The following is a 56144-nucleotide window of genomic DNA, read 5'->3' on the forward strand; positions in this document are numbered from 1 at the left end:
GGCCATGCCGCCCGCCGCTTGGGCCTTGTCGGCGAGGTGACCGTTTTTCAGGAAATTGACCAGGTCATCTTCGCTCCAGTCCCCCAGCCCGCTGACCTTGTCGGAGGTGAGGTTGGGCGCGACCCAGCCACCCAGTTTCGCACCGGCCAGGTACTGGCTGTTGTCCTCGGCCATCAAGGCATTACGTGGGGTGTGGCAGGCGCCGCAGTGGGCGAGGTTGTCCACCAGGTACTGGCCACGGCTGGTCTGTTCGGTGGCGCCAGGCTTGGGCACGAAACCCTGGCTGTCGAGGAACACCAGGTTCCAGCCGAACATCAGTTGGCGGATGTTGAACGGGAACGCCAGGTGCGTTTCCGGCACCGGCTGGTCCACGGCTTTGACGCCCTGTTGCAGGTACACATACAAGGCGTGGATGTCGTCATCGCTCATGCCCTGGTAAGAGGTGTAGGGCATCGCCGGGTACAGGTGCTGGCCCTTGGCGTTGATGCCTTTGCGCAAGGCGTCCGCCAGTTGCTGCTCGGTGTAGTCGCCGATGCCGTAGGCCTTGGACGGGGTGATGTTGCTGGAGATGATCTTGCCCATGGGCGAGTCGATCACATACCCGCCGGCCAGCGGCGCGCCGCCATTCTCGGCGGTACGGTGGCAGGCTTCGCAATCGCCGGCACGGGCGACATAGGCGCCCTTCTCGATCAGCGCGGCGGTGTCTTCAGCGGCAAACACCGGCAACGCGGTGAGCAGCAAGGCCAGCAATGGAAATTTAAGCAATCCCATGACCTAGACCTCCCGCGCAATGATGTCGGCCATACGGATACTCAGCGCCACGCCGGCCAGGGTCGGGTTGATGGTGCCGGAGGCCGGTATCACCCCGGTGGTGGCGAGAAACAGGTTGGCGTGGTCGTGGGTGCGGCACTCGTGGTTGACCACCGAATCCTTGGGGTTGGCGCCCATGATCACGGTGCCCATCAGGTGGTCGCGGTTCTGGTAGCCGGTGTTGTCTTCCACCACCGTGCCGCCCATCAGCTGCACGAAGTGCGCATAGTCTTCAGTGACGCCGGCCTTGGCCGCCTTCACGTAGTCGCCCACCTCGTAGTTGACCACCAGCATCGGAATGCCCAGGGCGTCCTTGCGGGTGCGGCTCGGGCGCACGGTGTTGGTCTGCAATGGCAGGGTTTCATACACGGTAGAGACGTCGACCCAACGCGCCGCATCGTGGCGGATGCGTTCGTCCAGCTCCTTGCCGTACACCCCCTGGGCGATCAGCCGCTTGGCCACGGCAATGTTCGGCACGTTGTTGGAGATCGAGTGTTTGACCGAGGCCCGCTCCTTGCGGAACTCGCCGTCGCGGCGGTTGAAAATCCCGCCCTGCTGCACCGCGCCACGTCCCGGCCACAACGGCTCGTCGGCGATAAATTGCAGGCCCTGGCCGGTGTGGTCCATCAGGTTGCGACCGACCTGGTCGGAGGAGTTGGCCACCTCGGAAATCAGCAGCAGCTTGGGGGTTTCCAGGCCGTGGGCGGCAACGATGAAGTACTTGGCAGTGAGCCGCACATCAGCGCCGGTGGAGCTGCGGTAATGGATCGCGACGATCTTGTCGTCCGCGCCTTTTTCCAGCTTGTAGGCGGTGGCGTCGGTGATCAGCTTGGCGCCGGCCTGTTCCGCATGGCGGGCGTGCACGTCGCCGCTGTACATCGCGCCGATGGGGCAGACCGGCATGCAGTTGTTGTTGCCGCTGCACGCCGGGCGCCCGTCGTAGGGTTCAGTGGCACGGCCATTGGGCTCATGGATAAAGTGATACCCCGCCGGTGCCATGCGTTCGCGCAGGCGCTGGAACAGGTAGGTATCACCTTCCGGCGCCATCGGGTACGGGCTGGAGCGCGGCGGGAACGCGCCGCCGCCCTGCCCGCTCTGGTCCTGGGTGTCACTGCCGCATACGCCCAGGGCAATTTCCGCACGCACGTAATAGGGTTCCAGCTCGCTGTATTCCAGCGGCCAGTCGCGACCTACGCCGTAGAGCGTCTTGAGCTTCATGTCGTTGGGCAAGTAACGCCAGCACGCTGCCGCCCAGTGCCAGGTGGTACCGCCCACCAGTTTCAACATGCCGGGGCGGAACTCGAAAGAACCGGTGTTCTCGATGTATTGCTCATCATAAGAATGATGGGCCCACGGTTCATTCGGATAGGGTGAGTTGTAATTGCCCTTGTTCGACGAATTACGGAAGTTCTCGACTATCTTCCAGCGGGGAATATGTTCACCCGCTTCCAGAATAATCACCGACTTGCCGAGTTTGGCCAATTCAAAGGCTGCGTTACTGCCTAATGCGCCGGAGCCAACCACAATGACATCGGCGTCAAAATCCTGATTCATAAAAGTGCCTTGTCTTAGTCGTTGGCCAGCGTGGCCGGAGGATTGACCCAGTAATTGGTTTTTCCCCGGGAGTACGTCGGGATCACCGTGGCGTCCGCGGTCGGCGCATAGGCCAGGGCGCCGGTGAAGGTGACCAGGCGCGTGCCGTCGGTGGCGCGCAGGGACACCGGCGTGCCGGTGTAGCCCAGGTACCAGGCGGAGACGATTTTCTGCGTCGTGTCCTTGATCACCGGGTCGGCGTAGAACGGGCTGCCGGACAACTGGCCGACGTTGCGCAAGTGATGCTGGCCAACCTTGCTCCACAAGGCTTTGATCTTCTCGGGGAATGCAGGGTCGTTCCGGGTGCACTGGGCCAGGATGCGCAAGGACAAGGCGGCATCCAGGTTCGAGCGTTCGAGGAGGAACATCGACAGTTGGCGGAAGGATTCAATGTCGTCGCTGGCGGCGCTGCTGACTTCCTGCGCCAGCGCGGCACCTGCCAACAGCGGGGCAAACAGGCCAGCACCGGTCAAGGCTGCGCCTGTATACAGGAGTTTTCTTCGGGTTATCACGGGATATCTCCTCATGAGTCGAACAACTATCGGCGCACGGGCCAAGTTCGACTTCACTGCAAAAGGCTGAGTACTTCGTTCACGGAGGTTGAACGGACTTTAAGAGCCCTTTTTATAACTGCCAGGAGAACGCCAAGCTGTCGTGCAGCTTGTTAATGATGAGAATGAGCAACAACGCGACCGTCTATAACAGCCGCTTAAACACCGTACAGCAATTTATCCTGCAATAACATGAAACATCCATTTGGATGTTTGCTCAGTTGTGCAGGTAATCCGCGAGGGGATACTTCGCGCACAAGGCTTGAGCCTGCAAGCGCAGGGATTCCTGTGCATTCGGATCCAGGGTGAACTTGTGCTCGTTGAGGGGCGTGACCGCATCGAGTACCCGGCACACCAGTTCGACGACCTGCCGACATCCATCGGCGTCGAGCTGGCGTTGCGCCAGGGAGCCGGTGCCGATACACAACCCGCCAGCGACGAATGATGGTCGCGTCTCTCCCGGTGCGCGATGCTTGTCCACGATGATGCCGCACTGCTCCAGCGCCGCCTGGGCGATGGCGCCGGTGATGCCGCCACGCAAGCGAATCAGCACCGAGTGGTTTTCACTGCGCCCGCCCACCACCTCGTAGTCACAGGCCTGGAACGCGTTGGCCAGTTCGTCGGCCGTGGTGCGAATACGCGCCATCCAGGCGTCGAAATCCGCGGACATGGCGTAGCCGAACGCCGCCGCCTTTGCCGCGATCATGTTGAAGGCCGGTGCGCCCTGCATTCGTGGGAACACGGCTTGATCGAGGAGCCGGCTGAAGCTGGTCTTAAGGCCCGGCACCTTGGTTTCGGCGTCGCGACCGGAAAGGATCAGGCCGCCACGCGGGCCGCCCAGTTGTTTATGGGTGCACAGCGTAGTGACGTGGGCTGCGTCGATCGGGCTCGGATGGCGCCCGGTGGCGACCAGGCCGGCGATGGTCGAAATGTCCGCCAGCAGGATCGACCCGGCTTCGTCGGCAATCCCACGCAAGCGCGCGAAATCAATGGTGTGCGAGTAGGCCGTCGCCCCGCAGATGATCACGCGCGGGCGATGGGCCAGCGCCAGTGTGCGCACCTGGTCGTAGTCGATAACACCCTTGGAGGTAGTGCCGTACCTGAGCGCCTTGTAGTTCGCGCCGGTGAACGCGACGGGGCTGGCGTGGCTCAGGTGCCCGCCGTGATCGGGGGCCATGCCGAGCACGGTGTCTCCCGGCTCCAGCAAGGCCGCCAGTACCTGATAGTTGGCAGTCGACCCCGAGTGTGATTGCACACCGGCGTATTGCGCACCGAACAGCTCACGCGCTCGGCGCACAGCCAGGGCTTCGACCCGGTCGGCATTCTCGCAGCCGGCGTGATGACGCCAGCCGGGCGTGCCCTCGGCGGTCACGTTGACCAGCAGCGAGGCGGACGCCGCCAGGATATTCGGCCTCACTGCGCAGGACGAAGCGGCCAGCGACAGCGTCTGGTGTTGGCGCGTGACTTCCGCATCCAGCAACCCTGCCAGCTCCGCGTCTTCTGCCCGTAGATCCGCCAGCCCTCGTTGCAGCAGGTCGGCCTGGTGGGTAAGTGGTTGCGTGTCGACTGCCATTGTCCTGTGTTCCTTCCCTGAAAATCCCGTGCGCCTTTCCGTTGGGCGCAGGGCAATTAAGCAGAAAAATGAACATTTTCCAAATTAAATGATTCTTTTTGGCCGCACACAGGGGGACAAGACGCGGTTTTTCCTGGCTGGATGATGGCCAATCGCCAAAAAACTGATCACGGTCTTTATTCTTGTGGCAGGCGCATGCAACACTTCGCGCCGCGGCGAAGCACGCACCCCCAGCGCAACATGGACGCTCTGTGTAGAACATAAGGAAGTGGTGGGCATTTGATTCACAGAAAAGAACGCACCGAGTATTTGAAGAGCAATATCAAATACCTGATCAAGAGCCGCGGAGAGACGCAGCTGTCGTTGTGCAATGCGGCCGGCCTGACCAGAACCACGATCTACAACATTCTGGAAGGCAAGGTCGTTAACGTACAGCAGTCCACCATCCGCAAGATCTCGGATTTCTTCGGCGTTTCCTATGAAGAAATCGAGACCCTCGACTTCGAAGAAAAAGAGATCATCGACAGCAGTATTTCCCCCCAGGGCAACATGAACCCTGCTGCCGTGCCGATCATCAAGCAAAGCCAGGTCATGACGAGCATGGACAAGCGCATTGGCGAACTCGCCACGCTGTACCCGCTGACCTACTACTTCGGCACTTCCTACAACTTGATAGCCGTGCTGCTGGAACATGCGATTGCCGGCGTCAACGAGCCGGGCGATTTGTTGATCGTGCAGAAAGGGACGTCGAGCGACGACAAGGAAAAGTTGGTGTACGACAGGCTCAGCAAAAAACTATTTATCACGGATCAAGCGTGTGTCAGCTCGGATCGTATCTGTGTGGTGGGAGATATCATTGAGGAGCGCTTCAATGACAACGTATGAGCACGAAGTCGAAAACAGCAAATACAAGTTGCTGGGGTTCGAGAATGACAAGAGCCTGGCGGTGATCATGGTGATCGCCACGGGCAAGATCATTCGGATAAAGCTGAGCGAAGTGCTGAACAGCGAAATCATGGACAATTTAAATAAAATGGAAGTCAAGAACATGTACAAGAAGTTCTACTCACAGGGCGGAGCGCTGACCGCGTACGACCTCAACGACCGCAACGAGAACTCATGGATGATTTACATCATCCTGAACCTGCTGCTCTTTACGTTCTATATCTTCACCAGCATCGCCGCGACCAAACCTATTTACCTGGAGTCGCTGGGCATTATCGTCACGCCCGGCACGTTCCTTTACCCGCTGACGTTTCTGATCGTGGACTTGCTCAACGAACAGTTCGGCCTGCGGCTGGCGAGACGGGCCATCCTGTTTGCGTTTGCCAGTAACGCGATGATCATCATCCTGCTCTACGGCTCGACCTTCCTCCCCGGCTTGCCAGGCTGGAAGCTCGACGGGCCTTACAACGACGTGATCATCCAGGTGTCGTCGGTGCTCATCGCCTCTTCGGTTTCGTTCCTGGTGTCGGAGAACATCAACTCGTACCTGCTGTGCAAGATCAAGGAGCTGACCAATTCCAGGTATCTGTTCCTGCGGATTTTCCTGAGTACGTTCTTCGCGGTGATTATCGACAGTTTCCTGTTCTGCTTCATCGCGTTCTACGGCGCCATGCAGACCAGCGACATCCTGAACATGATCTACGTGCAGATCGCGATCAAGGTCTGCTTTGCCTTCATCAACATCCTGCCGGCCTACGGCGCCCGCTCGCTGTTCAAGCGCTACATCAAGGGCGATACCCAGGCCCAACCGCACGCCAGCTGATGATCGTTCCCACGCTCTGCGTGGGAATGCCGCGTTGGACGTTCCGCGTCCGCCTTTGTGACGCGGAGCGTCACGGGATGCGTTCCCACGCGGAGCGTGGGAACGATCGACAGGTCTGCTTTGCCTTCATCAACATCCTGCCGGCCTACGGTGCCCGTTCGCTGTTCAAGCTACATCACGGGCGATACCCAGACCCAACCGCACGCCAGCTGATGATCGTTCCCACGCTCTGCGTGGGAATGCCGCCTTGGACGCTCCGCGTCCGCCTTTGTGACGCGGAGCGTCACGGGATGCATTCCCACGCGGAGCGTGGGAACGATTAACAGGTCTGCTTTGCCTTCTTCAACATCCTGCCGGCCTATGGCGCCCGCTCGCTGTTCAAGCGCTACATCACGGGCGATACCCAGGCCCAACCGCACGTCAGCTGATGATCGTTCCCACGCTCTGCGTGGGAATGCCGCCTTGGACGCTCCGCGTCCGCCTTTGTGACGCGGAGCGTCACGGGATGCGTGCCCACGCGGAGCGTGGGAACGATCGACATCACGCCAGTTTGCTTTTCAGGCTCTGCATGACGGCTGCCTTGTTTTCGAGGTAGTCGTTCAGGCCACGTGCGCGCAGGTTGCACGCGTCGCAGTTGCCACAACCCGTACCGATAATGCCGTTGTAGCAGGTCAGGGTCTGGTTGCGGATCAGGTCCAGCTGCTGGTGATCGTCCGCCAGGGCCCAGGTCTCGGCCTTGTTCAGCCACATCAACGGCGTTTCCAGGCGCACGTCGTATTCCATGCCCAGTTGCAGCGCTTTGTTCAGCGCCTTGACGAACTCGTCCCGGCAATCGGGATAGCCGGAGAAGTCGGTTTCACACACCCCGGTGATCACCGTTTCCGCCTTGACCTGATAGGCGTAGATCGCCGCCAAGGTTAAGAACAGAATGTTCCGCCCCGGCACGAAGGTACTCGGCAAACTCTCGCCTGAGCTGTTCACCGTAGGTACCGGAATGTTGTCGCGGGTCAGGCTGCTGATGGCCAGCTCGTTCAACAGCGACACGTCCATCACTTTGTGAACGGTGGCGCCCAGCTGTTTGGCGAGTTTCTGTGCGACTTCGATTTCCGCCACATGGCGCTGGCCATAATCGAAGGTAATGCAGTGCACCTCGTCATACAGCGCCAGTGCCTGGATCAGGCAGGTGGTCGAATCCTGCCCACCACTGAATACGATAACGGCTTTTTTACTCATCACGCTGCTTCCTGCATTTGTAAGATTTGGCATAGTTTAAAGGCCCCTCAATAAAAAACCCCGCGCTTCTTTCGAAGGCGGGGTTTTTTACTGCTCGATCACTCAGTGAGCGTACGTCAGCAGCAACTCTTTCGGCACCTGGAAATCCAGGGACATCATCACGCTCAAGGCGGTGATGGTGAAGATCGAGAAGACGAACAGCTTGCGTGCCCAGACGGTGTCATCCACCGCCTTGTAGCCGGTCCAGGCCATGTACAACCAGTACATGCCCATGGCGGCGGCAACGGCGAGGTAGCTCATGCCGGCGTAGCCACTGAAGGTCAACATCAAGGTCGCCACGAGGAAGGCCAGGATGTAGAGCAGGATGTGTTTCTTGGCGACCTTGATGCCACGCTTGACCGGAAGAACCGGAATCGAGGCAGCCAGGTAGTCGTTGAAGCGGAAGATCGCGATGGCATAGGAGTGCGGCATCTGCCACAGGCTGAACATCACCAGTAGCACCAACGCGGCCATGTCGAAGCTATTGGTCACAGCCACATAACCAATCACCGGCGGCATCGCCCCCGACAGACTGCCCACCAGCGTGCCGTGAACCGACTTGCGCTTGAGGTACAGGCTGTAGAAGCCGACGTAGATGACAAAGCCGATCACGGCAAACAGCGCCGCCAGCGGGTTGGCCACCTTGTACAGCAACACCACGCCGGCGATACCCAGGATGGTCGCGAAGATCAGTGCCAGTTTCAGGGAGATAAGGCCCTGGACCAGCACACGATTCTTGGTGCGTTCCATCTTGATGTCGATATCGCGGTCGATGCAGTTGTTGAATACACAACCGGAAGCTACCACCAGGGACGTGCCGATCATCGCAGCCAGGAAAATGGCCAGATCGACATGCCCCTTGGAGGCCAGGAAGAAACCGCCTGCCACAGAAAGCACGTTACCGAAAATGATCCCCGGTTTGGTGATTTGGATAAAGTGCTTAAGCGACATCGGGTCTTACCTCACTTCGCCATCATGAACGTATGGATGCTGAACATGATCCATACCGACAGGCCAACCAGCAGGAGGATCACCAAACCTGCGAACACGAACGCAATCACGTTATCGCGCTGAGCCTTCGAGCGGTCCAGGTGCAGGAAGTACACCAGGTGAACCAGGACCTGGATCACCGCGAACGCCAGGACGATCATCAAGGTGATCGACTTCGGCAAGGTTGGGTACATCACCAGGCCAAACGGGATCAGCGTCAGGATGACCGACAGGATGAAGCCAATGGCGTACGACTTGACGCTGCCGTGGCTGTCATCATGGCTGTCATGGGAATGTGCATTAGCCATTACAGAGTCCCCATCAGGTAGACAACGGTGAAGACGCAGATCCAGACCACGTCCAGGAAGTGCCAGAACAGGCTCAGGCAGCTCAGGCGAGTCTTGTTGGTGTTGGTCAGGCCATGTTTGTTGACCTGATACATCATGGTCGCCATCCAGATCAGACCGGCAGTCACGTGCAGACCGTGGGTGCCTACCAGCGTGAAGAACGCCGACAGGAAGCCGCTACGGTGCGGGCCGTAACCTTCGGAGATCAGCAGGTGGAACTCGTTGACCTCCATGCCGATGAAGCCCAGGCCGAACAGGAAGGTCAGTGCCAACCAGCTCAGGACGCCTTTCTTGCTGCCCTTGTAGAAGGCCAGCATGGCGAAGCCGTAGGTGATCGAGCTGAACAACAGCAAGGCGGTTTCGCCGAGCACGTAAGGCAGTTCGAAGATGTCGTGGCCCGACGGGCCACCCGCTACGTTGTTTACCAGTACCGCGTACACCGCGAAGATCGACGCAAACAAGATGCAGTCGGTCATCAGGTAGAGCCAGAAACCGAATACGGTCATTGGCCCCGAGTCGTGGTGATGGTCATCGTGCCCATGGTCATCGACATGGGCGTGTCCAGCATTGGTCACTAAGTTCGACATGGTTTAAGCCTGTTCCAACGAGGTTTCAACACGGTTGGCCGGGATCTTCTTCTCGGCAACCAGGCGAGCGTGTTGCTCGGCTTCGATGCGTTCGATCACGTCGACCGGCACCATGTAGCCTTGGTCATCACGGGCAGCGTGAACGATGAAGTAGCCGATGGTGCCCACCAGGCTCACGATGGCCAGCCACCAGATGTGCCAGATCATCGCGAAACCGAACACGGTCAACAGCGCGCCCATCACAACGCCGGTAGCGGTGTTGTTAGGCATGTGGATCGGTTCGTAACGCGCAGGCTTCTGGTACGCAGTACCGTCTTCCTTGGCTTCGGTGAACGGATCGATGCTGTCAGCCTTCGGCAGTACGGCAAAGTTGTAGAACGGCGGTGGCGACGAAGTCGACCATTCCAGGGTGTGTGCATTCCATGGGTCGCCGGATTCGCACATGTTCTGCTTGCGATCACGCACGCTGACATACAGCTGGATCAGCTGGCAGGCGATACCCACAGCGATCATCAGTGCACCCACCATGGCAACGTACAGGTACGGTACCCACTCAGGGTTGGTCGTGGCGTTCAGACGACGGGTCATGCCCATGAAGCCCAGAGCGTAGAGCGGCATGAACGCGACGAAGAAGCCCGAGATCCAGAACCAGAATGCAGCCTTGCCCCAGCCTTCGTGCAGCTTGAAGCCGAACGCTTTCGGGAAGTAGAAGCTGAAACCTGCGATGTAGCCGAATACTGCGCCGCCGATGATCACGTTATGGAAGTGAGCAATTACGAACAGGCTGTTGTGCAGTACGAAGTCAGCACCCGGGATAGCCAGCAGTACGCCGGTCATGCCGCCGATCGCGAAGGTCACCATGAAGCCCAGGGTCCACAGGACCTGGCTGGTGATACGCAGACGACCGTGATAGATGGTGAATAGCCAGTTAAATAGCTTCACCCCCGTCGGGATGGAAATCAGCATCGTCGCCAGTCCGAAGAACGCGTTGACGCTGGCCCCCGAACCCATGGTGAAGAAGTGGTGCAGCCAAACCATGAAGCCCAGTACCGAGATCGCGCCCGAGGCGTAGATCATCGAGTGGTGACCGAACAGGCGCTTGCCCGAGAAGGTCGAGATCACTTCAGAGAAGATACCGAACGCTGGCAGGATCAGGATGTACACCTCAGGGTGACCCCATGCCCAGAACAGGTTCACGTACATCATTGGATTGCCACCAAGTTCATTGGTGAAAATGTGGAAATCCAGGTAACGGTCAAGCGACAGCAACGCCATGGTTGCAGCCAGGATCGGGAACGATGCAACGATCAGTACGTTGGCCCAGGTGCAGGTCCAGGTGAAGATCGGCATGTCCATCAGCTTCATGCCAGGGGCGCGCATTTTCAAGACGGTGGCCAGGAAGTTGACCCCCGTCAGTGTCGTCCCGAGTCCTGATAACTGTAGCGCCCAGATGTAGTAATCCACACCCACGCCCGGACTGTAGGCCAGGCCCGACAATGGCGGATACGCAACCCAACCGGTCTTGGCGAATTCGCCGACGCCCAGGGACAGGTTGATCAGCACTACGCCGGATACCAGCAGCCAGAAGCTCAGGGAGTTCAGGAACGGGAACGCAACGTCACGCGCACCGATCTGCAGCGGCAAGGCAAGGTTCATCAGGCCGGTGAAGAAAGGCATCGCCATGAAGATGATCATGATCACACCGTGGGCGGTGAAGATCTGGTCATAGTGTTCAGGAGGCAGGTAGCCAGGCGAACCCTCGGTGGCCATGGCCAACTGGGTACGCATCATGATGGCGTCGGCAAAACCACGCAGCAGCATGACCATGGCAACGATGACGTACATGACGCCGATTTTCTTGTGGTCGACCGAAGTCAGCCACTCGGTCCACAGGTAGGTCCACTTCTTGAAGTAAGTGATACCTGCAAACAGTGCCAGACCACCCAGCGCGATCATGGCGATGGTCACCATCACGATCGGCTCGTGGAACGGGACCGCATCCCAACTTAATTTACCAAACATCGTTTACTCCTCTGCCCCAGCAGTTGAATGCGAGCCCGTGTCAGAACCTTCAACCGCGGCCACTTCTTTCTTCTCGTGCTCGATCGGCTTGCCTGGCTTCATACCTTCGTACTTGTCGACGATTTTCTGAAACAGGTCCGGCTCGTACGTGGAGTACAGGGCGACTGGGTTGTTCTGGCTTGGTTTGGCAAGGGCGTCGTATTCAGCTTGATCAAGCTGTTTAGGTGCGGCCTTGACTTCGGCTACCCAGGCGTTGAAATCTTCCTGGCTCGTCGAGATCGCTTTGAATTTCATGCCGGTGAAGCCAGCACCGCTGTAGTTGGCGGAGATGCCTTCCATTTCAGCTTTCTCGTTCGCGATCAGGTGCAGACGGGTCTGCATGCCTGCCATCGCGTAGATCTGGCCACCCAGTGCAGGGATGAAGAACGAGTTCATCACGGCGTCGGAGGTGATCCGGAAATTAAGCGGGGTGTTCTCCGGGAACCGGATCTGGTTCACAGTGGCGATACCCAGGTCCGGGTAGATGAACAGCCACTTCCAGTCCAGCGCGACCACTTCGATGTTGATCGGCTTGACGTCGGAGTCCAGCGGACGGTACGGGTCCAGCTCATGGGTCGACTTATAGGTGATGTAACCCAGGGCGATGATGATGAGGATCGGCACCAGCCACACCGCGATTTCAATCTTGGTGGAGTGCGACCACTTCGGCGCGTAGGTGGCGCTGGTGTTCGACGCGCGGTATTTCCAGGCGAACGCGAACGTCATGATGATCACGGGCACCACGACCAACAGCATCAGCAGGGTGGCGGTGATGATCAGGTTGCGTTGATCCAGACCGACCTGACCTTTAGGGTCGAGCAAGGTCCACTTGCAGCCTCCCAGCATTAACATCATGCCGAGCAGCGGCAAAAAGCCTAGTAATCGGGGGTACCTGTTTTTACTCATCTCACGACCTCTAAAGCAGCTTGCGCAATGCAGTTGGGTTTTGATCGCCAACACTTCACCCTGCCAAGGGTTGGCATTTCTCTTCGATTGAATAAGGGCCTGCCCGTCGCACCTTGCGCGAATCGACACGTCCCGGGCTAGCGGTGAGTTCTTATTCGAATTCGTTGGTCAAAGGCCTTGTTACAGACCAATTCCATTTGGTGCGGATAGTTGAAAGGCTGCCGGCACCTGGGGTCGCATGAAACGTTACATCCGCTTCTCGACCGCCCTAGTTTGCTCAGGGGTGAGCAGCACCGGACATTCAGTGCGGGCGATTGTAGTTAGCTAGCGATGTATAAACCATGTCTTATCCAGAAATAATTTTTATCGTTTCCAGCAATAATCCTTCACCATTATTGCAAAGGTCCGCGATCGTATCGCGTTTGATTCTCGACAAAAACCACAAAAATTGCCGTGTTATTGGGCAATCTGCCACATCCCTTACAGCCTGTAAGGGCATCGAAAACGGATCCAAGTCCCCTAAAAACAAGGCATTCGGACATCGGGCAATGTCGCCGACCGCACGCCACTCGCGGCGTCGGCCAGACGACGAACTGACAGCCATAAAACGCCGCTTCATGCAAATTTATGGCGCGTTTACGAGCGTCAGAAACGTCCTGCGACAGCTTCCGTGTGACAACATGTCGCACGCTGCGCACACCCAAACTTGCCCCGCGTCACGGCCTCTTCACAAATGCCTACAAACAAAAACGCCCCAGCCTTCTTTAGAGGAAGGCCGGGGCGTTGAGTTGTAACGGCTTAGGCTTTGCCCTGGCGATTACGGTAAATGCCCAGTGGCACCAGGATCACCGTCAGCACAAAGGCCACCAGCGCCCACTGGGCCAGGGACAGGCCGAGCACGGGCGGGTACGGCGTCTCACAGAAGCCGTCGACCTGGAACCCCAGGGGAAACACCGAGGCCAGCGGCAAGCCATCGACAATCGGTTGCAGCACGTCGATGCCGCAGCTGACCTTCGGAAAGTACTGGATGTACACGTGATAGCCGGCAGCGGCGACGCCCCCCAGGGCGCTGAGGGTCACCAGTGCTTCAAACACCGTGACACTGCGGGTGGTGCGCATGGCGGCACCGATGAAGGCGAAGATCGCGATCAGCAGCAAGGCATAACGTTGCAGGATGCACAGCGGGCAAGGGGCCTCGCCCAGCACCACCTGCATGTACAGCGCCCCGCCGATCAGCGCCAGGCAGATGATGCCCAGCAGTACCAGAAAGCGTCGCTCCCTGCCCAAACGCAATTCGTCGATCATCCCCGTTTCCCTTTAGCCAATGATGGTTGTGCCAATGGCCGCAAGTTTACACGCGGACGGTGAAAGTTGAGCAGTTGGCGTGTGGAGGTTTAAACAGGAGGCATTAACAGGAGATTAATCAGGGAAAATGGAGATCAAAATGTGGGAGCGGGCTTGCTCGCGAAGGCGGAGTGTCAGTCACTGAATGTGTGTCTGATACACCGCCTTCGCGAGCAAGTCGAATCGTCGCACCGCCGCTCCCACATTTTTGACCGAGTAAGTTATTCCAGGGCCGACGCCGGCCCAAAGAACTCATACCGGCTCTGCGCTTCCGGCACACCCAGGGCCTTCAAGTGACGCTTGATCGCCGCCATGAAGCCTTTAGGCCCCAGGAAGTACGCATCCACATCGCGCTCCTGGGGCAACCACGCCGCCAGTTGCTCCTGGCTCAGCATCCCGACCTTGTCCGCCGCCGGGCTCACGCCATCATCCTCGGCGTAGCAATAGAAGCGCTTGAGTTGCGGATGCTGCGCGGCCAGGCCATCCACCCATTCGCGGAACGCATGCACGCCGCCATTACGCGCGCAGTGGATAAAGTGAATCGGACGCTCGGTGGCCAGCGCCGCTTCGAGCATCGGCAATGTTGGCGTGATGCCCACGCCGCCGCTGATCAGCACCAATGGCTTGTCGCTGGCCGCCAGGGTGAACTCCCCCGAAGGCGGGAACAGATCGATGGTCGCACCCACCTGGAACTGGTCATGCAGGTAGTTCGACACCCGCCCACCGGCTTCGCGCTTGACGCTGATGCGGTACTGGCCCGAATCGCCACGCGCCGACAGGGAATAGTTGCGGCGCACCTCCTCGCCCTCCAGCACCAGCTTCATGCCGATGTACTGCCCAGGCTCGGCGGCCAGGATCGGGCCGTTATCCACAGGCGCGAAGTAAAACGAGATAATTTCCGCGCTCTCCTCCACACGCTTGACCAAGGTGAACGGCCGCGCGCCACGCCAGCCGCCCGGTGCTTGTTCCTTCTCTTTATAGATAGCCGCCTCGGCACCGATCAGGATGTCGGCCAATTGGCCATAGGCGGCGCCCCAGGCACTCATCACTTCAGGGGTGGCGATTTCGCTGCCCAGCACTTCGGAAATTGCCCGCAGCAGGCAGGTACCGACAATCGGGTAATGCTCCGGCAGGATCTGCAGGGCCACGTGCTTGTTGATGATCTTTGCCACCAGATCGCCCAACTGGTCGAGTTGGTCGATATGCCGGGCGTACATCAGCACGCCGTTGGCCAAGGCCCGGGGCTGGTCGCCGCTGGCCTGGTGGGCCTGGTTGAACAGCGGACGTACTTCTGGGTATTCGGACAGCATCATCCGGTAGAAATGGGTGATCAGGGCTTCGCCGCCACTTTCCAGCAGGGGCACGGTGGATTTGACGATGGCACGGTCTTGGGCACTAAGCATGGCAGACTCCTGAGTCTTCTTACTGAATACCCTTTACTACTCAGTATTCATGCCAACTAATAAATCCTTATAAATCAAATGCTTAATATTAATGTAGTCAGTATGACTTCCTACGTTATATAGTCACTATGACTACAAGGAGTCATTATGACTGCGAAGCCGCTGCTCACCACCCTGCTGCCCCTGGTCGCCGACCTGTCCCGCGAGTTGCCCGAAGGCGAGCGTTACCGGCGCCTGCTCCAGGCCATGCGCGCCCTGCTACCCTGCGACGCGGCCGCCCTGCTGCGCCTCGACGGCGAATGGCTGGTGCCGCTGGCGGTGGATGGCTTGAGTACCGACACCCTCGGCCGGCGCTTCAAGGTCAGCGAACATCCGCGTTTCGCCGTGCTGCTCAGCAGCCCCGGCCCTACCCGCTTTGACAGCGACAGCGAACTGCCCGACCCCTATGACGGCTTGGTGGATGGCCTGCACGGGCACCTGGAAGTCCACGACTGCATGGGCTGCCCGCTGTTTGTCGACGACCAGCCCTGGGGCCTGCTGACCCTCGACGCCCTCGACACCGAGCGTTTCGAACGAGTGGAACTGGACGCCCTGCAAGCCTTTGCCAGCCTCGCCGCCGCCACCGTCAATGTGGCTGAACGCATCGAACGCCTGGCCCTGCGGGCCGAAGACGAACACCAGCGTGCCGAAATCTACCGCCAGGCCAGCGGCCAGCAGCACAAGGAAATGATCGGCCAGAGCAAGAGCCACAAACGCCTGGTGGAAGAAATCAACCTGGTGGGTGGCAGTGACCTGACGGTATTGATCACCGGCGAGACCGGCGTGGGCAAGGAGCTGGTGGCCCAGGCGATCCATGCTGCATCAAACCGCGCCGAGAAACCGCTGATCAGCCTCAACTGCGCCGCCCTGCCGGAAACCCTGGTGGAAAGCGAACTGTTCGGCCACGTGCGCGGGGCGTTTACCGGCGCGCTCAACGAACGCCGGGGCAAGTTCGAGCTGGCGAATGGCGGCACGCTGTTTCTTGATGAAGTGGGCGAGTTGTCCCTCACCGTGCAGGCCAAGCTGCTGCGGGTGCTGCAAAGTGGCCAGTTGCAGCGCCTGGGGTCTGACAAGGAGCACCAGGTGGATGTGCGCCTGATCGCCGCTACCAACCGGGACCTGGCCGAAGAAGTACGCAGCGGCCGCTATCGTGCCGACTTCTATCACCGTTTAAGCGTGTATCCCCTGCAAGTGCCAGCCCTGCGTGAGCGCGGTCGCGATGTGCTGTTGCTGGCGGGCTTTTTCCTTGAACAAAACCGCTCACGCATGGGCCTGGGCAGCCTGCGCCTGACCAGCGATGCCCAGGCGGCACTGCTGGCTTATACCTGGCCTGGGAATGTGCGCGAACTGGAACACTTGATCGGCCGCAGCGCCTTGAAAGCCCTGGGTAACTGCCGGGAGCGCCCGAAGATTCTCAGCCTCAGCGCGGCGGATCTGGACTTGCCGAACGCCACCGCGCCACCGCTCGAAGCGCAGCCCGACCCCGTGCCGGACGTCACCGGCGACCTGCGCCTGGCCACCGAGAACTACCAGCGCCAGGTCATCAGCGCCTGCCTGGAACGCCACCAGCACAACTGGGCCAGTGCCGCCCGCGAGCTGGGCCTGGACCGGGCCAACCTGGGACGAATGGCCAAGCGCCTGGGCCTGAAGTAATGAACGGTGATTCTCAGGTAAAGGAGATCAAATGTGGGAGCTGTCGAGCCCCCCACACTAAACCTGCTTCGCCTTGTAGATTGGATTGATCGGCGCGCCAGCCTTGGGCTTGCGAAACACCAACACATTCCCCAGCATCACCAGCACCAACCCCGCCAACGCCGGCGCCGTCCACTGATAGCCCTCGGCAAACGCCGAGACGTTCAACGCCACCACCGGGAACAGCACGGTGCAATACGCCGCCCGCTCCGGCCCCATGCGCCCGACCAGGGTCAGGTAGGCGGTAAAGCCAATCACCGAACCCGGGATCACCAGGTACAGCAGCGAACCGATGTAGCGGCTGTTCCATTCCATGTCGAACGGAATGCCCTGCACCGCGCAGTACATCGCCAGCATCGACGCACCATAGGCCATGCCCCAGGCATTGGTGGTCAGTGGCTTGAGGCCGGCCTTCTGCTGCAGGCTCGACAGCATATTGCCCGCCGAGAAACACATGGTGCCGAGCAATGCCAAACCCAGGCCGAGCAAGGTTTGCGGGCTGGCGGTGTGCCCCACCAGTTCCGGCCAGAACAACAGCCCCAGGCCCAGCAAGCCAAGGCCGCCGCCCATCAACACATTGCGTGCGACCTTCTGCCCGAAGAACACCCGGGCGTTCAGCGCGTTCCACAAGGTGGCCGTCGAGAACACCACCGCCACCAGGCCGCTGGGAATCCACTGGCTGGCGGTCAGGAAGCACATGAAGTTGACGCAAAACAGGCACAGGCCCTGGGCCAGGCAGATCAGATGCCCGCGCCGGTTCATCACCTGCAGCTTGCGGCTGAGCAGCAGCATCACGAACAGCACCAGCGCCGCGAGGCCAAAGCGATAGACGATGGACACCGGAATCGCCACCACGCCCAGTTGCCACTTGAGGGCAATCCAGGTGGTGCCCCAGATCAATACGGTGAGTAAATACAGGAAAAGGTTCATGGCGGGCTCCGAGGGTTGAGCCACAGTTTCGCCCCTGGCGGCACCAGGTCTCTTGCACATTCTTGCGCTTTTGTCGGCTGCCGGGATCACAGCCGCCGCCACTGGGAGTAGGATGCAAGCCGTCAGAGAGTACGAATATGCCGCCACTGGAAACCCTGCAAGTCTTTCAATCCCTCAACCGCTCGCCCAACGCTCGCCTCGAGCTGTGCGCCGAGCTCGGTGACGGCTTGTCTGCAGCCTTGTGGAGCAACCATCACGACGCCCAGGATTACGAAGCCCCCGACCACCACACCTTGTCCTGCTACATCGGCGGCGGCACCGGCACCTTTCGCCGCGACCAGCCCGGCACCAAGGGCGGCCCGGACAAGCTGTGCATCCTGCCGGCCGAGCATCAGTCGGCCTGGGTGATCAACGGCGAAATCCGCCTGGCCCACGTGTATTTCAGCCCCGAGCAATTCGCCCTGGGCTGCGTCACCTTGCTGGACCGCGAACCCCGCGAGTTGCAACTGCGCGAGAGCACCTTCCTCGACGATGCGCGGCAGGCCCGGCGTTTTCACCAGTTGATCGGCCTGAACTGGAAAGAGCCCGGCGAACGCCTGCTGACCAGCAGCCTGGCCCATGAGATGCTCAGCCATACCTTGCTCAGCCAGGTGGGGATGCGCGAGGGTTTGCGTTTGAAAGGCGGGCTGGCCGCCCACCAGCGCCGGCAACTGGTGGAGCACATCGACCAGCAACTGGCGGAGCCGATCAGCCTGGGGCAGTTGGCAGGCTTGTGTGCGTTGTCGGAGTACCACTTTGCGCGGATGTTTCGCGAGAGTTTTGGACTGCCGCCCCATCAATATCTGCTGGCGCGGCGCCTGGCCCGCGCCCGGGGGTTGTTGCGGGGTGGGTCGTTGCCGCTGGGCGAGATTGCCCTGGCGTGCGGGTTTTCCAGTGCCAGCCACTTTACCAACCGGTTCCGCCAGGCGATGGGCGCCACCCCTGGTGAATACCGGCAGGCGTTCCTGCCTTGAAATGCAATCTGCCTGACAGCACAGGGCCAATGTGGGAGCGGGCTTGCTCGCGAAAGCGGTGTGACAGTCAACACATGTACTGACTGAACCAGCGCATTCGCGAGCAAGCCCGCTCCCACCTTTGATCTTCGGTGCTCAATAGTCCGTGCTGTTGGCCAGTGCCGTGGCCAGGCGGTTTTCCAGCGCCTTGACCCGCGCGCCTGCGACCACGTAATTGTTGGTCACCATCGAAAACACCAGCTTGCGCCCATTGGCATCGGTGACATACCCGGTCAACGACGACACGCCGCTCATGGAGCCGGTCTTGCCGTGCAGGTTGTTTTCCGCAGCGCTGCCCCGCAGGCGGTAACGCAGGCTGCCGCCCACCAGGCGCTGCGGATTACCGGCAACCGGCAACGCGTTGTACCAGGCGCTGAACCAGGGCTGTTTGCTGGCGGCCAGCAGCACATCCGTGAGGTTCTGCGACGACACCAGGTTACGCCGGGACAACCCCGAACCGTCCACCTGGTTCAACGTCGCCGTATCAATCCCCTGACGCTTCAGGAACCCGGCCACCGCCGCCACACCGGCAGGCGCCGTACCGGCATTCACGGTCTTGCGCCCCATGCTCTTGAGCAAGGCTTCAGACATGTTGTTATTGGAAAGCTTGAGCAACGGCGTGATCAGTTCCTGCAACGGCGCCGACTCATGCAGCGCGAGCACCGTCGCCGTGGTCGGCGTCACACCCCCGATCATCCGACGCCCCTGCACGACAATCCCCTGCTGCGCCAAGGCCTGTTCAAACAGGTTGGCCACCAGTTGCGTCGGCTCCCACACACTGACCAGTTGCGGGCTCTGCCTGCCCGGCGCCAGCGCGCCACTGAGGCGCAACAGGTTGGTGCCGTGCTGGCGATTGATTCCATAGCTGTTGCCTGTGCCGCTGACCGCACGGTTGCTGAGCTGCACGTAATCGGTAGCCGGGCTGATCTCCACCGTCACCGGGCGCCCTGCCACGACCGGCGCCCTGGCCGTGACCAGCAGGGAGCCCGCATCAAAGTCGTCATTGGGCGACACCGTCAGCGCCGAAATCTGCGCGCCGTAGTAGGTGCTTTCATCGTCCTGGGACCAGTCGGTGCCCAGGCGCTCGGCGTCGAAGAACGTGTCGTCGAACACCACGTCGCCCCGCACCTGCCGGATGCCCTGCTGCGCCAGGTTGGCCGCCAGCGCCTGGTAGTCCGCCCACTGGATCGTCGGGTCGCCCAGGCCGCGCAGGTAGAGGTTGCCGTCAAGCACCGCGCCCTGGCGGATGCCGTCGCTCAACAGTTGCGTGGAAAACCGATACTGCGGCCCCAGCACATCCATCGCCGCCGCAGTGGTCAACAGCTTGAGGCTCGAAGCCGGGCTCAGCCGCGTACGCGGGTTGTGCTGGTAGAGCGTGTTGCCGCTGCGGGCATCGCGCACCATCAGCGACACGCTGGCGCCGTGCAGTGCCGGGTCGGCCAGCAACTGGTCGAGGCTGGCGCTGGTGGAAATTTTCGGCGCCGTGGCGCAACCGCCCAGCAACAAGCTCAAGCCCAGCAGCAGCCCGCCGGTGTGTATCCATCGTCCCAACTGCATCGCTATCGTGTTCCCGCAAAGTCATTAATGGCGGCCACGCTAGCAGCTCGACAACCGTATGGCGAGGCAGCCGGCTACCGCGCCATAGGGTGTAGCCGAATTTAGAACGTCAGGGTGCTGGACACCGACACCTGCCGCGCATCGCCGATGGACACGAACTGGGTGTTCACGGCCGAGGTGTAATAGGTGCGGTCAAACAGGTTCTTCACGTTGAGCTGGAACTTGACCTTCTGCCCCTCGATTTTAGTGTCATAGGTGGCGAACGCATCGGCCACGGTGTAGCCCGGCAGGTCGAAGCTGTTGGCCGCGTCCCCTGCTCGCTCGCCGACATAACGTGCCCCGGCGCCGACCCGAAGTTGGTCGCCACCGAGAATGCTGCCGAAGTCATACACCGCCGACAGCGAGCCAGTGTTCTTCGCCACGTTTTGCAGGCGATTACCTTTGTATTCGGGGTCTTCGGTGACTTCGGCATCGGTGTAGGCATAGCTGCCGATCACGCTCCACTTATCCGTCAGTTGGCCGCTGGCATCCAGTTCCAGGCCTCGGGAGCGCACTTTGCCGGCGACGCTGTAGACCGAGGTCAGGCCATCGCCGACCTGCACCAGCACGTTGCGTTTTTCGATGTTGAACAGGGCGGCGCTGGCGGTGATGCGCCCCGGTATATCGAGCTTGGTCCCCAACTCCCAGGACTTCGACTGCTCCGGCTCAAGGCTGCCATCCAGCACACTTTTGTTCGCCAGCGGTGCGATGGTGGAATTGGGCTTGAACGACTCTGTGTAGCTGCCATAGAACGACAGCTCGTCGGTGTAGCGGTACACCAGGCCCGCGCGTGGCACCCACTTCTGGCCATTGCCGTCGGTGTTGGCAGTGAACGGGACACCCTTGCCGGCGTATTGGTCGTACATCTGATAACGCGCGCCGCCTACCAGGATCCACTGGTCGGTGAGGTGGATCGCATCCTGCAGGAACAGCGAGTCGCTGCGCAACAGGTCCGTCTGGTTGCTGTCCGGCGCGCTGACGGTGGTGCCCGCCACTTCATTGCCATAGACCGGATCGTTGTAGTTGAACGTGCCACGGGGCGCCTGGCGGATCAGGTCGGCCCGGTAGATCTTGCGGTACTCGTCATCCAGGCCGAAGGTCAGGTCGTGCTGCATGCCCGCGACGTTAACCTTGCCTTCAAGGCTGGCGGTGGCGAAGCGGTCGGTGGTCAGTGCGCCCTGGGTGCCGTCCATGCTGCGGGTCAGGGTGCCATTGGCGTTGACCTTGACCACACGCACCTGGCTGGCGTCGTAGGTCTCGCGGTTCCAGCTGTAGCCGAAGTGGGCTTTCCAGTCGTCATTCAAATCGTGGTCGGCCTCGAAGCGGTACAGGTCGGAACGGCCTTCCATGTTGTTGAAGGGCTCGTCCAGGCGGCGAGTCGACGGGATGTTGAGCGGGTGGTTGGCCTTGGGGTCGATGGCGGTGCCCCGGTCGAACGGCGAGAGAAACTCCCGGTGCTCATAGGCAAACAACAGCTTGGTGTTGTCGCCGTACCAGCCCAGCGACGGTGCGATCAGGCTCTCGCGGTGGGTGCCGTAGTTGCGCCAGTAATCTTCGTCTTCGTGATCGACGATCAAGCGGTACGCCAACCCGCTGTCACCGATGGGCCCTGTGGTGTCGAGGTTGCCGCCGCTGCCGTTCTTGCCGTCGCCAAAGGTCGAGCCGCGCACGGTCAGCGAGGTGGATTGGATCAGCTCGGGTTTCTTGCTGACGATATTGACCACGCCGCCCGGATCCTGGATGCCATACAGCAACGACGACGGGCCCTTGAGCACTTCGACGCGCTCGGCGGTGGAATTCAGCGCGCGGCCCTGCACCAGCGGCATGCCGTCCTGCATGATCGAACCGTTTCGGTTGTCACCAAAGCCGCGCAGCATCACCGCGTCCTGGGTGCTGCCCAAGGTGTTGGCCTGGGTGATGCCACTGATGTTGGTTAGGGCATCGTCGAGGTTGCGCGGCTGTTGATCGCGCATCACCTGGGCCGGTACAACGTTGACAGTCTGTGGGGTTTCCAGCAGCAGGCCGTGGGAACGCATCACCGAACTGGTAGGCGGCGGTTGATAGCTGGTGGTATCCGAGGCCAGGGCGGCACCGTTGATGGTGGTGGCGCCGAGGTTCAGCGCGCCGTCGGTGGGCAGCGGTTCCAGGGCCAGGGTGCGGGCGTCGATCTGGCGGAAGGTGAAGCCGGAATTACCCAGCAGGCGTTGCATGGCCTGGGCCGCACTCATCTGCCCGGTGATGGCCGGGGCCTTGATGGCGTACGGCGCTTCGTCGGTGTAGACCACGCTGATGCCGGTCACCCGGGTGAAGTCGCTCAAGGCCTGGGGCAGCGGCTTGGCGGCCAGGGCAAAGTTGAACAGCGTGCTCTGCTGCTGCGCCTCGGCCGCCTGCGCCACGCCCAGGGGCAACAGCGCCAGCCCCGAAACTGCCAATACCGAGGCTCCCAGCCAATGTTTAACCGAACCCGCCGACGTTGCCCTGGACTTCATGCTTGAGAACCCGTGTGTAAAAACGCTGTTAATGCGAATTAATCGCAGTTTCAAGCACTACACGGATGGCCGACAGCTTTACCTCACACCGATTTGAAAATAATTTCAGTCACGCCGGTTGGATCCGAAATCCGAAGCGCGGAACGTGCACATGCACGGTGCCGGCGCGCTCATCGGTGCGCCGCAGAATCAGCTTTTCGCGGCCGGCAAACAGCAACTCCCCGGTCACCGGATCGGTGCCGTAGTCGGTGGCGCTGATGGTCACTTGCTGGCCGGGCTTGAAGCCGTTCGGGTCTTCGAAGATTTCTTCCGGCAGGTTGGCCGGCGTGGCATTGCGCGCGACTTCCAGGGCTTGCTCGGCACTCATCTGGCTCGACGTGCCATGCCCGAAACCCAACACCCGGGCGAGCCAGGCGGCCACCGCAGGATAGGTTTCCACCAGCGGCGAGGTGACCGACGATCCCATGAGGAACCACAACGGGTGCGCCAGGGCGAAGTCGGCAATCGACGGCTCGCCGAACAGGAAGTCGCCCTGCTGGTGCTGCAACTGCTGATTGATACGACCGATGATCACCGGCCATTGATGCTTGGCCTGATCCAGTTGCACACGGGTGGCCGTGCCGCCACTGAACAATTTGCTGCGGTCGGCCACCAGCACCTGGAGCATTTCCGGCGGCACTTTGGCGAACTTGACCGCCAGGGATTCCGGCTGGAACACCAGGCTCACGGCATGGGAGAACACCGTCGAATCAGCCCAGGCGGCGAAGCTTTGGCTGACCAGTTCCAGGCCTTGGGGAAACAGCGCCGGCACGGACTTTTCCTGCTCCAGGCGGCGGGCGATCAGTGCGGTGTCGCAGTAGATATCGGCGCCCACCTGCAACACCGGGGTCTTGCGATAACCACCGGTGAGGGCCGTCAAGTCAGGCTTGGGCATCACCGGCGAGATGTGCACCGAACGCCAGGACAAGCCCTTGAAGCCCAGCAACAGGCGGGCTTTTTCGGCAAACGGGGATTGCGGGTAGTGGTGCAGGATCAACTCAGTCATGCCAGGCTCCGCTCAATGAGTGAGCGTCCAGCTTAGCCTGCAAACCCGGCAAAGGCGCGCATGGGAACCTATCAGTCAAACTGATGGGCCGATCGCCGCCAGGCACTCCTTGGCGCTTTTCTTGAGTTTCTTGATCAGCCGTTCCTGGCGCAGCGCCTCGGCCTTGCTGATGCATGCCTCGGTGTACACCAGCGCCACGGCGGGGCTTGAGAGGAAAAACCGTGCGCCCTTGCCACTCTGGTGCATGGCAAAGCGGCGCACCGGGTCATTGCTGATACCGCAATAGAGCGAGCCATTGGCGGCGCGCACCAGGTAGACAAACCACGGTTTGGCTTCAGAAGGAGTCGTCACGGATCAATTCGGCAAACCAAAGGAACGCCAATCTTATCAACGACTGGCCTGGAACGCCTTCAACCCTTTCAGCGCCTGGGCCCGCACGGCGTTTTTCACCAGCGGCGTCCAGCCCAGCAACAGGCCTTTGGTGCCCAACGCCTGCCGCGACCAGCGCCACAGGTCGAAGTGGTCGTGGTGCTCGCAGATCTTGCCGTCACGAAACACAAAGCGCGCCCGGATATCGTTGACTACGGTGTTGCCCGTCGCACTGAACAGGTAGGTCGCCACCCAGTGGGCGCTGCCGGTGATTTCATCGCTGCGCACACTGTCGAAGGTCAGGGAAAAGTCCTTGGCCCGGGTGGTCAGCATGCGCCACATGTCGCCGGCATCACGGCCACGCAGTTCACCGAATGCCGGGTCGCTGAACACCACGTCGTCGCTGTAGCAGGCGCTCATGGCTTCGGCATCCAGGCGCTGGAATGCACTGTAGAACTCGGTGATCAAGGCGTTATGGGCGTCGCTCATGGGCAGGTTCCGCAAAAGAAGTTGGGATGGCCGGTACGATAATCCCCAAGGCCGGGGAACACTACTGGCATCAACGCCAGGAATACCTCATCCCGTCCCTTCAGGGCACCATTCCGCTGCTGCGAGCATAGTGGAACAAATCCACATCGGTGGAGATACACAGCCGGTTCATCGCGGTACTTTTCTGTTTGCTGATGGTGGAGATGCTGCGGTTGACCCGCGCGGCAATCTGGCTGACGGTCATGCCGCTGGCCAGCATGCGCACCACTTCGCGTTCCTTGCCCGACAGTTGCGGCGGTTGTGATTGATCGCCCGTGCCCGCCTGCACCAACTGGGTTCGCAGGGACTCGCTGACGAAGGTCTTGCCCTCGCAGACTTCCTTGATCGCCGTGGGCAACTCCTTGGCCGATGCACTCTTGGCGACAATGCCTCGGGCGCCCTCGGCAAACGAGGCACGCAGGGTGGCGATATTGGCGAACATCGTCACCAGGATCACCGGCACCCCGGGGTATTGGCGTTGCAACAAGCCCAACAACACATAGCCGTCAGCCTGCTGCCCGCCCGGCATGGCGAAGTCCGTCACCAGCACATCGCAAGGGGTGCTGCCCAGTACCCGCAGCAACTCATCCGGGCCGTTGGCCTCACCGACCACCTTGCACTTGCCGTTGGCCTCGATCACCACCTTCTGCCCGATCCGAACAATGGGATGATCGTCAGCAATAATTACGCGAAGCATAGAAATCCATGAGTGATGGCAAATTGATTTGCGCAAAATAACCCTGTCCGTCCCGGGCAACAACCGCCCACCTGGGAGCGGTTTTCAATGGCGTCCCGTGTTCTTAAGCGGGTGATTTTTTACCTACAACAAAAAAGGAAACCACCTACAAACTAAGCCCACAGACAGAGGTAATACCCCCTACAGAATCGCTGAAAATGTCATAAATCTGTCAAATAGCGCAGATACACCAGCAGGTCCTGGTCGAACCGCTGCAATGCCCGCCTGTTGCACCGGATCCCGTGCTTGCGCACCTGTTCGATCAACTCCCCCGCACAGCGATCCAGCTCCGTCTCGCCAAAAAACGCCAGGCTTCCCGCCAGGCGATGCAGGCAGTCGACCAATGCATGCGGGTCGACGATACGGCAAGCCTGTACCAGGCCTGCGTAATCAGCCTCGGCCTCGCGCACCAGGGTGCGCAACATCTGGTTCACCACCTGTTCATCACCAAATGTCCTGATCAGTTCGGCACGAGTCGGCCAGTGCGCCCCGGCGCAGGCTGTGGCAGGCGGGTTCGTACTGGCGCCCGGCGGCTGTGGCAGCCACTGCTCCAGCACCCCGCGCAATTGTTCCAGGGTCAGCGGCTTGAGCAGCCAGGCATCCATGCCGGCCTCAAGGCAGCGGCGCGCATCGTCCGCAGAGAGTTTGGCGGTCAAGGCAATGATCGGCACACGCGGGCGGCTGTGTACGGCCTCTCGCCGCCTGATCTCACGAGCCATGCTATAGCCATCCAGCACCGGCATGCGGCAATCGCTGATCACCAGGTCGAAATGCCGCAGGGCGATGGCGGTCAACGCGGCCTGCCCGTTGCACACCAGTTCGTGATCGACTTCGAATTTTTGCAGGAACCAGCCCATCAAGGCGCGATAGGCCTGATGGTCCTCGACGATCAGCACGCTCAGGTGCTTCCAGTGAACAGGAGGACTGCGCCATGGCACCGTTTGCTGCCTGGGGGCGTCGTCAGCAAACACGCTTGGCATCATGGCCACCTCGATATCGGCGCCGACCTGCCAGGGCCATCAGACGGCCCTGGCATATCGTCTAGTGAGGGTGCGCTTGACGGTGATCCTTAACCCATCCGCCTGGCACCCATTACCGAATCAAGCTATCCACATGAATACCACTCTTGCGATACAAGAACTACGAAAAGACAGTTTTTCCTACAGCTCCGCCCACCTATTCCGACTTGACGCAGGCGAGCTAGAGGGATAGCGGATTGTCGTAATTCTTGTATTTCCCCACCTCTCCCCCGGCGCTAAATTGCGCCCCACCCCAAGAGGGCAATCCGCCAACTCACCTGGCGGCCAACTATCCGAACTGACCCGACGCCCAACCGCGCCTCTTTCTGCGCTGCGGTGACGCGCACCCGTCAGTTGACCCAACACCGAGACAACAGACCATGAACAAGCACCTGATCGCCGTCGCCAGCGCCCTGCTGATCACTGGCACCGCCCCCGCCTTCGCCGCCAGCACCGTGGACCTGACGGTCAAGGGCATCATCACCCCGAACGCCTGCACTCCAAGCCTGTCCGACGGCGGCGTCATCGACCACGGCAAAATGTCGGCCAAGGACTTGAATGCCACCCAGATCACACCGTTGCCACATTTCAATTTGCAAATGACCGTGACCTGCGATGCGCCGGTCATCTTCGCCCTCAAGACCACCGATAACCGCATGGGCTCTGGAACCGGCACCGCTTTTGGGCTGGGTTTTATCAACGGCACGCAAAAGCTGGGCTCCTATCGCTTGACCCTCGGTACCTTCGCTAACCCACCCCAGGCTGACGGCGAGACCGTGCAAGCCATCGGGTCCTTCGACAATGGCGTCACTTGGGAGCGTTGGAACAGCTTTGAAACCGGCACCTATCTCTCGGTCGCCACTCTGGCGGACCCCAGCACCCCGCGTGCCACCCAACAACTGGTCACTCCCGTGGCCTACAGCGGCTACATCAACCGCGCCGACAGCCTGGACCTGAGCAACGAAGTCAATATCGACGGCTCGGCCACCATCGAAGTGATGTACCTCTAAACCCTTACGTCATCGACTCTGCAACCAAAGGTGCCGCTCGCCCATGAATTCCTCATCCGCTGTCTTTCTCGCCACTTTGCTGCTGGCCCCCTCCGTGCTGGCCGCCAGCAGTACCGACTTCGCCGTCACGGGCACCATCACGCCCAATGCCTGTGAACCCATGCTCTCCAGCGGAGGTGTCGTGGATTACGGAAAGATGGCAGCCAAGGAACTCAGTGCGGATCGCCCCACTTCACTGCCTTGGCAAACCATGCAGCTGGAAATCCTGTGTGACGCGCCGATGTTCATTGCGCTGAGCACCATCGATAACCGTTCAGGTACTGCGGCGATCAACCAGAACTGGCACGGCCTGGGCACGACGGCCAACGAAGAAAAGCTCGGCAGCGCCGGCTTCGGCCTTTACAACGCAGTGGCCGATGGCCTCGCCGCCAAAACCATTACCTCGTCCGATGGCGGGGCCACCTGGAGCCCGTCGGTGTTCCTCGGCCATAGCTTGATTACGGCCATCGCCGCGGCCGGTAACAGCGTGACGCCGATCGCCGTGATGCGCTTCAACGCCGACCTGCGGGTGTACACCATGGTCGACGGCACCGACCGCCTGACCGTGCTCGACGAAGTGCCGCTGGACGGCCATGCCACCGTACAACTGAAGTACCTGTAACCCTTTATTCAACCGGCCCCACTCGAAAGGAAAGGTGTGCCCCATGAAACCTACGCTCAATGCCCTGGCCACCGCGCTGCTGATCAGCACCAGCGCCTCTGCCCTGGCGGCGTCAACCGTCGACCTGACCGTCAAAGGGGTGATTACCCCCAACGCCTGCACGCCCAGCCTGTCCGGTACCGGCGTGATCGACTACGGCAAGATTTCCGCCAAGGACCTGAACCTGACGACCCTGACGCAGTTGCCAACAGCCACACTGCAACTGACCATCACCTGCGAGGGCAGCACCCTGTTTGCGATCAAGGGCACAGACAACCGCGCAGGCTCCAGCAGCACGTTAAACGGGTATGGCCTGGGCCTGATCAACGGCACGCAGAAGCTGGGCGGTTATTACCTGACCCTGCAAAACGCGGTCGCCGATAGCGTTAACACCAACGTCCTGGAGTCATCGGATAACGGCACCACTTGGCATGACCTGGACGATACCGCGCTGCTGCCCACCTCACTGGCCGGCTTCGGTGACCGATCAAGCGGCACCTGGCTGCCCATTGCGATCGAGCAAGTAACCACCGACTTGCTCGTCTACGGTCATATCGCCCGGGCCGACAGCCTGGACCTGAGCGATGAACACCCCATCGACGGCTCCGCCACGTTCGAAGTGAAGTACCTGTAAACCCGCGGCCTCGCCGTTCGCGGCGAGGCGCCTTACTTGCACCGAACACATTGAAGACCGAATGATGAACAGAACCCTACGCCTGTACGCGGCGCTGTTATTGCTCAACACCGGCTCTAGCGTGTTTGCCAGCACCGCCACCGAAATGACCCTCTCGGGCCTGGTCACCCCCAGTTCCTGCACCATCGCGCTCTCCGGCAGCGGCGTCATCGACCACGGCAGCATCCCTGCACATACCCTCAATCAGGAGGCGCCCACCCCGTTGCCCAGCCAATGGCTGGACGTGGAGATCCACTGCAGCGGCCCCTTGTTGTTTGCCCTCATCGGCATGGACAGCCGCGAAGATTCGTCTGCCGCACCGGACACCGCCTACGGCCTGGGGAAAAACCCCAACGCCCCCACGGAACACCTGGGCACCGTCGGCCTGGCGTTCGAAGCCGCGCTGGGGGACGGTCAGGCCATGCAGTCACTGGTGTCAAACCCCGGAGCCGGCCTCTGGTTCCCCCAACCAGCCATCCACCCCAAGACCCTGATGGGCTTTGCCCGTCCCGGCCGACCGTTTCCGGAACCCATCGTCACCCTGACTACCCGGATCCGCGCACAGACCACCATCCACCCGGCGAACCGTCTGACCCTCAGGCAAGACGTTCCCCTCGATGGCTCACTGGTCCTGGATTTGCGTTACCTCTAAGCCCTGTGATCATTTTAGGAACTGCGTCATGAAGACCTATCCAACCTTGCTGGCCCTGGGCTGGCTGCTGAGCACCCAGGCGTTTGCCGACGGCATGGTGCCCGACACCTCGGTGGTGATCGTCAACGAGGCCGACGGCGAAGCTTCGGTGTCGGTGACCAACACCGACGGCAAACTGGCCCTGCTGCACGTCACCCTGGAAGACATTCCGGAAGACACCGAATCGCTGCTGTTCGTCACCCCGCCCCTGTCCCGGGTCGAGGCCGACAAAAGCCAGCTGGTGCGCTTTATCCTGCGCAACCCCACGCCCCTGAAAACCCAACGCCTGAAGCGGGTGATCTTCGAAGGCATGCCCAAGGACCGTGACGCCGCCCAGGCTGGCCATGCGCGGGTGGGCGTGACCGTGCGCCAGAACCTGCCGGTGATCATTCATCCCAAGGGCCTGACGCCGAACCGCACACCCTGGACCGGGCTGACCTGGTCGTTGAACGCCGGTCACCTGAACGTCGCCAACCCCACGCCTTACGTGGTGCGCCTGGCCCAGGAGCTGCAACTGCTGCCCGGCAAGCAGAGCCTGGTGCTGCCGCGCACTTATGTGTTGCCCGGCGAAACCCTGCGGCTCAGCACGCCCCACACCGCCACGGCCGTACGCCTGCAACCGGCCACCGTGTACGGCTTTGCCGTCGCCGCCTATGAAGCACCGATAACCGCCGCAAACGCTGAATAACGAAGTGACAGCCCTGTGACTGTCACCGGGAAGCCCGCCAACCGTTGCAGGCTTCCATAACCTGAGTGCCTTTACGTGAACACAGTAACCACTGACCCGGCTGGCGAAGCCGTGCCCGACTGTCCTTTACGCCCCGCCCGGATGCGGGCCGCGCTGCCACTGACCATGGCGTTGCTGTCGGCCGATGCCTGGGCCGATGCCTTCGACGCGCAAACCCTGCACCAGCGCGGTATCGACCCGGAACTGGCCTACCTGCTGCTCGACGCACCGCGCTACAGCAGCGGCCGCCATGCCGTCAGCCTGACGGTGAACGGCCAGCGCCGTGGCCGCCTCGATGTGCAGTTCGACAGCCAGGGCGCGCTGTGCTTTGACCGCCCGCTGCTGGACGCCGCCGACCTGGTGACACCGGCGCCGCTGGGCGACAGCACCTGCCATGACTTCCTTGGCGAATACCCGCAAACCGTGGTGGAACAGGACCCCGCCAGCCTCAGCGTGAGCCTGATGGTGCCCACCGATGCCCTGCGCCCGCGCCAACGGGAGCTGTCCGGTTATGAAACCGGAGGGTTCGCCGGCTTGCTCAACTACGACCTCACCGGTTTGTACAACCGCTATGGCGACGACGCCAGCCGCTTCGGCTCGGCCAATACCGAGCTGGGCTTCAACGCGGGCGACTGGATCGTGCGCAGCCGCCAAGTACAGACCTGGCAAGACTCCCGGTCCCGCAGTACCCACCTGGAAGCCTATGCCCAGCGCACCTTCGCCGAGCAGCAGGCGGTGTTGCAGGCCGGGCAGATCAACCTCTACAACCCGGTGCTGTCATCCGCGCAGATCACCGGCATGCAGCTGTTTACCGAACAGGCCCTGCAGGACCAGGAACAGGGCTCGACCATCAGCGGCATCGCCAACAGCCCGGCCCAGGTCGAGGTACGCCAGAACGGCGCGCTGATTCACTCCACCGTGGTGCCGGCCGGGCCGTTCTCCCTCACCGACGTACGGCGCCTGAACACACGCTCCGACGTTGAAGTGACGGTCAAGGAAAGCAGTGGCGAAGAGCGGCGCTTCACCGTGCCGGCGGCGATGCTCGGCATCGGCCTGCCAGCGCCGGGTTACTCGCTGGGAGCGGGCCGGGTGCGCAATATCGGCGATACGCGCGGCGACGATCCATGGGTGATCAGCGGCGGCTGGAGCGGTGCGTTGAACCCGCGCCTGAGCCTGGGGGCCGGCGCACTTGCCGCCGAAGACTACCGTGCCACGGGTGCCAGCCTCGGCCTGTTGCCGTGGCCAGACGGCCAGGTACAACTGTCGACCCAGATTGCCGATGCCCAACGCCTGGGTGAACGCGGCGTACAGACCGACCTGAGCCTGTCCCAGCGCCTGGGCCGGCAATGGTCGATCACCGCCGGCGCCTCCCACCGCACCATGGGCTACCGGGAGCTGGAAGACGCCGCCTACTACGACTCACGGGACGACGAAGGTCGCCTCACCCGCTATCGCGACCAGCAGAGCCTGGCCCTGGGCTGGGCCCATCCATGGCTGGGTGCCTTCAATGCCGGCCTGTCGCGCACCACCACGTTCAACGGCGAAAACAGCAGCCGTGCCCTGGCCTCATGGGGCACCAGCCTGCGCGGCGTGTCGCTGTCGGCCAGTGCCGAGTGGCAGGTCAGCGGCCGGCAGAATAACGAGAACGCGGTGTACCTGAACCTGAGCGTGCCACTGGGTGAGAACCGGCGTGGGCGCTCCTGGATGCGCAACTCCGGTGGCGAGCATCGCATCGGCCTGGGGGTGAACGAGCAGGTCAACGATCAACTCAGTTACCGGGTCAGTGCCGAGCACGACAGCCGCGACCAACAAGTGGAATCCACCCTCGGCGTGTCCTATCTGCCGCGCTATGCACAACTGGACATGAACTACAGCCGCTCTGACGCCGAGCGCTCCAGCTACCAGGGCGGTGTGCGCGGTGCGGTGGTGGCCCACAGCGGTGGCGTGACCTTCTCGCCTTATCCGGTGCGCGACACCTTTGCGCTGGTGTCTGTCGGCGATATGGCCGGGGTCAAGCTCACCACGCCCAGCGGCCCGGTATGGACTGACTTCCAGGGCCAGGCCGTGGTACCGCAGGTGTCCGCCTACGGGCGCAGCCCCGTGGAAGTGCAAACCCAGTCGCTGCCGCGCAATGCCGATATCAGCAACGGCCTGGCCGTCATCAGCGCCGGGCGCGGCGCGGTGGATCGCGTGGAATTCGGCGTGGCCCTGACCCGTCGTGCCTTGCTCACAGTGACCACCGACCACGGCACGCCGCTGCCCCGTGGCGCCACGGTGAGTACCGCCGATGGCGAGTTCGTGACCCTGGTGCAGGAAGGCAGCCAGGTGTTCCTGCCGAACGTGCTGGACCCACGCCCCCTGTGGGTCAAGGCACCGGGCATGAGCCGCTGTGAACTGCAGGTTGAACTCGCGGAAAAAGCCGACCCGCAGGTGTATTTCGAAACCGCCCCGGCCCGCTGTGTAATGCCATGAGGAAGACTGTGATGAAGCGATTGTTACTGCTGGGATTGGCCCTGGGCGCCATCGTCCAGGGCCGGGCGCACGCCGACGAATGCCAACTGACCCTAAGCCAGTCGCGCCTGGATTTCGGCGTGATGAACCGCGCCGTGCAGCGCAACCCCGGCGCAGAAATCCTGCTGGGAGAACGCCGCCTGAGCCTCAACCTGAACTGCCCGACGCCCACCGATATGCACGTGTTCTACCGGGCCCTGGCCGCGACCGCCGAGCGCTACCGCTTTACCGAGCGTGGCAGTTACCGCGTGCACATCAGCGATGCGGTACTCGACGGCCAGGCTGTTGAACTGGGGTTGACCAGCGGGCAAGGCCAGGCGCCCAGTGCCAGGGGCAGGACACTCGACTGGCGGCCCGACCAGGCCATCGTACCGTTGCGCGACGGCGCGCCGACCACCGGCAGCAGCTTCTCGGCACAACTGCAGGTCAATGCCTGGGCACAGGCCGACGCCACACAAGTGCGTGACGCGGTAACCTGGGAAGCCACCGGGTTGATCGACGCCGTCGCCACCGGCCGCGCCCGGGAGCTGTCGCTGCAAGCCGGTTTCGCCCCGGCGGCCTGCGAAACCACGCTGTCCAACGGCGGCATCATCGACTTTGGCCGTATGTGGGCCAAGAGCCTGAACGCCGAGAAGGAAACCGGCCTGGCTTCCCGCAGCCTGCTGCTGAGTATCGGCTGCGACGGTCCGACTCACTTTGCCTTGCGCATGCACGACAACCGTAGAGGCTCGGCCACCGGCGGCACCGATGAAACCGCCTACGGCCTGGGCGTCGATGACAGCCGCAATAAGATCGGCCGCTACTTTCTCTACTTCGACCCTTTCGACCTGCGCGCCGATGCCCTGCCCCAGGTATATCGCACCGACTCCACCACCGGTGGCGTGGCCTGGAGCAGTTCCAGCGCCTACCCCATTCCCATCGGCAGCAGCAGTTTGCTCGGCTTTACCGCTCTACCCGGCAGCAATGCCGGCCCGACCGCGATCCAGAACCTGAGTGGGCAGATCAGCGTGCGCGCCGTCCTGTCCCCCATGAACAGCCTGGACCTGCGTACGGAAGTACTGCTCGACGGTTCGGGCACGATTGAAATCATCTACCTCTGATCAAGGAGTATGGTCATGCACCTACGCCAGCTTTCTCTCGCAACACTTGCCCTGCTGACCCTCAGCAGCGGTGCCACGGCAGCCTCCAGTGTCGAACTCGGCGTCACCGGCTTGCTCACTCCCAGTGCCTGTACACCGGCGCTGTCGGGCAACGGGCTGATCGACTACGGCAAGATTTCCCAACAGGAGTTGAACATTGATCGCGGCAAACGCCTGCCGGTGCGCTACCTGAGCGTGACCATCAACTGCGAGGCAGCGACTCGCTACGCCCTGCGCATGAGCGACAACCGCGACGGCACCGCCAACGTCAACAGCGAAATCTACTACGGGCTGGGACTGGACCCGAGCGGCAACAAGATCGGGCTGTACTCCCTGACCTTCGACCCCAAACAGACGGTGATCGACAGCCTGCCTGAGGTTTACGGCACCGAGTCCACCAGCGGCGGGATCGCCTGGCGCACCGCCAACAGCAACCCGATCGACATCGGTTCGCGCAGCTTTCTCGGCTTTACCGACACCGTCGGCAGCACCAGCGGGCCGACGGCCTTTCAGACGCTGAGCAGCCTGGTCAGGGTCGATACGGTGATCGCTGCCAAGAACAATCTCGACCTCAGCAGCGACGTGCATATTGATGGTTCCAGCACCATGGAAGTGCTGTACCTCTAGACCTTTTCGCTGGTCACAGCGACATACCGCGCACGCCCGGCGCCCAACCCCGCGATGATCGCGCCCAGGCCGATCACCGCGAAAATCCAGCCGGTGGCGTTCCAGCCACCGGTCCAGTCATGCACCAGCCCGACCGCGAACGGCCCCATGGACGCCAGGGTGTAGCCGATGCCCTGGGCCATGCTCGACAGGTTGGCGGCTACATGGGAGTCCCGTGAACGCAGCACGATCAAGGTCAGCGCCAGGCTGAAAGTGCCACCCTGGCCCAGGCCCAGCAGAATCGCCCAGCCCCACAAGCCGTCCAACGGTGCATACAGGCAACCGAACAGGCCGCCCAGGGTCAGCACCATCACCACCACGATGGCCAGGCGCTGGTCCTTGCCGCGGGTGGCCAGCCAGGGCGCAGCCAGGGAACTGGCCAGTTGCACAATCACCGAACCGGAAAGCACCAGGCCCGCCTGGGTGGCGCTCAGGCCACGGCCGATCAGGATCGACGGCAGCCAGCCAAACACAATGTACGCCAGGGAGGATTGCAGGCCCATGTACAGGGTCACCTGCCAGGCCAGCGGATCACGCAACAAGCCCTTCACGCGATAGGCCACCTGGTGCGCGCCGTGTTTCTGGCCGACCTGTGGCAACCAGAACAACGCCGCGACCAACGCCGGGAGAATCCAGAACCCCAGGCCGATGTTCCAGCTGTCGCCGAAGTAATGACTCAGGGGCACCGTGGATCCCGCCGCCAGCGCTGCACCCAGGCACAGGGCCATGGTGTACACGCCGGTCATGGTGCCGGCCTGTTTGGCGAAATCGCGCTTGACGATACCGGGCAACAGCACCCCGATGATGCCGATACTCGCGCCCGCCAGCAGGCTGCCGGCGAACAGCCCGGCCTCACCGAATGAACTGCGCAGGATGATGCCGCCGGCCAGGGTCAGCAGAATGCCCAGCACCACCCGCTCGGCGCCAAAACGTCGGGCCAGGATCGGAGCCAGTGGCGCGAACAGGCCCAGGCACAAGACGGGCAGCGTCGTCAGCAACCCGGCCTTGGCCGCCGAGAGACCCAGGCTGTGGGAGACCTCAGCGAGCAGCGGCGCCATGCTCGACAACGCCGGGCGCAGGTTCAGCGCCACCAGGATCAGGCCCAACAGCAACAACCACGGACGGCTTACCACCGGCGGGCTGTGCTGGACCTCATCGTCATCGGCTTCGGCGTCGATCAGCAGTTCTTCAAGGGCGTTTTCTGAACGGGGCATGGGGATCTCGGATTCAAGGTTCATTGATCAACTGCCGGGAAAGCGCCTTGGCACGTTCCGGGTCCTGTTGTTCCACGGCATCGAGCAAGGCGCCGTGCAGGTCGAATACCGCTTGCCGACGCGGCTGGATGTTCAGGGTCTGGCGCAGTTGCGCGCCGACGATGCTCGAGAAGTACTGATACAGCTCGCTCAAGGCCGGGTTGTGGGCCGCGTCCACCAGGCGTTTGTGGAACACCAGGTCGCAGCTGATGTAGTGCTCAAGATCACCGTGGTAATGGTCGCCGCTGGCGTTGAGGGCCGCGCGCAAAGCGACCAGGTCTTCATCGGTGCGGCGCAACGCGGCCAAGCCGACTGCCTCGACTTCAAGAATCTGCCGCGTCTCCTGCGCCTGAGCCAGGGTGCAGTGGGACAAGGCTTTCATGGCGCCCAGAGGGTCGGTCATGGAGCGCAGGTAGCTGCCGTCACCCTGGCGGATCTCGATCAATCCGGAGAACGCCAATACGCGCATGGCTTCACGCACAGTGTTGCGGCTGATCCCCAACTCGGCAGACAACTCGGGCTCGGTGGGCAGGCGTTCGCCGATGGCCCACACGCCTTGAGTGATGCGCTGGCGCAACTGTTCGAGGGCTTGATCGACGAGGGAGCGTTTGATCAGGGGGGCGATGTCTGTCATGGGTTTCGTCCTTTCATCCAATCATAGGATGAATTTTCCTACAGCCTATTCGGAGTTGCCTACAAAGGCAACGCACTAGGGTTCTTGGGCAGGCAAAGGAGCAGTATTTTCGATTGGTAAAATTACCCTCAGAGGGTAATTATTGGACTCAGGTGTCTTATGGAAAAGTACACACCTCATTACGATTTGGCGGTGATAAAGGCGGATGTCAGGCGGCTTGGAAAGCAAGCACTTACTCAAAGCGCACGCCGTTGCGGCGAGGATCTTGATTTAAGCATCGAACAAATGCAGGCGGTCATTTTCGAGTTGAAAAACACGATGCTGTACAAGTCGATGACCACTCATGACGACCATCGAGTTTGGCAAGATGTGTATCACATTCACTCACATGATCTGGAGATCTACATCAAGGTGACCTACCGCACGGATGGTAAACCTCCGGTGATCTCCTTCAAGGAGAAAAACCCATGAAAACAGAGCAATGCTTCAGCTGCGGCAGGCATGACGGAATGCATCACTTCTCAGGACGTAGCGAAACATCGGAAGTCAAAGGTTTGCATCGCCGTATAGACGATCTGTCTGGATGGGAGTGCCAGGCATGTGGAGAGGTGATCCTGGACCCCGAAGACGCGGAACGCTATTCAGACCACTGCGATGAAATCGTTCACAGTTTCAGGCAGATGGTCGGCACCGAGATGAAGCGCATACGCCGCAAACTGCACCTTTCACAAAAAGAAACGGTACAACTGCTATCGGGTGGCGGCCACAACGCCTTATCTCGTTACGAGCGCGGTGAGGTATTGCCCCCCAAATCCCTGGTAGTCCTGATGCGTTTGCTTGAGCGTCACCCCCACTTGCTGGTCGAAGCAAAAATCCTGAGTGAAGGCGCAGATCTTCGCAATTCCGTGCATACCGTACATAAAGAGCACGAGACCCTGACGACAACTTGATTGATGGCAAAAATAAACCCGGCACCAGGCCGGGTTTATTGTTTCAAGCATTACCCATGGATCAATGCAAAATCTGGCTCAAGAACAACTTGGTCCGATCATTCTGCGGGTTGTCGAAGAAGTCATTCGGCGCCGCCTGTTCAACGATCTCGCCCTTGTCCATGAAGATCACGCGGTTGGCCACGGTGCGCGCAAAGCCCATTTCGTGGGTCACGCAGAGCATGGTCATGCCGTCTTCCGCCAGGCCGATCATGGTGTCCAGTACCTCTTTCACCATTTCCGGATCGAGCGCCGAGGTCGGCTCATCGAACAGCATGATTTTCGGCTTCATGCACAGCGCACGGGCAATCGCCACGCGCTGTTGCTGGCCGCCGGACAACTGCCCCGGAAACTTGTGGGCCTGCTCCGGAATACGCACGCGCTCAAGGTAGTGCATGGCAATTTCTTCAGCCTTGCGCTTGGGCATCTTGCGTACCCACATCGGGGCGAGCGTGCAGTTCTGCAGGATGGTCAGGTGCGGGAACAGGTTGAAGTGCTGGAACACCATGCCGACTTCGCGGCGGATCGCTTCGATCTGCTTGAGGTCGTTGGTCAGTTCCACGCCATCGACCACGATGCGGCCCTGCTGGTGCTCTTCCAGGCGGTTGAGGCAGCGGATGGTGGTGGACTTGCCGGAACCCGACGGGCCGCACAGCACGATACGCTCGCCCTGCTTGACGTTCAGGTTGATGTCTTTCAACACGTGGAACTGGCCGTACCACTTGTTGACGCCCTGCATCTGAATAATGCCTTCAGGGCTCACAGGCTGTTTGATCGCTTCACTCATCACAAAACTCCTAACGCTTGTGGCCTGTGTCCAGCTTGTGTTCCAAATGAATGGAATAGCGGGACATACCAAAACAGAAAATCCAGAACACCAGGGCGGCGAACACGTAGCCTTCAGTGGCCATGCCCAACCATTTCGGGTCGGCGGCGGCTTGCTTGACGCTGTTGAGCAGGTCGAACAGGCCGATGATGATCACCAGGCTAGTGTCCTTGAACAACGCGATAAACGTGTTGACGATGCCCGGGATCACCATCTTCAGTGCCTGGGGCAAAATCACCAGGCCCATGCTGCGCCAGTAACCCAGGCCCATCGCGGCCGCAGCCTCGTATTGGCCCTTGGGAATCGCCTGCAAGCCACCGCGCACCACTTCGGCTACATAGGCCGACTGGAACAGGATCACGCCGATCAAGGCCCGCAGCAATTTGTCGATGCCCATGCCTTCCGGCAGGAACAGCGGCAACATTACCGACGACATGAACAACACCGTGATCAACGGTACGCCGCGCCAGAACTCGATGAAGGTCACGCAGACCACACGAATCGCCGGCATGTTCGAACGCCGACCCAACGCCAGCACAATGCCCAGCGGCAAGGCCCCGGCAATGCCGACGGTGGCGATCACCAGGGTCAGCATCAAGCCGCCCCACTGGCTGGTGGCCACGTTGGTCATGCCGAAGATCCCGCCGTGCAGCAGGAAGTAGGCAACGATCGGGTACACCACCAAAAAGCTCAGGCCGTAGACCGCCTTGCGCGTGAAGCGCGAGATGAACAACGGCGCCACACCCACGATGGCCAGCCACACGGTCAGGTCGACGCGCCAGCGCAGGTCGCCGGGGTAGTAGCCGTACATGAACTGCCCGAAGCGCTGTTGGATAAACACCCAGCAGGCGCCCTCCTTGGTGCAGTCGGCGCGGGTGGTACCGACCCAGTTTGCATCGAGGATCGCCCAGTGCAGGATCGGCGGCACGACCAGGTAGATCAGGTAGAACGCCAGCAATGTCAGCAGGGTGTTGAGCCAGCTGGAAAACAGGTTGGCGCGCATCCATGCCATCGGCCCGAACACTTTGTTCGGTGGCGGCATATCAGGTTTGAAAGTATGCGTACTCATGCAGGTTTCCTCACCGCTCGATCAGCGCAATGCGCTTGTTGTACCAGTTCATCAGCAGGGAAATGCTGATGCTGATCGCCAGGTACACGCTCATGGTGATGGCAATAACCTCGATGGCCTGGCCGGTCTGGTTGAGCACCGTGCCGGCAAACAGCGAAACCATTTCCGGGTAACCGATACCGGCGGCCAGTGACGAGTTTTTCGCCAGGTTCAGGTATTGGCTGGTCAGCGGCGGAATGATCACGCGCAGGGCTTGCGGGATGATCACCTTGCGCAGGGTCGGACCGTTGCGCAGCCCGAGGGAACGCGCCGCTTCGGTCTGGCCGTGGCTGACGGACTTGATGCCTGAACGCACGATCTCGGCGATAAACGCCGCGGTATACACGGTCAGGGCCAGGGTCAGCGCCAGCAACTCGGGAATCAGTACCCAGCCGCCGACGAAGTTGAAGCCTTGCAGCTTGGGCATTTCCCAGTGCAGCGGCGCGCCGAACACCAAAGCGCACAGCGCAGGGATCACCACCAACAGCGCCAGGCCGGCCCAGAACTTGTGGAACGGAACACCGGTGGCTTCAAAGCGTTTATTTGCCCAACGGGCCATCAGCACAATGGCGATGATTGCCACCACGACGCTGATCACAAACGGCCAGAAACCCTCCGCCATCAACGCGGCGGGCATGTTCAGGCCACGGCTGCTGACAAAGAACGTGTCGCCGAAGTTGTGGCTGTTGCGCGGCCCCGGCATCGTCAGGAATACCGCGAAGTACCAGAACAGGATTTGCAGCAGCGGCGGAATGTTGCGGAACACTTCCACATACACCGTGGCCAGCTTGTTGATCATCCAGTTGGGCGACAAGCGCGCCACACCGATGATGAACCCGAGGATGGTCGCCAGGACCACACCGATCACCGTCACCAGCAGGGTGTTGAGCAGACCGATCACAAAGACCCGGGCATAGCTGTCCGATTCGGTGTAGTCGATCAGGTGCTGAGCGATGCCGAAGCCGGCACTGCGCTCAAGAAAGTCGAAACCCGAGGTAATGCCCCGGTGTTGAAGGTTGGTTTGCGTGTTGTTGAACAGGTACCAGCCCAACGAGACCACCGCCACAATCGTGATGATCTGGAATAGCCACGCACGCACTTTTGGATCACTGAAGCTGAGCTTCTGTTTTGGTGCGCCGATTTGATTTTGCATTAAGTGCCCCAGAAATAATGGAACAGAACATCACCCGGCGGTTGGCCCACCGGGTGATAGAACCATCAGCGATCAGCGCACAGGTGGTGCGTATTGAATGCCACCGTTGGTCCACAGAGCGTTCAGGCCACGATCGATTTCCAGAGGCGTGCTCTTGCCGAGGTTTTTCTCGAACACTTCGCCGTAGTTACCGACCTGCTTGACGATCTGTACGACCCAGTCCTTCTTCACTTTCAGGTCTTTGCCGTATTCGCCGTCAGCACCCAGCAGACGGGCAACGTCCGGGTTCTTGGTGGACTTGGCTTCAGCTTCGACGTTTTTGGAGGTGATACCGGCTTCTTCGGCGTTGAGCATGGCGTAGCCAACCCAGCGCACGATGGCCAGCCACTCGTCGTCGCCGTTACGCACGACAGGGCCCAGTGGTTCTTTGGAAATGGTTTCCGGCAGTACCACGTAGTCTTTCGGCGAAGCCAGCTTGCTGCGCTGTGCGTAGAGCTGGGACTTGTCGGAGGTCAGTACGTCGCAACGACCGGATTCCAGCGACTTGGCGCTTTCATCGGAGGTGTCGAACGTGATCGGGGTGTACTTCAGGTTGTTGGCGCGGAAGTAGTCGGAAACGTTCAGCTCAGTTGTGGTACCGGCCTGGATGCAGATGGTTGCACCGTCCAGTTCCTTGGCGCTTTTAACGCCCAGCTTGTTGTTCACCAGGAAACCAACACCGTCGTAGTAGGTGATGAAACCCGGGAATTTCAGGCCCATGCCGGCATCGCGGGAGCTGGTCATGGTGGTGTTGCGCGACAGGATGTCGACTTCGCCAGACTGAAGCGCGGTGAAACGCTCCTTGGCATTCAACTGGCTGAATTTGACCTTGGTTGCGTCGCCGAATACGGCAGCGGCAACAGCACGGCACACGTCAGCGTCGATCCCGAGGATCTTGCCGCTGGCGTCCGGCACCGAGAAGCCCGGCAGACCGTCGCTCACGCCACACTGCACAAAGCCTTTCTTCTGCACGGCATCCAGAGTGGCGCCAGCCTGGGCGAAACCACTGACACCCAGTACGGTAGCTGCGGTCACGATGGCCAGGGTGGATTTCAATACCTTCATTCAAACCTCCAGTTTTGCTCTTGTTGTGCCTGCGCTCGAACCCCACCGCACCCTTATGAGGCGACATCGACCCGTGTTGGCTTTTTTTGGGGTCAAACAGCATGAGGTTTTTGCTTTAAGTCCAGTCGCTATCCCACAGGCGCCAGTCACTGATAGTGTTACCGCCTGGGGTGAGCCTTGACATCGGGTTTCACATAGCAAGCCCCGTACCAGACTGATGGCTGAGTCGTTTCAGCCCATGGTCAAGAGCAAAAGATTCAACCTTGCGACATTCTCTTAACAGATCAACCCGTCGCGCACCGTTCCGACGCACTCAATCGGAGCGCACGCACATATATGGAGCAGACATGACCGAACCCTTGATTCTTCAGCCCGCCAAGCCCGCAGACGCCTGCGTAATCTGGTTGCATGGCCTGGGTGCCGATCGCTACGACTTCCTGCCCGTGGCCGAAGCCCTGCAGGAAAAACTCCTGTCGACGCGCTTTGTCCTGCCCCAGGCGCCGACACGCCCGGTGACCATCAACGGCGGCTATGAGATGCCCAGTTGGTACGACATCAAGGCCATGAGCCCGGCGCGTTCCATCAGTGTTGAAGAGCTGGAAGCCTCGGCAAAAATGGTTACCGACCTGATCAAGGAACAAAAAAGCAGCGGGATAGACGCCTCGCGGATTTTCCTCGCCGGTTTTTCCCAGGGTGGCGCCGTGGTGTTCCACACCGCTTTCCTGAAATGGCAGGGCGCCTTGGGTGGCGTGATCGCCCTTTCCACCTACGCTCCCACTTTCGGTGACGAACTCGAATTGTCGGCGAGCCAGCAACGGATTCCGGCGCTGTGCCTGCACGGCCAATACGACGACGTGGTGCAGAACGCCATGGGTCGCAGCGCCTATGAGCATTTGAAGTCGCGCGGTGTCACCGTCGCATGGCAGGAATACCCAATGGGCCACGAAGTGTTACCCCAGGAGATACACGATATCGGTGACTGGTTGGCCGCCCGCCTGGGCTGAAAACCACCCATTGTGTAGCCGCATGACCAACGCACTACGCCGCGCCCGATTCTTGCATTACACTGGCCGGCGTACATTCCTTAACCAATTGATGAGATGACCGTGCTCAAAGCACTCAAGAAGATGTTCGGTAAAAGCGAGGCTGAGCAGCTCGCGCCAGGTTCCAGTGCCCCCGCCCACGTTCAAGGCAGCCGCAATGACGGCCAGCAGCCTGGCCGGACCGCACCTGTAGCCTCGCAAAAAAAAGAGCCGGTGACCACACCCGCCACGGTTAACGTCGCTGAAGAGCCAGCCGCCGACCAACCACGCCAGGAGCCACGCCAGGAAAAGCCGCGCCGTGAACGCGCGCCCAAACCTGTGGTTATTCCCTGGAAACTGGAAGACTTCGTTGTCGAACCCCAGGAAGGCAAAACCCGCTTTCATGATTTCAAGCTCGCCCCGGAACTGATGCACGCCATCCAGGACCTGGGTTTCCCGTACTGCACGCCGATCCAGGCGCAAGTATTGGGCTTCACCCTCGCCGGCAAAGACGCCATCGGTCGCGCCCAGACCGGTACCGGCAAGACCGCTGCGTTCCTGATCTCGATCATTACGCAGTTGTTGCAGACCCCACCGCCAAAAGAGCGCTACATGGGTGAACCCCGCGCACTGATCATCGCCCCGACCCGGGAGCTGGTGGTACAGATCGCCAAGGACGCCGCCGACCTGACCAAGTACACCGGCCTCAACGTGATGACGTTTGTTGGCGGGATGGACTTCGACAAGCAGCTCAAGCACCTGGAAGCGCGCCACTGCGACATCCTGGTGGCCACCCCGGGGCGCTTGCTGGACTTCAACCAGCGCGGCGACGTGCACCTGGACATGGTCGAAGTGATGGTGCTGGACGAAGCCGACCGCATGCTCGACATGGGTTTCATCCCGCAAGTGCGTCAGATCATTCGCCAGACGCCGCCGAAAAACGAGCGCCAGACCCTGCTGTTCTCCGCGACCTTCACCGAAGACGTGATGAACCTCGCCAAGCAGTGGACCACCGACCCGTCCATCGTCGAGATCGAGGCACTCAACGTCGCCAGCGAGAACGTCGAACAGCATATCTATGCCGTGGCCGGTGCCGACAAATACAAGCTGCTCTACAACCTGGTCAACGACAACGGTTGGGAGCGGGTCATGGTGTTTGCCAACCGCAAGGACGAAGTGCGCCGCATCGAAGAACGCCTGGTGCGTGATGGCGTGAATGCCGCGCAACTGTCCGGCGACGTGCCGCAGCACAAGCGCATCAAGACCCTGGAAGGTTTCCGCGAAGGCAAGATTCGCGTGCTGGTGGCCACCGACGTGGCCGGACGCGGGATTCACATCGATGGCATCAGCCACGTGATCAACTTCACCCTGCCGGAAGTGCCGGACGACTACGTGCACCGGATTGGCCGTACCGGCCGCGCGGGCGCGGCGGGCGTGTCCATCAGCTTTGCCGGTGAAGACGACTCGTATCAGTTGCCGTCGATCGAAACCTTGCTGGGCCGCAAGATCAGCTGCGAAACGCCGCCGACGCATTTGTTGCGTCCGGTGGAGCGCAAACGCCCTTAAGCTGGAAGACCTCAGGCCGAATTCCATTCGGCCAGGATGGGTTGGCGAACACGCGAGGCCTCCTGCGAAAAGGCCTCATGGAAAGTGAAGCTGCTGCCCGACATATCGACAAGGCGATGGGCCTGAGGCTGGGGTTGCGGCTGCCCCAGTGGCTGCTGCAAGTTCTCGGCATCGCCCCCGATAGGCGCTGCCGGCTGGCGCTTTCTGATCCGACCGTCGACCGAGCGGTACAGATTGACCACGCGCAAGCCAAAACGCGTCACCCCCCAGGCTTGGCTTGGCAGCGTAATGTCATTGAAGAACTTGTAAGAAGCACCGGTCAGCAACTTGCCAGCGGCCTGCAATCCGGCCCTTGTTTGGGAACTCAATAGACTGAAGCTTCGGACCGCCGGGCTTGCGGCGACTTCAACCGCCCGGGAAGCGCCCGTCGCCGCTATGCCTGCGCCCCCTAAACTGGCCGCGACACCCACCGCTGCAAAGGTCAGCGATGCCCAGTTCAGGACGTTGATTTGACTGGAGCGATCCCAGCCCATCTGATTGTCGACCGCCTCAACGCTCAGTGCGGCAATCCCCAACGTCCCACCTACCGAGGCCGCGCCTGAGGCTACCAACAGCGCGCTCTTGCCGGCAATGGTCAGTGCAGCGGCTTGAGCGCCGATGGCAGCGAGCAAGCCCGCAGTTGCAAGCCCAGCGGTGACCACCGACATGCCCAGTGCAACACCGGTCAGTGCCCACCTGGCCCATGTTGGAAAACTGAAGAGGCCGCTGGGGTCCGACCAATTCACCGGGTCACCGCCACAATAGGCGTAGCTGTTGATCCCGCCCTCGTCAAAAGGACTGAGGGGATCAGGAGAGAGAAACACCATGAGTTCGGGATCATAGGCACGGCGCCCATTACCCAGGTGATAGAGGTTGACCGGTACGTCCAGCCGCTCGCCGTTGTAGGCGGGCAATTGCATTTCCATCATCGTGGGCGACACGTCATCCCGCAACTCGATCCTGGCGTCACCGTAGGGTGCGTAATGCCGGCGCACCTGGTCCGTGATCGGTGCCACCACACCGCGGACGCTGCCAGCGCCGTCAAGAACCAGTAGTTTCTGGTAATTACCACTATCTCGGTAGGCCACCACCTGGTCACCGTCGCGCACGTAACGTGCCCGCATGCTGACCTGCGCCAGCGTGTCGAGCCGATCCCCGGCATAGGCCAGCATCACGGGAGCTTCGTTGCCTCGCGCAGCAAGCACCTGGCGTGCTTCGCCGTCGTACTGGTAGCTGTACTTGTCTGTGGCGGTCTGTACAGCAGTGAGCTGGTCAAAACCGTTGTACGTGAAACCGCGACCGAAGGTGCCCTGTTGCAAATTACCGGCGGCGTCATAGCTCAGGGTCAGGTTTCGTACCGGGTTTGTATGGGTCAGGTGCGTCAGGCAGGCAGGGTCCTTACCCTGGAAAAACCGCTCGCTGCGGTCGCTACTGCCATCGATAAACGTTGTCCGCACTTCAGTCATATTATCGAGACCGTCATAACTGAAACGCTGTTCCTTGATCGCCCGATCCAATTTATCCATCGGGTATTGCGTGCCCTCGCACACATAGGATTTGAGTCGCGAATAACCATCGTAAGTGAACGTCTCGCCCGTGACCACGGCGTCATTCGCGTCTTTCAACGTGCGAGTGGCCAGCAGGCCATCGTCGTAATAGGTGCTGACAATGTTCTGCAGTAGCGCACCGTCCTGTTCCAGCTTGCGTTCCGACTCACGCCCCCATGCGTCAAAGGTCACCGAGTCGGTAAGACGCATTTGATAATTGAGGGTTCGCGCCGAAAGGCGGCCCAGACTATCGTAAGTCCGGATCATGCGGACGAAACCGGTGGTGGTCTGTTGGAGGCGTCCGAACTGGTCATATACGAGGTCACTGTGCTGCCCATCCGCCGCGGAGTGCCGCAACAGCCGCCCACCCGGCGAATAACTCGTCAGGCTAGTCAAGGGCTGGCTGCCCAGCGTCTGGACTTCCTTGGCGAGATAGCCGTTCTCGTCGTAACTCATCTCATGCTTGAGCCCGGCGGTGAGTGATTGTCGCATCGCTCCACTGATGGGGTCGTACTCAAGGTCTATCGGTGCATGCCCTGCCATCTTGACGCTCGTTAATGTCTCCAGCTCAGGATCATGACCGTACTCTTGACGATCACCGCGCGGCGAAGTCACCGCCACTGGCGCAACCTGGTTGGGCTTGTACTCCCAGGTCGTGGCTGTTGCGTTGCCACGCGCTTGGGAAATGACGCGGCCCAGGCTGTCGTATTCACGCGTGCCAAGCAGCTTGCTGTCTACGGTGAGGGTGCGCACCATTGGCTCGCTGGTGCCAAGCGCATACGTCGTCAACCGCTCACGGGGCGGCGTTCCGTCGGATGGGGTTTCCAGGCTGCGCACCACACGATCAAAAATGTCATAGGCGTATTCAGTCTTGGTCTTCCTGGCATCGATGCGCTCCGTGCAGCGGCCCAGCCCGTCATAAGTACGGGTTTCCACCACAATGCGCGCACCGCCAACGCTCACCCGCTCAACCCGTGCCGGTTGATTGTGTTCGTTGAACCAGGTTTCCAGTTGCGCGTCACCTTGCACCCCCGTCACCCGGCGGTTGAGGAGCGGGTCATATTCATCGATCAATACCCGACCATCGGGTTGAGTTACCGTCCACGGGTTGCCCCAAATGTTATAGGCGTGGCTGGTTTTCAATGTACGCGGCCCATCACCCAGATAATCCAGACGGGTTTGCTTCACGAGCCGCCCGAGTGCGTCGTACGCCCAGGAACCCAGAAGCCTGTCATTGTCCGCGATGCCATCAAGCGATTGCGCAGCAGAGAGCTGGCGTCCCATGCCATCGAAATACGTGAAGAGCACGGTGCCTTGTGCATCCGTGGTGACCAAATGGGCCATCTTGGCCCCGGCCGAAAAGTGATAGGCATAACGACGTCGGGCCATCTGGAGCGTGGCTGGCGCGGCGGTTTCCGATGTCAGCCGCCCACTGACATCGTACGTCATCGCCAGGCTGCCGACGGCATCACGTGTCATGTCGAGCAGACGCTGATTGGTCAGTGACCACGTGCGCGCGGACTCGAGCCATTGACCAGGCTCACGCCCCTTCAAGCTCCGGACTTCGGTGATCGAGTCGCCATTGAAGGTGCAGGTGAAATCGGAGACCAGAGAGAGCTTGTCGATCGTCGTCGTGGAGCTTTTCAAGCGACCATGCAGGGCGGGGTTGGCGGCCACAGAATGATAGGTATAAGACGTATGGGTGCCCCCTTCAAGGTTGATGGCAAGCGGCATGACGAAGTAGCCGCCCCCCGTTATCGAGACGTCGGTGTGGGAATGTTCAGTGGTCCGAGCCGCAGTGGTCGATCTGGCCGGGAAAAGCTTTTCCAGCTTCAGGTAACGTTGAAAGAGTCCATGGGGGTCGGCAGGGCATCTTCGGGGCTCGCCGGTCACCGGGTAATAAGTGTATTCGGTGCGTACGCCGGAGGCCTCGGTGCGGCTTAGTTCGTTGCCGAAGTCATCGGTGGTGATACTGACCACTTCCGCCCTTGGGGGTTTGCCACCCTGAGGATACAGCTCAAAGGTCTTGGTGATGCGGCTCGGAAGTTGGAGATTGGCGGGCTGATTTGGAAACTGGACGCCCCGAACTTCATTGTAGACAGTCTCGGTTTTGACCTGGCTGCCATTGGCTAGCATTAATTCCTCAGTCAACAGGTGAAAACGATTATAAGTGGCGCGGGTAGACCGCAGGGGCTTGCCATTATTATCAACGTAAGTTTCTTCCGCCCAATAAGCGTACTCGCTATCCACCCGATACAAATTATCCTGGCCCTGGCGAAATCCGCCATTCAGAGGATATCCCGTGAAGTTACGGTTGGGACTGTAGTTATAAGAGCGGACGACAGAGGGCTGCCCGCGTCCGGGGTTTTGCTCCCAGTAGGTGACGACCGGAATATACAAACGGGCATCGTATTGATGCCCATTTGAGTTATACCGAATTATCTCCTGCCCCCCCATGGGTGTCATAACCTGCGAAATAGCTACCATTGCATCAGGCAACCTGAGGTACTGAAACGAATAGGCCTCACTTGCGACTGGCCCGGCCAAGTCATAAGGAACCGTGACCTTGGTCAGTTGATTGTCGATATGAGTATATTCAAATCGCGTACGGGCATAACGATTACCATCAATTAGTGTATCGGCGGTTACCAGCGATCCGGCGGAATACTTCAACATCAACAGGTCGGTTTCTTTATCGTCAACAATGCTCTGCAATAAGTTATTACCGCCATACCGGAAGGTCAGCCGCTCGCCATTTTCGAACTGGATGGCACTGATCTTATAGGGACCGGGAATGCTGAGGGGACGCAGGATTTCGACAGTGCCATCCTTGTAAATTACGTGCAGCGTATTTTGCGCAACCCGTTTTATGGTGAGGTCCTTCAACTTATGGTCGGTAATAACAGCATTGTCCCCTACGGAGGGCAGCCCTTGGGTTAGATATTGTTCACCGTTGAGTAGCGTAAGCTTGAAGCTGTTCGGGTCAAATTCGGTATTCGACAAGCTCCAGCCTTTACCGTAGCCACTGTTGCGGGTATCCATCATCGAGAACGCCAAGGCAATCTCTCGGCTGATCTCTAACGGCCCTTTTGGGCTCAAGACTGCCAAACGAACCAGACACCCATACTGCCCGGTACGCAGGTCAACCGAACCGCCGAGGTGGGCACTGAAATTAAACGCGTTCGAATAGATGTCCATAGGTCCACCGCTTCGCACTTGGAGAGGGGATGAAATGCCTGGAACGTCAGGGTTTTGAAGTGGCGCGCAGCACCATCACATTGTAATTGTCGGTCTCGGTCAGGTAATAGTGATGCGAGCAGCCATAACTATCGACCATTGTCCAAATACTGGCCCCTTGTTGATCGGTGTTGGGGTTATTTAACCAGGCCTTGACTCGCGCAGCACGCATGATGGTATTGCGCTTGTTCGCAGGAATTAGTTCATTTCCCCCTGAAGATTTTTTCAGCAGGCTATTCATTGTGATGTTTCCAACAGTATTACCCCGTATGACACCGCCGATCTGTCTAATACCGTGCCCAATGTCCCGAGTGTAGTAAATATCAAAGTGATCCCCCTGAACAGATGGATCTTTTAATTTTACGGGATCAGTCGGAGGTATATTCTCGACAAATCTCAACCCAAGGGGTGGCGTCCAATAATAAATATCCACATCCACACCCTGCACTGAAAAGGCGTCGGTATCAGCCCAATGATCGAGCCGCTCAGCGGACAATGTATAGGGTTCTTGGGATCTTACAGTGACAGATGATTGATAATTAATATTATCTCTAAGCATATTAGTTGTGTACGTTTTATTACCCACCGTAATTCTTGCCATAAATTTCTGACTACCCGCTGATGTCTGATCACACCTCAGGTAACGCTTCACATTTTCGAGCGGACCAATACCGGGTATCGGCTGAATAATAGGGTTCGAATGGACAGTAGTCGTGCTGGGCGCCTCAAGTAACCCCGACCACCGCCCCATATGAAACTCATTCCTTTTTGTATCACAATACCATCCGTCTGGCATTGTCGCTGCTGGGTTTGTGGAATACTCAACCACCGTGGCGCTTTCAAGCTCCTTCTCCTCAAACTTTTCCAGCTCCCATATACCATCAGCGTTTCTCCTCTCCTTCTGGACAATTATATCGACTTGGCATTGCTGTTTGCCACCCAGATACACTTCACTACTAACTACATTACCACCGCCAGGGCTAGGGAATTCAATATCAAACGTTTTTAAACGAACATTGGGATCTTCCGCTTTCATTTCCTTCTCCTTATCCAACATAGAGAACAGTTATCATCAACGCCACATCTTGTACCGGCCTGATGCAAGTAAGCGCTTTATAGAAGGGACCGCCTACTGTTAGAAATAACAGTTTTTCCGGAATTTTCAGGTCAAAAGGAAATAGCGATTTCCTGCTTTATCGCCAGGCTGAATATAAATGTGAAAGCGGGCTTGTGGGGGAGCAAGCAAGCCTGCACATTTGGTTTCAGCATTTTCAAATCCAGGAGGAACACATGAACCAGGCCGACTACCTCATCATCGGCGGTGGCATCGCCGGCGCATCCGCCGGCTACTGGCTGTCACACCATGCGCGCGTCATCGTGCTGGAACGCGAGTCGATGCCGGGTTACCACTCCACCGGCCGTTCCGCCGCCCTGTACATCGCCGCCTATGGCACGCCCCAGGTCCGCGCGCTGACGCTGGGCAGCCGCGCCTTCTTCGATCAGCCGCCCGCAGGCTTTGCCGAACACCCATTGCTCACCCCACGGGGCGAATTGCTGGTGGACTTGATTGGCGACCCCGGTGAGTTGCAGCGCCAGTACCTGAGTGCCAAAGCCCTTGTGCCAGAAACGCGACTGCTCGACGTCGAGGAGTCGATGGCCATGATGCCGATCCTGCGCCGGGAAAAAGTCCATGGCGGGATCTACGACCCGACCGTGTGTGACATCGATACCGATGCGCTCTATCAAGGTTACCTGCGCGGCATTCGGCGCAATGGCGGAGAAATCCACACCGACAGTGAGGTGCAGAAACTGACCCGTGACGCTCAAGGACTCTGGCAGGTGCGCACGGCCCAACAGCACTTCAGCGCCCCGGTGATCATCAACGCCGCCGGCGCCTGGGCCGACCATATCGGCGAGTTGGCCGGTGCACAGAAAATCGGCCTGCAACCCAAACGTCGCAGCGCGTTCGTCTTCTCTCCACCCGCCGAGCTGAACATCCACGCATGGCCGGAGCTGGCGGCCCTCGACGGTTCGTTCTATATGAAACCCGACGCCGGCATGTTCCTTGGCTCACCGGCCAATGCCGACCCGGTGGAGCCCCACGATGTGCAGCCGGAAGAGCTGGACATCGCCACGGGCATCTATCACATCGAGGAAGCCACCACCCTGAGTATCCGCCGGCCTGCGCGGACCTGGGCCGGGCTGCGCAGTTTCGTCAGCGATGGTGATCTGGTCTGCGGGTTCGATCCACAAGTGGAGGGATTGTTCTGGATTGCGGCTCAGGGCGGCTACGGGATCCAGACGTCTCCGGCGATGGGCCAGGCCAGTGCGGCGCTGGTGCGCGGCAAGCCTTTGCCGGATGCATTGGCGGCGTTCGGGTTGACCAAAGCGATGCTGTCGCCCCACCGGCTGCACACCTCGACCTGACCTGTGTGGCGGGGGAGCTTGCTGTGGGGAGGGAGCTCCCTCCCCACAGCAAGCCCCTCGCCACACGTTATTTCCAGCGGTCAGCGGCTGCGTGATCGCTGTCGCGCCCTTCCACCCAGCGTGGCCCTTCGCTGGTGTTTTCCTTCTTCCAGAACGGAGCGCGCGTCTTCAGGTAGTCCATCACAAAGGCGCAGGCATCGAACGCGGCCTGACGATGGGCACTGGCCGCCGCAACAAACACGATCGGCTCACCCGGCTCCAGGGCGCCAATGCGATGCAACACTTCCAGCTTGAGCAGCGGCCAGCGTTGCTCGGCCTCCACGGCGATTTTGCCGAGGGCCTTTTCAGTCATGCCCGGGTAGTGTTCGAGGAACATCCCCGCCACATCCAGGCCATCATTGAAGTCGCGCACATAGCCGACAAAACTCACCACCGCGCCTACGCCCACATTGGCCGCATGCATCGCATTGACCTCGGCGCCGGGATCAAACGCCTCAGCCTGCACCCGAATCGCCATGGTCAGCCTCCGGTCACGGGCGGGAAGAATGCCACTTCGTCGCCAGCCTGCAGCGGCTCATCAAGGTCGCACAATTCCTGGTTACGAGCGCACATCAGGCTGGCCTCATTGAGCACTGCGAATTCCGGGTCACCGGCCAATGCCTGGCGTACAGCGTCGACCGACGCGAAATCGCCTTCCATCTCCAGGGAGTCCAGGCCAATCGCCTCGCTGTAGCGCGCAAAAAACAGTACGTTGATGCTCATGCCTGGTCCGCCTTGAAATGCCCGCTCTTGCCGCCGAGTTTCTCCAGCAGCCGAATGGTTTCGATGGTCATGCCACGGTCCACGGCCTTGCACATGTCGTAGATCGTCAGGGCGGCAACACTGGCCGCGGTCAACGCTTCCATCTCCACGCCGGTCTGCCCGGAGAGTTTGCAGCGGGCGACGATGCGCACCGCGTCCAGGCCATCGGCACTGAGCTCGACCTTGACCCCGGTGAGCATCAACGGGTGGCACAGGGGAATGAGATCACTGGTTTTTTTTGCGGCCTGGATCCCGGCGATACGGGCCACGGCAAACACGTCGCCCTTGGGGTGGGCGCCGTCGACAATCATTTTCAGGGTCTCGGGCAACATGCGCACCCGCGCTTCGGCCACCGCTTCACGGAACGTCACGGCTTTTTCAGTGACGTCGACCATGTGGGCGCGACCTTGGGAATCGAGATGAGTCAGCACAGGGATACTCCTGATCAGGAGCCCCGATTGTAAACCCAACGCCGATCAAATGTGGGAGCTGGCTTTTGTGGGAGTCGGGCTTGCCCGCGATGCAGGCACCTCGGTATGTCAGTTACACCGAGGTGATGCTATCGCAGGCAAGCCAGCTCCCACATTGACCGTGGTTACAGGTGAGATTCGGCGTATTCGGCCAGAATCGAGCGAGGGACGCCTTGCAGCGCAATGTGCACGCCGTTCGGGAAGTCCTTGAAGCGTTCCGTCAGGTAAGTCAGCCCGGAGCTGGTCGCGGACAGGTAAGGGGTGTCGATCTGTGCCAGGTTGCCCAGGCACACCACTTTGGAACCGGCGCCGGCACGGGTGATGATGGTTTTCATCTGGTGCGGCGTGAGGTTCTGGCATTCATCGATCAAAATCAGGCTCTGCTGGAAGCTGCGACCTCGAATGTAGTTGAGGGATTTGAACTGCAACGGCACTTTGCTGAGGATGTAATCGACGCTGCCATGGGTGTTTTCGTCATCCATGTGCAAGGCTTCGAGGTTGTCGGTGATCGCCCCCAGCCACGGCTCCATTTTTTCCGCTTCGGTGCCGGGCAGGAAACCGATTTCCTGGTCCAGGCCCTGCACGCTGCGGGTGGCGATTATGCGGCGATAGCGTTTGGTAACCATGGTCTGTTCGATGGCGGCGGCCAGGGCGAGGATGGTTTTCCCCGAACCTGCGGCGCCGGTCAGGTTGACCAGGTGGATGTCCGGATCAAGCAAGGCATACAGCGCCAGGCTCTGGTAGATATCACGCGGTTTCAGGCCCCAGGCTTCCTGGTGCAACAGGGGTTCCTGATGCAGGTCGAGGATCAGCAGCTTGTCGACCTGGATCTCTTTGATCCAGCCCACAAAACCCTGTTCGTCGATGATGAATTCGTTGATGTGCACAGCCGGCAGGTTGTCGATCAGCTGTACCTGGTGCCAGGTGCGGCCATGGTCCTGACGGGTTTCGACCTTGCTGACGCGATCCCAGAACGAGCCGGTCATGGTGTGATAACCACGAGACAGCATCGACACGTCGTCAACCAGTTGGTCGGTACTGTAGTCCTCGGCAGCGATCCCACACGCTCGTGCCTTGAGGCGCATATTGATGTCTTTGGTCACCAGCACCAGGCGCAGGTCCTTGTCGCGTGCGTGCAGGTCGATCAATTGGTTGATGATTTTGTTGTCGTTCAGATTTTCCGGCAGCAGGCTGTTGGGCTCGCTGCGCTTGCTCATCAGAATCGACAGCAAGCCCTTGGGCCCGCTTTTGCCACGCTGGATCGGTACGCCCACCTCGACGTCGTCGGGGGAGGCTTCGCCGAGGGTCTTGTCGATCAGGCGGATGGCCTGGCGGCATTCGGCGGCAACGCTGTGGTGCCCGCTTTTGAGTTTGTCGAGTTCCTCAAGCACGATCATCGGGATGGCGACGTGGTGTTCTTCGAAGTTGAGCAGTGCGTTTGGATCGTGAATCAGTACATTGGTATCAAGCACATAAAGGATTGGCTGGTCGGAAGAAGGGTTACGTCCATGATCATCCATACTCGGTCACCTTTGTGGGAGCCAGTCGACGCAATACCGCGACAGTGCTGCGCCTCGATTCGACCGTCGAACGCACTTGAGGGGCGTCAAGTGCGGTGCACACAAGAGGTGTCTTGGAAGACGCCACCTGTGTTGCAGGTTTCGGCTGTCTGTCTTCGTAATACCGCAAAACACATGACAGGAAAAAGCACTTTGACGCTTTTTTGAAGTTTATTTTTCAGGATGACGAATAGCACTAGGCGCGCCGGCATTGCACCGTTAAAGTCGGAAGTCCGCCTGTGTCGAAATACCTCCCAAATTCCCCCCTGAAAAACCTCAGCCCCAACAGGGCCGGGCTTTTCGTGCTTTTTCAGCGAAACGCTTCGCGGCAATCCTGCCAGCCGAGTCCACTTTCTGCCGTGGCGTGTAAAAGCCAGGGTAAAGCGATGCGCGCCTTGTCCTGGGTGTCGTGGAAGACGATCACCCCGCGCCGCCACAACAGCATCAGTGTGAGCACGCGGTTCGCCGACTCATCAGCCTTGAGCTTGCCGGGTTCGTCTTCCGAGTCGATGTCCCACAAGGCTACTTGCAGCCCTTGTGACTGGAAAAATCCCTGGCTGTCGGACCGGCGCTGACCGTACGGCGGGCGGAACAGCGGCAGGTAGTTTTCCGGCATCAGGTTTTGCGCCAGGGAGGCGCTGCGGGTGATGGACGACTGCCAGTCGACCCAGTGGCTATGGGAGCGGTACTGCCAGCCCTGGATGCCGACGCACTGGCCCTGGTACAGCGCCTGCACATCGGTGGCCGAACTTTTCTCGACGCGGGTTTGCAGGCTGTTGCCCAGCACGAAGAAGAGGCCGTGCATTTTCTGTTTGCGCAGGTAGTCGGCGAGCCAGTCGGTATTGCCGCTGACCGGGGACGGTCCGCTGTCGAAGGTCAGCAGGAACATCCGGTCGTTGAGTTCGTCGCCGTTGCGCTCGTGGTCGCCGAAGCGCGCGATTTCGCTGCTGATCTGGGGGAACAGGGCGGCCTTGCGCAACTGTTCATCCAGGTAGCGCTCGTGGAATGCGCGGCTGGGGCCGGCCCAGCCTATATAGAAGGAGTTGTCGCTGACTTCGAATTTGGCGGCTTGTTCGCGCAGGTCGTCCATGTTTTCCACCAGGTAGCAGAAGGAGGCGTCCTGTTCGCAGCTTTGTTGGGCGAAGGTGTAGTTCTCCAGTAGCCGTTGCCAGAGTTGACGGCGCAGGTCGTCGATCGAGGCCTGGTTGATGATCTTCAGGCCCAGGCGCTGCTTGAGGGCGGGTTCGTCGAGGGATTCGCTGGCGAGCAGGGTGTGGGCGAACATCAGGATTTCTGCGCGTGAGGCGACGTCGAACAGGGCGGGGCTGCTGAGGCGTTCGGGCCAGGTGCCGCGGTCCAGGGTCGCGACATCCACGGGGGCGGCTTGGGCGCCCAGGCAGATGAGCCAGGCTGACAGTAAAAGCGCAATTCGCACGAAGGGTCTCCCTTTCCAGAGTCGTCGGGCACTATAGCCGATCACATTGGATTGGTTGGTGTGCATATCCGTTGCTGCGGTAACGGCTGCTGACGGTTCCGCTCTTACAGCGGCTCACTTTTGAAAAGCGCAAAAGTAAGCAAAACGCTCTTGCCCC

50 protein-coding genes and 1 pseudogene (1 of these 51 only partly in view) are annotated in these 56144 nt (G+C 60.3%); 18 read left to right on the forward strand and 33 right to left on the reverse strand.

Features of this window, described 5'->3' with window-relative positions; translation table 11 throughout:
• The 4 genes from HX839_RS01435 to glyA all read right to left on the reverse strand — a co-directional run.
• Positions 1–771 carry the 5' portion of a cytochrome c gene (locus HX839_RS01435; RefSeq protein ID WP_134327284.1) on the reverse strand. The gene continues 672 nt to the left of window position 1, outside the view, so the window shows 771 of its 1443 coding nt (coding positions 1–771); its start codon is at positions 769–771; the stop codon falls past the left edge of the window.
• Between the two features lie 3 nt (positions 772–774).
• Positions 775–2364, reverse strand: coding sequence for a GMC family oxidoreductase (locus HX839_RS01440; RefSeq protein ID WP_102369856.1), 1590 nt, complete (start codon positions 2362–2364; stop codon positions 775–777).
• Positions 2365–2378: 14 nt separating this feature from the next.
• On the reverse strand, positions 2379–2915 hold the full coding sequence (locus tag HX839_RS01445; protein WP_177066643.1) for a sugar dehydrogenase complex small subunit: 537 nt from the start codon (positions 2913–2915) through the stop codon (positions 2379–2381).
• 256 nt (positions 2916–3171) lie between these two features.
• Positions 3172–4527 carry a serine hydroxymethyltransferase gene (gene glyA / locus HX839_RS01450; RefSeq protein WP_008435606.1) on the reverse strand — a complete coding sequence of 452 codons (1356 nt, stop codon included), beginning with the start codon at positions 4525–4527 and terminating at the stop codon, positions 3172–3174.
• A 279-nt stretch (positions 4528–4806) separates the two neighbouring features.
• On the opposite strand from glyA, the gene HX839_RS01455 reads away from it, so the two are divergent.
• The 3 genes and pseudogenes from HX839_RS01455 to HX839_RS31780 form a co-directional block, all read left to right on the forward strand.
• Positions 4807–5412 carry a helix-turn-helix transcriptional regulator gene (locus HX839_RS01455; protein WP_177020492.1) on the forward strand — a complete coding sequence of 202 codons (606 nt, stop codon included), beginning with the start codon at positions 4807–4809 and terminating at the stop codon, positions 5410–5412.
• Positions 5399–6295, forward strand: a complete 897-nt coding sequence (locus tag HX839_RS01460; RefSeq protein WP_177020491.1) for a queuosine precursor transporter — start codon at positions 5399–5401, stop codon at positions 6293–6295. The genes HX839_RS01455 and HX839_RS01460 overlap by 14 nt, the downstream gene beginning before the upstream one ends.
• 323 nt (positions 6296–6618) lie before the next feature.
• Positions 6619–6723 (forward strand): annotated as a pseudogene (locus tag HX839_RS31780) (VUT family protein); the annotation flags it as partial.
• Between the two features lie 112 nt (positions 6724–6835).
• On the opposite strand, the gene queC reads toward HX839_RS31780, so the two are convergent.
• The 8 genes from queC to hmpA all read right to left on the reverse strand — a co-directional run bounded on the left by queC (position 6836) and on the right by hmpA (position 15205).
• Complete coding sequence (gene queC, locus HX839_RS01465) at positions 6836–7528, reverse strand: 7-cyano-7-deazaguanine synthase QueC (RefSeq protein WP_003216378.1); 693 nt, start codon at positions 7526–7528, stop codon at positions 6836–6838.
• A gap of 102 nt (positions 7529–7630) precedes the next feature.
• Complete coding sequence (gene cyoE / locus HX839_RS01470) at positions 7631–8518, reverse strand: heme o synthase (RefSeq protein WP_003216376.1); 888 nt, start codon at positions 8516–8518, stop codon at positions 7631–7633.
• Positions 8519–8529: 11 nt separating this feature from the next.
• Positions 8530–8865, reverse strand: coding sequence for a cytochrome o ubiquinol oxidase subunit IV (gene cyoD / locus HX839_RS01475; protein ID WP_003216374.1), 336 nt, complete (start codon positions 8863–8865; stop codon positions 8530–8532).
• Positions 8865–9491 (reverse strand): cytochrome o ubiquinol oxidase subunit III, encoded by a 627-nt coding sequence (locus HX839_RS01480; protein WP_008435616.1) that lies wholly within the window; start codon positions 9489–9491, stop codon positions 8865–8867. The genes cyoD and HX839_RS01480 overlap by 1 nt, the downstream gene beginning before the upstream one ends.
• A gap of 3 nt (positions 9492–9494) precedes the next feature.
• Entirely contained in the window at positions 9495–11513 is a 2019-nt protein-coding gene (gene cyoB / locus HX839_RS01485; protein WP_003216371.1) for a cytochrome o ubiquinol oxidase subunit I, read from the reverse strand.
• A gap of 3 nt (positions 11514–11516) precedes the next feature.
• A complete protein-coding gene (gene cyoA / locus HX839_RS01490; protein WP_008435619.1) occupies positions 11517–12458 on the reverse strand; it encodes a ubiquinol oxidase subunit II in 942 nt (313 codons plus the stop codon).
• A 798-nt stretch (positions 12459–13256) separates the two neighbouring features.
• Positions 13257–13763 (reverse strand): disulfide bond formation protein B, encoded by a 507-nt coding sequence (locus tag HX839_RS01495; RefSeq protein WP_177044448.1) that lies wholly within the window; start codon positions 13761–13763, stop codon positions 13257–13259.
• A 260-nt stretch (positions 13764–14023) separates the two neighbouring features.
• Positions 14024–15205, reverse strand: a complete 1182-nt coding sequence (gene hmpA / locus HX839_RS01500; protein ID WP_177021811.1) for an NO-inducible flavohemoprotein — start codon at positions 15203–15205, stop codon at positions 14024–14026.
• Between the two features lie 147 nt (positions 15206–15352).
• Between hmpA and norR the strand changes: the two genes are divergently transcribed.
• A complete protein-coding gene (gene norR / locus HX839_RS01505; RefSeq protein WP_008435623.1) occupies positions 15353–16897 on the forward strand; it encodes a nitric oxide reductase transcriptional regulator NorR in 1545 nt (514 codons plus the stop codon).
• Positions 16898–16954: 57 nt separating this feature from the next.
• Here the strand turns inward: norR and HX839_RS01510 are convergent, their stop codons facing one another.
• The gene (locus HX839_RS01510; protein ID WP_008435625.1) at positions 16955–17866 is read right to left on the reverse strand and encodes a DMT family transporter; all 912 of its coding nucleotides are present in this window, start codon (positions 17864–17866) and stop codon (positions 16955–16957) included.
• A 137-nt stretch (positions 17867–18003) separates the two neighbouring features.
• Here HX839_RS01510 and HX839_RS01515 point away from each other — a divergent pair, with 137 nt between their 5' ends.
• Positions 18004–18879: a helix-turn-helix domain-containing protein gene (locus HX839_RS01515; protein WP_177066644.1), complete on the forward strand. Its 876-nt coding sequence runs from the start codon at positions 18004–18006 to the stop codon at positions 18877–18879.
• A gap of 135 nt (positions 18880–19014) precedes the next feature.
• Here the strand turns inward: HX839_RS01515 and dacB are convergent, their stop codons facing one another.
• The 7 genes from dacB to HX839_RS01550 form a co-directional block, all read right to left on the reverse strand.
• Positions 19015–20475, reverse strand: coding sequence for a D-alanyl-D-alanine carboxypeptidase/D-alanyl-D-alanine-endopeptidase (gene dacB, locus HX839_RS01520; protein ID WP_177066645.1), 1461 nt, complete (start codon positions 20473–20475; stop codon positions 19015–19017).
• Between the two features lie 101 nt (positions 20476–20576).
• Positions 20577–23003, reverse strand: a complete 2427-nt coding sequence (locus HX839_RS01525) for a TonB-dependent receptor (RefSeq protein ID WP_177066646.1) — start codon at positions 23001–23003, stop codon at positions 20577–20579.
• Positions 23004–23112: 109 nt separating this feature from the next.
• On the reverse strand, positions 23113–24048 hold the full coding sequence (locus HX839_RS01530) for a glutathione S-transferase family protein (RefSeq protein ID WP_177066647.1): 936 nt from the start codon (positions 24046–24048) through the stop codon (positions 23113–23115).
• A gap of 75 nt (positions 24049–24123) precedes the next feature.
• Positions 24124–24399 carry a GIY-YIG nuclease family protein gene (locus tag HX839_RS01535; RefSeq protein WP_003216354.1) on the reverse strand — a complete coding sequence of 92 codons (276 nt, stop codon included), beginning with the start codon at positions 24397–24399 and terminating at the stop codon, positions 24124–24126.
• A gap of 36 nt (positions 24400–24435) precedes the next feature.
• Positions 24436–24906, reverse strand: a complete 471-nt coding sequence (locus HX839_RS01540) for a nuclear transport factor 2 family protein (protein ID WP_008435632.1) — start codon at positions 24904–24906, stop codon at positions 24436–24438.
• 100 nt (positions 24907–25006) lie between these two features.
• Positions 25007–25642 (reverse strand): response regulator transcription factor, encoded by a 636-nt coding sequence (locus HX839_RS01545; RefSeq protein ID WP_003216351.1) that lies wholly within the window; start codon positions 25640–25642, stop codon positions 25007–25009.
• A 200-nt stretch (positions 25643–25842) separates the two neighbouring features.
• The gene (locus tag HX839_RS01550) at positions 25843–26577 is read right to left on the reverse strand and encodes a response regulator (protein WP_003216349.1); all 735 of its coding nucleotides are present in this window, start codon (positions 26575–26577) and stop codon (positions 25843–25845) included.
• Between the two features lie 503 nt (positions 26578–27080).
• Here HX839_RS01550 and HX839_RS01555 point away from each other — a divergent pair.
• From HX839_RS01555 to HX839_RS01590, 8 genes are all read left to right on the forward strand, one after another.
• A complete protein-coding gene (locus tag HX839_RS01555) occupies positions 27081–27710 on the forward strand; it encodes a DUF1120 domain-containing protein (protein ID WP_003216348.1) in 630 nt (209 codons plus the stop codon).
• Between the two features lie 43 nt (positions 27711–27753).
• The gene (locus HX839_RS01560) at positions 27754–28371 is read left to right on the forward strand and encodes a DUF1120 domain-containing protein (RefSeq protein WP_003216346.1); all 618 of its coding nucleotides are present in this window, start codon (positions 27754–27756) and stop codon (positions 28369–28371) included.
• A gap of 43 nt (positions 28372–28414) precedes the next feature.
• Positions 28415–29044, forward strand: coding sequence for a DUF1120 domain-containing protein (locus HX839_RS01565; RefSeq protein WP_003216345.1), 630 nt, complete (start codon positions 28415–28417; stop codon positions 29042–29044).
• 64 nt (positions 29045–29108) lie between these two features.
• On the forward strand, positions 29109–29735 hold the full coding sequence (locus HX839_RS01570; protein WP_256344663.1) for a DUF1120 domain-containing protein: 627 nt from the start codon (positions 29109–29111) through the stop codon (positions 29733–29735).
• A gap of 28 nt (positions 29736–29763) precedes the next feature.
• Positions 29764–30462, forward strand: coding sequence for a fimbria/pilus chaperone family protein (locus HX839_RS01575; protein ID WP_177066648.1), 699 nt, complete (start codon positions 29764–29766; stop codon positions 30460–30462).
• Between the two features lie 141 nt (positions 30463–30603).
• On the forward strand, positions 30604–32973 hold the full coding sequence (locus HX839_RS01580; protein WP_177066658.1) for a fimbria/pilus outer membrane usher protein: 2370 nt from the start codon (positions 30604–30606) through the stop codon (positions 32971–32973).
• A gap of 11 nt (positions 32974–32984) precedes the next feature.
• Positions 32985–34112 carry a DUF1120 domain-containing protein gene (locus tag HX839_RS01585; RefSeq protein WP_177066649.1) on the forward strand — a complete coding sequence of 376 codons (1128 nt, stop codon included), beginning with the start codon at positions 32985–32987 and terminating at the stop codon, positions 34110–34112.
• A gap of 15 nt (positions 34113–34127) precedes the next feature.
• The gene (locus tag HX839_RS01590) at positions 34128–34778 is read left to right on the forward strand and encodes a DUF1120 domain-containing protein (protein WP_177066650.1); all 651 of its coding nucleotides are present in this window, start codon (positions 34128–34130) and stop codon (positions 34776–34778) included.
• Here HX839_RS01590 and HX839_RS01595 read toward each other — a convergent pair.
• The gene (locus tag HX839_RS01595; protein WP_177066651.1) at positions 34775–36055 is read right to left on the reverse strand and encodes a CynX/NimT family MFS transporter; all 1281 of its coding nucleotides are present in this window, start codon (positions 36053–36055) and stop codon (positions 34775–34777) included. The two genes, HX839_RS01590 and HX839_RS01595, sit on opposite strands and share 4 nt — an antisense overlap.
• Positions 36045–36704: a FadR/GntR family transcriptional regulator gene (locus tag HX839_RS01600; RefSeq protein ID WP_003216331.1), complete on the reverse strand. Its 660-nt coding sequence runs from the start codon at positions 36702–36704 to the stop codon at positions 36045–36047. The genes HX839_RS01595 and HX839_RS01600 overlap by 11 nt, the downstream gene beginning before the upstream one ends.
• A 159-nt stretch (positions 36705–36863) precedes the next feature.
• Between HX839_RS01600 and HX839_RS01605 the strand changes: the two genes are divergently transcribed.
• Together HX839_RS01605 and HX839_RS01610 are read left to right on the forward strand one after the other, a co-directional pair.
• Complete coding sequence (locus tag HX839_RS01605; protein ID WP_177066652.1) at positions 36864–37175, forward strand: type II toxin-antitoxin system MqsR family toxin; 312 nt, start codon at positions 36864–36866, stop codon at positions 37173–37175.
• Positions 37172–37654 (forward strand): type II toxin-antitoxin system MqsA family antitoxin, encoded by a 483-nt coding sequence (locus HX839_RS01610; protein ID WP_003216327.1) that lies wholly within the window; start codon positions 37172–37174, stop codon positions 37652–37654. The genes HX839_RS01605 and HX839_RS01610 overlap by 4 nt, the downstream gene beginning before the upstream one ends.
• 61 nt (positions 37655–37715) lie before the next feature.
• On the opposite strand, the gene HX839_RS01615 is transcribed toward HX839_RS01610, so the two are convergent.
• The 4 genes from HX839_RS01615 to HX839_RS01630 form a co-directional block, all read right to left on the reverse strand.
• The gene (locus HX839_RS01615) at positions 37716–38480 is read right to left on the reverse strand and encodes an amino acid ABC transporter ATP-binding protein (RefSeq protein WP_003171943.1); all 765 of its coding nucleotides are present in this window, start codon (positions 38478–38480) and stop codon (positions 37716–37718) included.
• A 10-nt stretch (positions 38481–38490) separates the two neighbouring features.
• The gene (locus HX839_RS01620; protein WP_003216325.1) at positions 38491–39588 is read right to left on the reverse strand and encodes an amino acid ABC transporter permease; all 1098 of its coding nucleotides are present in this window, start codon (positions 39586–39588) and stop codon (positions 38491–38493) included.
• A 10-nt stretch (positions 39589–39598) separates the two neighbouring features.
• Complete coding sequence (locus HX839_RS01625; protein ID WP_003216323.1) at positions 39599–40780, reverse strand: amino acid ABC transporter permease; 1182 nt, start codon at positions 40778–40780, stop codon at positions 39599–39601.
• 72 nt (positions 40781–40852) lie between these two features.
• A complete protein-coding gene (locus HX839_RS01630; RefSeq protein WP_003216321.1) occupies positions 40853–41884 on the reverse strand; it encodes an amino acid ABC transporter substrate-binding protein in 1032 nt (343 codons plus the stop codon).
• 347 nt (positions 41885–42231) lie between these two features.
• On the opposite strand from HX839_RS01630, the gene HX839_RS01635 reads away from it, so the two are divergent.
• Complete coding sequence (locus HX839_RS01635) at positions 42232–42888, forward strand: alpha/beta hydrolase (RefSeq protein ID WP_003216319.1); 657 nt, start codon at positions 42232–42234, stop codon at positions 42886–42888.
• Positions 42889–42984: 96 nt separating this feature from the next.
• Complete coding sequence (gene rhlB, locus HX839_RS01640) at positions 42985–44472, forward strand: ATP-dependent RNA helicase RhlB (RefSeq protein WP_177066653.1); 1488 nt, start codon at positions 42985–42987, stop codon at positions 44470–44472.
• A gap of 11 nt (positions 44473–44483) precedes the next feature.
• Here the strand turns inward: rhlB and HX839_RS01645 are convergent, their stop codons facing one another.
• Together HX839_RS01645 and HX839_RS01650 are read right to left on the reverse strand one after the other, a co-directional pair.
• On the reverse strand, positions 44484–49256 hold the full coding sequence (locus HX839_RS01645; RefSeq protein ID WP_177066654.1) for an RHS repeat domain-containing protein: 4773 nt from the start codon (positions 49254–49256) through the stop codon (positions 44484–44486).
• A gap of 46 nt (positions 49257–49302) precedes the next feature.
• Positions 49303–50331, reverse strand: coding sequence for a hypothetical protein (locus tag HX839_RS01650; protein ID WP_177066655.1), 1029 nt, complete (start codon positions 50329–50331; stop codon positions 49303–49305).
• A 254-nt stretch (positions 50332–50585) separates the two neighbouring features.
• Here HX839_RS01650 and HX839_RS01655 point away from each other — a divergent pair, with 254 nt between their 5' ends.
• Positions 50586–51722 (forward strand): FAD-binding oxidoreductase, encoded by a 1137-nt coding sequence (locus tag HX839_RS01655; RefSeq protein WP_177066656.1) that lies wholly within the window; start codon positions 50586–50588, stop codon positions 51720–51722.
• 67 nt (positions 51723–51789) lie between these two features.
• On the opposite strand, the gene moaE is transcribed toward HX839_RS01655, so the two are convergent.
• The 5 genes from moaE to HX839_RS01680 form a co-directional block, all read right to left on the reverse strand.
• On the reverse strand, positions 51790–52239 hold the full coding sequence (gene moaE, locus HX839_RS01660) for a molybdopterin synthase catalytic subunit MoaE (protein WP_087692831.1): 450 nt from the start codon (positions 52237–52239) through the stop codon (positions 51790–51792).
• Between the two features lie 2 nt (positions 52240–52241).
• Positions 52242–52484, reverse strand: a complete 243-nt coding sequence (gene moaD, locus HX839_RS01665; protein ID WP_177066657.1) for a molybdopterin converting factor subunit 1 — start codon at positions 52482–52484, stop codon at positions 52242–52244.
• Positions 52481–52954: a cyclic pyranopterin monophosphate synthase MoaC gene (moaC, locus tag HX839_RS01670; protein WP_008435663.1), complete on the reverse strand. Its 474-nt coding sequence runs from the start codon at positions 52952–52954 to the stop codon at positions 52481–52483. Before moaC ends, moaD begins: the two co-directional genes overlap by 4 nt.
• A gap of 164 nt (positions 52955–53118) precedes the next feature.
• Complete coding sequence (locus HX839_RS01675) at positions 53119–54513, reverse strand: PhoH family protein (RefSeq protein WP_010170407.1); 1395 nt, start codon at positions 54511–54513, stop codon at positions 53119–53121.
• Positions 54514–54862: 349 nt separating this feature from the next.
• Positions 54863–55987 carry a polysaccharide deacetylase family protein gene (locus HX839_RS01680; RefSeq protein WP_134327296.1) on the reverse strand — a complete coding sequence of 375 codons (1125 nt, stop codon included), beginning with the start codon at positions 55985–55987 and terminating at the stop codon, positions 54863–54865.
• Positions 55988–56144 lie beyond the last annotated feature (157 nt).

Source organism: Pseudomonas sp. I8001, assembly GCF_013385345.1.
Lineage (GTDB): Bacteria > Pseudomonadota > Gammaproteobacteria > Pseudomonadales > Pseudomonadaceae > Aquipseudomonas.

What these genes read in the sequence shown, in the direction of transcription:
- HX839_RS01540 (WP_008435632.1), bottom strand. Translation starts at nt 24,906, where the DNA reads ATGAGCGACGCCCATAACGCCTTGATCACCGAGTTCTACAGTGCATTC.
- HX839_RS01510 (WP_008435625.1), bottom strand. Translation starts at nt 17,866, where the DNA reads ATGAACCTTTTCCTGTATTTACTCACCGTATTGATCTGGGGCACCACC.
- queC (WP_003216378.1), bottom strand. Translation starts at nt 7,528, where the DNA reads ATGAGTAAAAAAGCCGTTATCGTATTCAGTGGTGGGCAGGATTCGACC.
- hmpA (WP_177021811.1), bottom strand. Translation starts at nt 15,205, where the DNA reads ATGCTTAGTGCCCAAGACCGTGCCATCGTCAAATCCACCGTGCCCCTG.
- HX839_RS01675 (WP_010170407.1), bottom strand. Translation starts at nt 54,513, where the DNA reads ATGGATGATCATGGACGTAACCCTTCTTCCGACCAGCCAATCCTTTAT.
- HX839_RS01645 (WP_177066654.1), bottom strand. Translation starts at nt 49,256, where the DNA reads ATGGACATCTATTCGAACGCGTTTAATTTCAGTGCCCACCTCGGCGGT.
- cyoE (WP_003216376.1), bottom strand. Translation starts at nt 8,518, where the DNA reads ATGTCGCTTAAGCACTTTATCCAAATCACCAAACCGGGGATCATTTTC.
- HX839_RS01630 (WP_003216321.1), bottom strand. Translation starts at nt 41,884, where the DNA reads ATGAAGGTATTGAAATCCACCCTGGCCATCGTGACCGCAGCTACCGTA.
- HX839_RS01600 (WP_003216331.1), bottom strand. Translation starts at nt 36,704, where the DNA reads ATGACAGACATCGCCCCCCTGATCAAACGCTCCCTCGTCGATCAAGCC.
- moaD (WP_177066657.1), bottom strand. Translation starts at nt 52,484, where the DNA reads ATGAGCATCAACGTACTGTTTTTTGCGCGCTACAGCGAGGCGATTGGC.
- HX839_RS01570 (WP_256344663.1), top strand. Translation starts at nt 29,109, where the DNA reads ATGAACAGAACCCTACGCCTGTACGCGGCGCTGTTATTGCTCAACACC.
- HX839_RS01650 (WP_177066655.1), bottom strand. Translation starts at nt 50,331, where the DNA reads ATGAAAGCGGAAGATCCCAATGTTCGTTTAAAAACGTTTGATATTGAA.
- cyoB (WP_003216371.1), bottom strand. Translation starts at nt 11,513, where the DNA reads ATGTTTGGTAAATTAAGTTGGGATGCGGTCCCGTTCCACGAGCCGATC.
- HX839_RS01525 (WP_177066646.1), bottom strand. Translation starts at nt 23,003, where the DNA reads ATGAAGTCCAGGGCAACGTCGGCGGGTTCGGTTAAACATTGGCTGGGA.
- rhlB (WP_177066653.1), top strand. Translation starts at nt 42,985, where the DNA reads ATGACCGTGCTCAAAGCACTCAAGAAGATGTTCGGTAAAAGCGAGGCT.
- HX839_RS01605 (WP_177066652.1), top strand. Translation starts at nt 36,864, where the DNA reads ATGGAAAAGTACACACCTCATTACGATTTGGCGGTGATAAAGGCGGAT.
- HX839_RS01610 (WP_003216327.1), top strand. Translation starts at nt 37,172, where the DNA reads ATGAAAACAGAGCAATGCTTCAGCTGCGGCAGGCATGACGGAATGCAT.
- HX839_RS01625 (WP_003216323.1), bottom strand. Translation starts at nt 40,780, where the DNA reads ATGCAAAATCAAATCGGCGCACCAAAACAGAAGCTCAGCTTCAGTGAT.
- HX839_RS01615 (WP_003171943.1), bottom strand. Translation starts at nt 38,480, where the DNA reads ATGAGTGAAGCGATCAAACAGCCTGTGAGCCCTGAAGGCATTATTCAG.
- norR (WP_008435623.1), top strand. Translation starts at nt 15,353, where the DNA reads ATGACTGCGAAGCCGCTGCTCACCACCCTGCTGCCCCTGGTCGCCGAC.
- cyoD (WP_003216374.1), bottom strand. Translation starts at nt 8,865, where the DNA reads ATGGCTAATGCACATTCCCATGACAGCCATGATGACAGCCACGGCAGC.
- HX839_RS01560 (WP_003216346.1), top strand. Translation starts at nt 27,754, where the DNA reads ATGAATTCCTCATCCGCTGTCTTTCTCGCCACTTTGCTGCTGGCCCCC.
- cyoA (WP_008435619.1), bottom strand. Translation starts at nt 12,458, where the DNA reads ATGAGTAAAAACAGGTACCCCCGATTACTAGGCTTTTTGCCGCTGCTC.
- HX839_RS01480 (WP_008435616.1), bottom strand. Translation starts at nt 9,491, where the DNA reads ATGTCGAACTTAGTGACCAATGCTGGACACGCCCATGTCGATGACCAT.
- HX839_RS01575 (WP_177066648.1), top strand. Translation starts at nt 29,764, where the DNA reads ATGAAGACCTATCCAACCTTGCTGGCCCTGGGCTGGCTGCTGAGCACC.
- HX839_RS01635 (WP_003216319.1), top strand. Translation starts at nt 42,232, where the DNA reads ATGACCGAACCCTTGATTCTTCAGCCCGCCAAGCCCGCAGACGCCTGC.
- HX839_RS01495 (WP_177044448.1), bottom strand. Translation starts at nt 13,763, where the DNA reads ATGATCGACGAATTGCGTTTGGGCAGGGAGCGACGCTTTCTGGTACTG.
- HX839_RS01565 (WP_003216345.1), top strand. Translation starts at nt 28,415, where the DNA reads ATGAAACCTACGCTCAATGCCCTGGCCACCGCGCTGCTGATCAGCACC.
- glyA (WP_008435606.1), bottom strand. Translation starts at nt 4,527, where the DNA reads ATGGCAGTCGACACGCAACCACTTACCCACCAGGCCGACCTGCTGCAA.
- dacB (WP_177066645.1), bottom strand. Translation starts at nt 20,475, where the DNA reads ATGCAGTTGGGACGATGGATACACACCGGCGGGCTGCTGCTGGGCTTG.
- HX839_RS01580 (WP_177066658.1), top strand. Translation starts at nt 30,604, where the DNA reads ATGCGGGCCGCGCTGCCACTGACCATGGCGTTGCTGTCGGCCGATGCC.
- HX839_RS01555 (WP_003216348.1), top strand. Translation starts at nt 27,081, where the DNA reads ATGAACAAGCACCTGATCGCCGTCGCCAGCGCCCTGCTGATCACTGGC.
- HX839_RS01530 (WP_177066647.1), bottom strand. Translation starts at nt 24,048, where the DNA reads ATGACTGAGTTGATCCTGCACCACTACCCGCAATCCCCGTTTGCCGAA.
- HX839_RS01515 (WP_177066644.1), top strand. Translation starts at nt 18,004, where the DNA reads ATGCCGCCACTGGAAACCCTGCAAGTCTTTCAATCCCTCAACCGCTCG.
- HX839_RS01620 (WP_003216325.1), bottom strand. Translation starts at nt 39,588, where the DNA reads ATGAGTACGCATACTTTCAAACCTGATATGCCGCCACCGAACAAAGTG.
- moaE (WP_087692831.1), bottom strand. Translation starts at nt 52,239, where the DNA reads ATGGCGATTCGGGTGCAGGCTGAGGCGTTTGATCCCGGCGCCGAGGTC.
- HX839_RS01545 (WP_003216351.1), bottom strand. Translation starts at nt 25,642, where the DNA reads ATGCTTCGCGTAATTATTGCTGACGATCATCCCATTGTTCGGATCGGG.
- HX839_RS01590 (WP_177066650.1), top strand. Translation starts at nt 34,128, where the DNA reads ATGCACCTACGCCAGCTTTCTCTCGCAACACTTGCCCTGCTGACCCTC.
- HX839_RS01655 (WP_177066656.1), top strand. Translation starts at nt 50,586, where the DNA reads ATGAACCAGGCCGACTACCTCATCATCGGCGGTGGCATCGCCGGCGCA.
- HX839_RS01460 (WP_177020491.1), top strand. Translation starts at nt 5,399, where the DNA reads ATGACAACGTATGAGCACGAAGTCGAAAACAGCAAATACAAGTTGCTG.
- HX839_RS01585 (WP_177066649.1), top strand. Translation starts at nt 32,985, where the DNA reads ATGAAGCGATTGTTACTGCTGGGATTGGCCCTGGGCGCCATCGTCCAG.
- HX839_RS01440 (WP_102369856.1), bottom strand. Translation starts at nt 2,364, where the DNA reads ATGAATCAGGATTTTGACGCCGATGTCATTGTGGTTGGCTCCGGCGCA.
- HX839_RS01595 (WP_177066651.1), bottom strand. Translation starts at nt 36,055, where the DNA reads ATGAACCTTGAATCCGAGATCCCCATGCCCCGTTCAGAAAACGCCCTT.